General features: G+C 58.0%; 52 protein-coding genes. 15 read left to right on the top strand and 37 right to left on the bottom strand.

All coding sequences use genetic code 11. The annotated features are described in order from the left end of the window. Window positions 1–71 precede the first annotated feature (71 nt). On the bottom strand, window positions 72–623 hold the full coding sequence (locus HMCN_RS0105240; protein ID WP_081801418.1) for a phasin family protein: 552 nt from the start codon (window positions 621–623) through the stop codon (window positions 72–74). A gap of 247 nt (window positions 624–870) precedes the next feature. Between HMCN_RS0105240 and HMCN_RS0105235 the strand changes: the two genes are divergently transcribed. Continuing rightward, window positions 871–1,770: a universal stress protein gene (locus tag HMCN_RS0105235; RefSeq protein WP_025916386.1), complete on the top strand. Its 900-nt coding sequence runs from the start codon at window positions 871–873 to the stop codon at window positions 1,768–1,770. A 132-nt stretch (window positions 1,771–1,902) separates the two neighbouring features. Here HMCN_RS0105235 and HMCN_RS0105230 read toward each other — a convergent pair whose 3' ends face one another. Then, complete coding sequence (locus HMCN_RS0105230; RefSeq protein ID WP_025916385.1) at window positions 1,903–3,810, bottom strand: DUF294 nucleotidyltransferase-like domain-containing protein; 1,908 nt, start codon at window positions 3,808–3,810, stop codon at window positions 1,903–1,905. A 367-nt stretch (window positions 3,811–4,177) separates the two neighbouring features. On the opposite strand from HMCN_RS0105230, the gene HMCN_RS0105225 reads away from it, so the two are divergent. The 6 genes from HMCN_RS0105225 to HMCN_RS0105200 all read left to right on the top strand — a co-directional run bounded on the left by HMCN_RS0105225 (window position 4,178) and on the right by HMCN_RS0105200 (window position 11,766). Continuing rightward, entirely contained in the window at window positions 4,178–4,483 is a 306-nt protein-coding gene (locus HMCN_RS0105225) for a DUF485 domain-containing protein (RefSeq protein WP_025916384.1), read from the top strand. Continuing rightward, window positions 4,483–6,147: a cation acetate symporter gene (locus HMCN_RS0105220; protein ID WP_025916383.1), complete on the top strand. Its 1,665-nt coding sequence runs from the start codon at window positions 4,483–4,485 to the stop codon at window positions 6,145–6,147. The genes HMCN_RS0105225 and HMCN_RS0105220 overlap by 1 nt, the downstream gene beginning before the upstream one ends. A 137-nt stretch (window positions 6,148–6,284) precedes the next feature. Next, the gene (locus tag HMCN_RS17330; protein ID WP_025916382.1) at window positions 6,285–6,533 is read left to right on the top strand and encodes a hypothetical protein; all 249 of its coding nucleotides are present in this window, start codon (window positions 6,285–6,287) and stop codon (window positions 6,531–6,533) included. A gap of 1 nt (window position 6,534) precedes the next feature. After that, window positions 6,535–9,273, top strand: coding sequence for a sensor histidine kinase (locus HMCN_RS0105210; RefSeq protein ID WP_025916381.1), 2,739 nt, complete (start codon window positions 6,535–6,537; stop codon window positions 9,271–9,273). Further along, window positions 9,263–9,634, top strand: a complete 372-nt coding sequence (locus tag HMCN_RS0105205; protein WP_025916380.1) for a response regulator transcription factor — start codon at window positions 9,263–9,265, stop codon at window positions 9,632–9,634. Before HMCN_RS0105210 ends, HMCN_RS0105205 begins: the two co-directional genes overlap by 11 nt. Then, on the top strand, window positions 9,631–11,766 hold the full coding sequence (locus HMCN_RS0105200) for an exonuclease domain-containing protein (protein ID WP_025916379.1): 2,136 nt from the start codon (window positions 9,631–9,633) through the stop codon (window positions 11,764–11,766). Before HMCN_RS0105205 ends, HMCN_RS0105200 begins: the two co-directional genes overlap by 4 nt. A gap of 145 nt (window positions 11,767–11,911) precedes the next feature. Here HMCN_RS0105200 and HMCN_RS0105195 read toward each other — a convergent pair whose 3' ends face one another. From HMCN_RS0105195 to HMCN_RS0105135, 13 genes are all read right to left on the bottom strand, one after another. Beyond that, complete coding sequence (locus HMCN_RS0105195; RefSeq protein ID WP_081801417.1) at window positions 11,912–12,664, bottom strand: sulfite exporter TauE/SafE family protein; 753 nt, start codon at window positions 12,662–12,664, stop codon at window positions 11,912–11,914. Between the two features lie 70 nt (window positions 12,665–12,734). After that, window positions 12,735–12,992: a hypothetical protein gene (locus tag HMCN_RS0105190; protein WP_238551969.1), complete on the bottom strand. Its 258-nt coding sequence runs from the start codon at window positions 12,990–12,992 to the stop codon at window positions 12,735–12,737. 25 nt (window positions 12,993–13,017) lie between these two features. After that, window positions 13,018–13,572, bottom strand: coding sequence for a FixH family protein (locus tag HMCN_RS18210; RefSeq protein WP_025916376.1), 555 nt, complete (start codon window positions 13,570–13,572; stop codon window positions 13,018–13,020). Window positions 13,573–13,581: 9 nt separating this feature from the next. Next, window positions 13,582–14,994 carry a cytochrome c oxidase accessory protein CcoG gene (ccoG, locus tag HMCN_RS0105180; protein WP_025916375.1) on the bottom strand — a complete coding sequence of 471 codons (1,413 nt, stop codon included), beginning with the start codon at window positions 14,992–14,994 and terminating at the stop codon, window positions 13,582–13,584. An 8-nt stretch (window positions 14,995–15,002) separates the two neighbouring features. Then, window positions 15,003–16,016 carry a cytochrome-c oxidase, cbb3-type subunit III gene (ccoP, locus tag HMCN_RS0105175; protein ID WP_025916374.1) on the bottom strand — a complete coding sequence of 338 codons (1,014 nt, stop codon included), beginning with the start codon at window positions 16,014–16,016 and terminating at the stop codon, window positions 15,003–15,005. A gap of 2 nt (window positions 16,017–16,018) precedes the next feature. Further along, window positions 16,019–16,174, bottom strand: a complete 156-nt coding sequence (locus tag HMCN_RS18560) for a cbb3-type cytochrome c oxidase subunit 3 (protein WP_081801416.1) — start codon at window positions 16,172–16,174, stop codon at window positions 16,019–16,021. Between the two features lie 58 nt (window positions 16,175–16,232). Next, the gene (ccoO, locus tag HMCN_RS0105170; RefSeq protein ID WP_025916373.1) at window positions 16,233–16,850 is read right to left on the bottom strand and encodes a cytochrome-c oxidase, cbb3-type subunit II; all 618 of its coding nucleotides are present in this window, start codon (window positions 16,848–16,850) and stop codon (window positions 16,233–16,235) included. 27 nt (window positions 16,851–16,877) lie between these two features. After that, window positions 16,878–18,329: a cytochrome-c oxidase, cbb3-type subunit I gene (gene ccoN / locus HMCN_RS0105165; protein WP_025916372.1), complete on the bottom strand. Its 1,452-nt coding sequence runs from the start codon at window positions 18,327–18,329 to the stop codon at window positions 16,878–16,880. Between the two features lie 195 nt (window positions 18,330–18,524). Continuing rightward, window positions 18,525–18,665 (bottom strand): cbb3-type cytochrome oxidase assembly protein CcoS, encoded by a 141-nt coding sequence (ccoS, locus tag HMCN_RS0105160; RefSeq protein WP_025916371.1) that lies wholly within the window; start codon window positions 18,663–18,665, stop codon window positions 18,525–18,527. Window positions 18,666–18,722: 57 nt separating this feature from the next. Continuing rightward, window positions 18,723–21,017 (bottom strand): cation-translocating P-type ATPase, encoded by a 2,295-nt coding sequence (locus HMCN_RS0105155; RefSeq protein ID WP_025916370.1) that lies wholly within the window; start codon window positions 21,015–21,017, stop codon window positions 18,723–18,725. Then, a complete protein-coding gene (locus HMCN_RS0105150; RefSeq protein WP_025916369.1) occupies window positions 21,010–21,261 on the bottom strand; it encodes a heavy metal translocating P-type ATPase metal-binding domain-containing protein in 252 nt (83 codons plus the stop codon). Before HMCN_RS0105150 ends, HMCN_RS0105155 begins: the two co-directional genes overlap by 8 nt. A gap of 273 nt (window positions 21,262–21,534) precedes the next feature. Continuing rightward, the gene (locus HMCN_RS0105140; RefSeq protein ID WP_025916367.1) at window positions 21,535–22,650 is read right to left on the bottom strand and encodes a YbdK family carboxylate-amine ligase; all 1,116 of its coding nucleotides are present in this window, start codon (window positions 22,648–22,650) and stop codon (window positions 21,535–21,537) included. A gap of 17 nt (window positions 22,651–22,667) precedes the next feature. Beyond that, on the bottom strand, window positions 22,668–23,876 hold the full coding sequence (locus tag HMCN_RS0105135; protein WP_025916366.1) for a cation:proton antiporter: 1,209 nt from the start codon (window positions 23,874–23,876) through the stop codon (window positions 22,668–22,670). A gap of 11 nt (window positions 23,877–23,887) precedes the next feature. On the opposite strand from HMCN_RS0105135, the gene HMCN_RS0105130 reads away from it, so the two are divergent. From HMCN_RS0105130 to HMCN_RS0105100, 7 genes are all read left to right on the top strand, one after another. Beyond that, window positions 23,888–24,091, top strand: a complete 204-nt coding sequence (locus HMCN_RS0105130) for a hypothetical protein (protein WP_025916365.1) — start codon at window positions 23,888–23,890, stop codon at window positions 24,089–24,091. A gap of 61 nt (window positions 24,092–24,152) precedes the next feature. Next, window positions 24,153–24,656, top strand: a complete 504-nt coding sequence (locus HMCN_RS0105125) for a MarR family winged helix-turn-helix transcriptional regulator (RefSeq protein ID WP_025916364.1) — start codon at window positions 24,153–24,155, stop codon at window positions 24,654–24,656. Window positions 24,657–24,723: 67 nt separating this feature from the next. Next, a protein-coding gene (gene prfB / locus HMCN_RS17320) for a peptide chain release factor 2 (protein WP_155837408.1) occupies window positions 24,724–25,828 on the top strand; the annotation gives its coding sequence in 2 pieces (ribosomal slippage) (window positions 24,724–24,804 and window positions 24,806–25,828; 1,104 coding nt in all). A gap of 47 nt (window positions 25,829–25,875) precedes the next feature. Then, window positions 25,876–27,405, top strand: coding sequence for a lysine--tRNA ligase (gene lysS / locus HMCN_RS0105115; protein WP_025916363.1), 1,530 nt, complete (start codon window positions 25,876–25,878; stop codon window positions 27,403–27,405). Window positions 27,406–27,574: 169 nt separating this feature from the next. Continuing rightward, on the top strand, window positions 27,575–28,282 hold the full coding sequence (locus HMCN_RS0105110) for a glycine zipper 2TM domain-containing protein (RefSeq protein ID WP_025916362.1): 708 nt from the start codon (window positions 27,575–27,577) through the stop codon (window positions 28,280–28,282). Between the two features lie 292 nt (window positions 28,283–28,574). Then, complete coding sequence (locus HMCN_RS0105105; RefSeq protein WP_025916361.1) at window positions 28,575–29,507, top strand: gamma-glutamyl-gamma-aminobutyrate hydrolase family protein; 933 nt, start codon at window positions 28,575–28,577, stop codon at window positions 29,505–29,507. A 114-nt stretch (window positions 29,508–29,621) separates the two neighbouring features. After that, window positions 29,622–29,840: an RNA-binding S4 domain-containing protein gene (locus HMCN_RS0105100; protein ID WP_025916360.1), complete on the top strand. Its 219-nt coding sequence runs from the start codon at window positions 29,622–29,624 to the stop codon at window positions 29,838–29,840. Between the two features lie 50 nt (window positions 29,841–29,890). On the opposite strand, the gene HMCN_RS0105095 is transcribed toward HMCN_RS0105100, so the two are convergent. The 13 genes from HMCN_RS0105095 to HMCN_RS0105035 form a co-directional block, all read right to left on the bottom strand. Continuing rightward, window positions 29,891–30,319 (bottom strand): hemerythrin domain-containing protein, encoded by a 429-nt coding sequence (locus HMCN_RS0105095; protein ID WP_051566792.1) that lies wholly within the window; start codon window positions 30,317–30,319, stop codon window positions 29,891–29,893. A 93-nt stretch (window positions 30,320–30,412) separates the two neighbouring features. After that, on the bottom strand, window positions 30,413–32,251 hold the full coding sequence (gene typA / locus HMCN_RS0105090; protein ID WP_025916358.1) for a translational GTPase TypA: 1,839 nt from the start codon (window positions 32,249–32,251) through the stop codon (window positions 30,413–30,415). 129 nt (window positions 32,252–32,380) lie between these two features. Next, entirely contained in the window at window positions 32,381–33,319 is a 939-nt protein-coding gene (gene truB / locus HMCN_RS0105085) for a tRNA pseudouridine(55) synthase TruB (protein WP_025916357.1), read from the bottom strand. 89 nt (window positions 33,320–33,408) lie between these two features. Beyond that, window positions 33,409–33,798, bottom strand: coding sequence for a 30S ribosome-binding factor RbfA (rbfA, locus tag HMCN_RS0105080; protein WP_025916356.1), 390 nt, complete (start codon window positions 33,796–33,798; stop codon window positions 33,409–33,411). Between the two features lie 138 nt (window positions 33,799–33,936). Continuing rightward, window positions 33,937–36,744 (bottom strand): translation initiation factor IF-2, encoded by a 2,808-nt coding sequence (gene infB, locus HMCN_RS0105075; protein ID WP_025916355.1) that lies wholly within the window; start codon window positions 36,742–36,744, stop codon window positions 33,937–33,939. A gap of 49 nt (window positions 36,745–36,793) precedes the next feature. After that, entirely contained in the window at window positions 36,794–38,353 is a 1,560-nt protein-coding gene (gene nusA / locus HMCN_RS0105070; protein ID WP_025916354.1) for a transcription termination factor NusA, read from the bottom strand. Then, window positions 38,350–38,838: a ribosome maturation factor RimP gene (gene rimP / locus HMCN_RS0105065; protein ID WP_025916353.1), complete on the bottom strand. Its 489-nt coding sequence runs from the start codon at window positions 38,836–38,838 to the stop codon at window positions 38,350–38,352. The genes nusA and rimP overlap by 4 nt, the downstream gene beginning before the upstream one ends. Before the next feature lie 293 nt (window positions 38,839–39,131). Beyond that, window positions 39,132–40,739 (bottom strand): pseudouridine synthase, encoded by a 1,608-nt coding sequence (locus tag HMCN_RS18555; RefSeq protein ID WP_081801415.1) that lies wholly within the window; start codon window positions 40,737–40,739, stop codon window positions 39,132–39,134. Between the two features lie 34 nt (window positions 40,740–40,773). Then, on the bottom strand, window positions 40,774–41,526 hold the full coding sequence (scpB, locus tag HMCN_RS17315) for an SMC-Scp complex subunit ScpB (RefSeq protein WP_025916351.1): 753 nt from the start codon (window positions 41,524–41,526) through the stop codon (window positions 40,774–40,776). 401 nt (window positions 41,527–41,927) lie between these two features. Further along, window positions 41,928–42,920: a tRNA dihydrouridine(20/20a) synthase DusA gene (dusA, locus tag HMCN_RS0105045; RefSeq protein WP_193366393.1), complete on the bottom strand. Its 993-nt coding sequence runs from the start codon at window positions 42,918–42,920 to the stop codon at window positions 41,928–41,930. A 26-nt stretch (window positions 42,921–42,946) separates the two neighbouring features. After that, window positions 42,947–43,192, bottom strand: coding sequence for a hypothetical protein (locus tag HMCN_RS17310; protein WP_035625882.1), 246 nt, complete (start codon window positions 43,190–43,192; stop codon window positions 42,947–42,949). A 67-nt stretch (window positions 43,193–43,259) separates the two neighbouring features. After that, window positions 43,260–44,057 carry a tRNA pseudouridine(38-40) synthase TruA gene (truA, locus tag HMCN_RS0105040; RefSeq protein ID WP_025916349.1) on the bottom strand — a complete coding sequence of 266 codons (798 nt, stop codon included), beginning with the start codon at window positions 44,055–44,057 and terminating at the stop codon, window positions 43,260–43,262. A 73-nt stretch (window positions 44,058–44,130) separates the two neighbouring features. Beyond that, on the bottom strand, window positions 44,131–46,479 hold the full coding sequence (locus HMCN_RS0105035; protein WP_304412703.1) for a FimV/HubP family polar landmark protein: 2,349 nt from the start codon (window positions 46,477–46,479) through the stop codon (window positions 44,131–44,133). Window positions 46,480–46,540: 61 nt separating this feature from the next. Here HMCN_RS0105035 and HMCN_RS19745 point away from each other — a divergent pair, with 61 nt between their 5' ends. Beyond that, a complete protein-coding gene (locus HMCN_RS19745) occupies window positions 46,541–47,005 on the top strand; it encodes a hypothetical protein (protein WP_238551964.1) in 465 nt (154 codons plus the stop codon). A 72-nt stretch (window positions 47,006–47,077) separates the two neighbouring features. Here the strand turns inward: HMCN_RS19745 and asd are convergent, their stop codons facing one another. The 9 genes from asd to HMCN_RS0104990 form a co-directional block, all read right to left on the bottom strand. After that, entirely contained in the window at window positions 47,078–48,205 is a 1,128-nt protein-coding gene (gene asd / locus HMCN_RS0105030) for an aspartate-semialdehyde dehydrogenase (protein ID WP_025916347.1), read from the bottom strand. Window positions 48,206–48,252: 47 nt separating this feature from the next. Continuing rightward, window positions 48,253–49,323, bottom strand: a complete 1,071-nt coding sequence (leuB, locus tag HMCN_RS0105025) for a 3-isopropylmalate dehydrogenase (RefSeq protein WP_025916346.1) — start codon at window positions 49,321–49,323, stop codon at window positions 48,253–48,255. A gap of 53 nt (window positions 49,324–49,376) precedes the next feature. Next, window positions 49,377–50,024 (bottom strand): 3-isopropylmalate dehydratase small subunit, encoded by a 648-nt coding sequence (leuD, locus tag HMCN_RS0105020; protein WP_025916345.1) that lies wholly within the window; start codon window positions 50,022–50,024, stop codon window positions 49,377–49,379. A 10-nt stretch (window positions 50,025–50,034) separates the two neighbouring features. Then, window positions 50,035–50,157, bottom strand: coding sequence for an entericidin A/B family lipoprotein (locus tag HMCN_RS0105015; RefSeq protein WP_025916344.1), 123 nt, complete (start codon window positions 50,155–50,157; stop codon window positions 50,035–50,037). 23 nt (window positions 50,158–50,180) lie between these two features. Next, a complete protein-coding gene (gene leuC, locus HMCN_RS0105010; RefSeq protein ID WP_025916343.1) occupies window positions 50,181–51,584 on the bottom strand; it encodes a 3-isopropylmalate dehydratase large subunit in 1,404 nt (467 codons plus the stop codon). A gap of 90 nt (window positions 51,585–51,674) precedes the next feature. Next, window positions 51,675–52,514 carry a M48 family metallopeptidase gene (locus tag HMCN_RS0105005; protein ID WP_025916342.1) on the bottom strand — a complete coding sequence of 280 codons (840 nt, stop codon included), beginning with the start codon at window positions 52,512–52,514 and terminating at the stop codon, window positions 51,675–51,677. A 148-nt stretch (window positions 52,515–52,662) separates the two neighbouring features. Next, a complete protein-coding gene (locus HMCN_RS0105000; protein WP_025916341.1) occupies window positions 52,663–54,276 on the bottom strand; it encodes an ABC transporter ATP-binding protein in 1,614 nt (537 codons plus the stop codon). Further along, window positions 54,273–55,304 carry an ABC transporter permease gene (locus HMCN_RS0104995; RefSeq protein WP_025916340.1) on the bottom strand — a complete coding sequence of 344 codons (1,032 nt, stop codon included), beginning with the start codon at window positions 55,302–55,304 and terminating at the stop codon, window positions 54,273–54,275. Before HMCN_RS0104995 ends, HMCN_RS0105000 begins: the two co-directional genes overlap by 4 nt. After that, window positions 55,301–56,359, bottom strand: coding sequence for a microcin C ABC transporter permease YejB (locus HMCN_RS0104990; RefSeq protein WP_025916339.1), 1,059 nt, complete (start codon window positions 56,357–56,359; stop codon window positions 55,301–55,303). The genes HMCN_RS0104995 and HMCN_RS0104990 overlap by 4 nt, the downstream gene beginning before the upstream one ends. Window positions 56,360–56,472 lie beyond the last annotated feature (113 nt).

The following is a 56,472-nucleotide window of genomic DNA, read 5'->3' as shown; positions in this document are numbered from 1 at the left end:
TAAATAATAGCAAATTCACAATATTCTTCCGCGATGCATGAACGGCCCACAAACGGCGACAGGCAAGCTGCCTATTTATGCTTTTCCCGCACGGTTGCGGCTTTCTTGTCTTCCAGGATGGCATCGTTGACTTTTTCAAAATTGGCGCGGGCGACTTCAAGATTCTGGGTCGCAAGAGTCGACGCCTCCCGGAACGCCGCGCCCCAGACATTGAACAGATCGGTCATCGGCCCCATCAGGCTGCCATCACCTTTTTTTCCCGGCATTGTTGTCGGTAACGACATCAATTGCGCGTTGCTGGCATGTTCGAAGTACTGTTCCATGGTTTTTTCGACCTGGCTCTGCATTTCATGACAGATTTGCAGCATGTCTTTCTGGCACTTGATAACGCAATCCGGCGTGTGCGAGAGAAAACTCGATTGCAGCAAAGCCATTTGCTTGGTATCGCGGCTGTTCACCAGCGCCTGCGCAAACTGCATTTGCTCGTTGAACAGCGCATGGGCTGCAGTCAGAACCACCTGATCGATTTTTTCAGTGCCGCTTAATACGGTTTCCGCCAACTGCTGGGTTGCATGCAATTGGTTTTGACATGAATCGCTTATGGCGCTTACGGGATTTTCCATAACGCTGCTCCTAGGAAATGATGAAATTCAGACGCGGCATTCCGCAACAAACGAGAATCCGGCCATCGGAAGAGATAGCAGTCTGGCATTTGCATAGCGACGCGGTTTGAGCGATATCAAAAATTGATGGGAAAATCGCCGCTGCAGCCAAAAACGCCCATCGCCATATTTGACATTAATCAACGAGGCCGGTAGCAGGCCAAGTTACTGTTTTTAGAGATTTTGCACATCAACCAAGGAGTTCGACATGTCGTTCAAGACCATTCTCGTACACGTTGACGAGTCAAAGCAGGCAGCAGAATGCATCCGGATTGCGAGCGAAATCGCACTGATTGAAAACGCCCACCTGATCGGGGCGGCAATGACCGGCGTATCCCGTTACCTGTACCGCGACAAAAGCATCGTCGACAACGATCCGGGTCTGATTTCGCACATGACGTTTCTGCGCGATCGTGCCGAACGGGCGCTGCAGCAATTCGAACCGCTGGCGCAAAAAATCGGCGTCAGTTCGTTCGAGCAGAGGGTGATCGATGACGAGGCTGCCGGCGGCATTTGCCTGCAGGCCCGGTACAGCGATCTGGTGGTGATTGGACAAATCGATCCGGACGCGCCATCGCCCACCGTGCTGTCGGATTTCCCCGAATATGTACTGCTCAATTCCGGCCGCCCGGTGCTGGTGATTCCTTATGCCGGACACTTTGAAACAATCGGCAAGCGCATCCTGATCGCCTGGGATGGCAGCAAGGAAGCCACGCGCGCGGTGACCAATGCGATCCCGTTCTTGAAACGGGCCGAGATCGCCCATGTCGTGATATTCGACTATGACGCCAGGAACGATACCCACGGCGGCCAGCCCGGCGCCGATATCGCGCTGTACCTGGCACGCCACGGCGTCAAGGTCGAAGTGTCGCTGCACGCTACCGGCATCAACCTGAGCCGGCGTATGGTGGACAGCAAAACCGGCGAGGCACAACAACCTACCGGCATGGATATCGGCAACAGCCTGCTGTCGCTGACCAGCGACATGAATGTGGACATGCTCGTCATGGGCGGCTACGGTCATTCGCGCTTTCGCGAAACCATGCTCGGCGGCGTCACCCGCACCCTGATGCAATCGATGACGGTGCCGGTGCTGATGTCGCATTAGAACCACTGGCAAACAGCCGAGCTCGATAGCCGAATCCGGCGCAAAGCCGGACGCAAAACTGGACCACATACATGCCCGGCGCCCTGCCTTTCCAGGAGCGGCGCCTGGCTTTGTCGCGCCGCACGGCCTGGCTCATATTCGATACTCAACCCGCAAATACGTCTGCAGCAGCTTGACCTGGCGTAATGCCTCGATCAGAACCCGCTGATCGATCTCGTTGAGCGCATGAGGGTTGATCCGGTTCGGGTCTTCGTGGCTGCCGGCGGGGCGATTGAGCTGGCCGCGGATACGGATGGTCTGAATGAAATGGAAGGCGGCAACATCGGCCTCGATCGCGGCCGGATTGCGCCGCGCCTTCGCCCCGCCCAGCAACAGGCGCTGGGCGGTATTGGTGGCGCGCACGCCATGCGCCAGCGAAAAAATGCGGCCGATGTCCACAAACAGCCGGGCCGCGCGCTTCTTCAGGTCGATAGTCCCGCCGAATTTGCCGCCATCGGTGACAAAGCGTGACAGAACGCCCAGAGGAACCGAGGTTTCCAGTGCGATATTGGCCATCAGGCGCAGAAACAACGGATTATCCCGGCACAGTGCAAACAAGTAATCGCGCAAGGTTTCTGCCAGTGCGGCATCGCCATACAGCGGGCGCAAATCGAAAAAGATGCTGGCATGCAGCAACGCATGGCGATCCGGTGCGCAAATCCAGGTCGCAAAACGATTTTTCCACTCATCCAGAGTCAGACACCACTGGGGATTGCGCGCCATGATGTCACCCTCGCACAGAGGAAAACCGCACGCGTCCAGCCCCACATTGACGGTCGATGCGAACTGCAGCAGCGCATTGCGCAGCGCCGCGACCGCGGCCGCATCGGCGCCCGCGGGCGGCACAAAAATGATGCCATTGTCCTGATCGGTGGAAAAGGTCTGCTCCTGCCGTCCTTCCGAGCCGAAAGCCAGCCAGCAATAGCGCACTTCCTGCCCATCCGGCAGCACCGGTGCGCCGACAATGCGCATCAGTTGTACCAGCACCCGGTCATTGAGCGCCGACACCAGAGCCGTGATCTGCTCGGCGCTCATGCCGTAACGAAACAGGCCGCTGCAGGTAGTGCGGATGCCATCGACCGCATTGCGCAGCGCGGTAATCGACGTTGCCCGCTCGATCGGCGCTTCCAGATGGCCAAAACCGGTGCGCTGCAGCACGAACAGGTCACGCTCCGAAATCACGCCGACCAGCGCGCCGTCCTCCGAAACGACCGGCATGTGGCGAACCGAGCGGCTGGCCATCTCCAGCGCGGCCTCGGCCACCGAACTGGTCAGCGGCAGGCATATCGGCGCCGGCGTCATGACTTCCCTGACCGGCTGCGCCAGATCCAGGCCAGGCGCCAGAACCCGCCGCAGCGTATCGGACTCGGTCAGGATGCCTGCCACACGCCCGGCTTCGGTCACGATCACCGAACCGATGCGGTGCTGCGTCATCAGCGCAATCGCGGCATTCACGCTATCGGACACGTCCACCGTCAGCGGGCTTTGCTTGATCAGGCTACTCAAGGGCTGAAACTTGATCTGGACAGCGATGCGGTTGGATTCGATATCGCTGGCGATATCGTGCATCAGCCGTTCGTGATGGCGCCAGCATTGGGCGACGGCCCAGCGCAGCACCGCCGGTTCGTCCAGCAGTGCCGCAATCCCGGCCGGCGCCAGCGACCAGCATTCGCAATCCTCGGCGGCAATATAGGTTTCAAGCGATTCGCGCAACGCTAGCCCAAGGTCGGGCGGCAGCAGCGTGCCGGGGCCGAGCAGTGCGCCGTTGCCATTTTCGATCGATGGGCTGCGCACCGAAACTCGGCCCTGGCGCAGCATCAGGATGCTGCGCTGCCCGTTCTGCAGCCGGGCATCAAGGATCGGTACCCCGACGCTAAAGCGAACCAGGTACGCCGCGTCGAACAGCTGCCGCAACCGTTCCGGCAGCAAGTCGGAAAACGGTGCAAGGCCTGCCACTCGGGCAAGCTCCTGTTCGGTCAGGGAGGATTCGGTCTGGCGCATAGGATCGGCCCGCACATGAATAACTGCAGCTGAGACAGCGTTTATAAATAAGGAGCACTCCAGGAGTATGACCAATATTACAGTATTTGCCGCACGTATTTACTGCCGGCGAACAATTACACAGCATAGTATAAAACCGGAGCCCGGCCCGAACCCGGAGCGGCAATCTGCCGATCCCATGATTGCGCACAAAGTAAGTGTGAAGTAAGTAATTAAAGATAGCCTGACTGCGGGACACTATTGCGATGGCGATTTCAAGCAGCGCTTTAGTTCAAACGACAGCAGGCGGACCGATAACTTTCCTGCGTCAACGTCTCTATTAATTCGACCTCGTGGGTTGATAACATAACTATAGGAGATTTCAAAAATGGAAGATGATCTTGTTAAAAAGATAAAATCCAGCCCTAACTATCAAAAACTTGTTTCAACCCGCTCAAGTTACGGCTGGACCCTCACCTGGCTGATGATGATCGTGTATTACGGCTTCATCGTGCTGATCGCATTCGACAAGGAACTGCTCGCCACCAAAATGGGCGCCGGCGTGATGACCTGGGGCATGCCGATCGGGCTTTTCGTGATCGTATTTACCGTCATCATCACAGGCATCTACGTTCGACGCGCCAATAGCGAGTTCGATGATCTAACCGCTGCAATCCGCAAAGAGGTGCTGTAATGTCGAACATAAAACGAATCTTCGGTGCATTGGCACTGTTTTCCCTGGCGGGCGCCGCGTATGCAGCCGGCGCCGATCTCGGTCAGGCTGTAAAGCAGCCGACCAACTGGACGGCAATCACCATGTTTGCCGTGTTTGTCATCTTCACCCTGTTCATCACCAAATGGGCTGCGGCCAAGACCAAGTCCGCCGCCGATTTCTACACCGCGGGCGGCGGCATCACCGGTTTCCAGAACGGCCTGGCGATTGCCGGCGACTACATGTCGGCGGCGTCGTTCCTGGGTATTTCGGCAGCGGTGTATGCCAACGGCTATGACGGCCTGATCTACTCGATCGGCTTTCTGGTCGGCTGGCCGGTGATTACCTTCCTGATGGCGGAACGGCTGCGCAACCTCGGCCGCTTCACCTTCGCCGACGTGGCCGCCTATCGCTTCTCGCAAACCCCGATCCGTGTCTTTGCCGCCTCCGGCACGCTGGTGGTGGTGGCGTTTTACCTGATCGCGCAGATGGTCGGCGCCGGTCAATTGATCAAGCTGCTGTTCGGCCTCGAATACTGGATCGCGGTCGTCATCGTCGGCACGCTGATGATGGTGTACGTACTGTTCGGCGGCATGACCGCAACCACTTGGGTGCAGATCATCAAGGCCGTCATGTTGCTGGCCGGCGCCAGCTTCATGGCTTTCGTCGTGATGTCGCAATTCCATTTCAGCCCGGAAGCGCTGTTCGCCAAATCGGTCGAAATCCATGAAAAGAAAGACGCCATCATGGGGCCTGGCACCTTCATCAAGGATCCGATTTCAGCCATCTCGTTCGGTATGGCCCTGATGTTCGGCACTGCCGGCCTGCCGCACATCCTGATGCGCTTCTTCACCGTGCCAAGCGCCAAGGAAGCACGCAAATCGGTATTCTGGGCCACCACCTGGATCGCTTACTTCTATATCCTGACTTTCATCATCGGTTTTGGCGCCATCGTTCTGGTCAGCACCAATCCGGAATTCAAGGATGCGGCCGGCAAGCTGTTGGGCGGCAATAACATGGCGGCGATCCACCTGGCCAATGCAGTGGGTGGCAACGTCTTCCTCGGCTTCATCTCGGCGGTTGCGTTCGCAACCATCCTGGCTGTGGTAGCAGGCTTGACGCTGTCGGGCGCCTCGGCGGTGTCGCATGACCTGTATGCAACCGTGATCAAAAAAGGCCAGGCAACCAGCGCCAACGAATTGCGGGTATCGCGCATCACTACCGTGGTCCTGGGCATTATTGCGGTGGTGCTGGGTATCGCGTTCGAGAAACAGAACATCGCCTTCATGGTGTCGCTGGCATTCGCGATTGCCGCCTCCGCCAACTTCCCGGTATTGTTCATGTCGGTGCTGTGGAAAGATTGCACCACGCGCGGCGCCACCATCGGCGGCTTCCTCGGCCTGATTACCGCAGTTGGCCTGACGGTGGTGTCGAAATCAGTCTGGGTTGACGTACTGGGTCACCAAAATGCAATGTTCCCATACACCTCGCCGGCACTGTTCTCGATGACCGCCGGCTTCGTCGGCATCTGGCTGTTCTCGATCCTCGACACCAGCGATCGGGCCCGTCTGGACCGCGAAGGCTACGAAGCGCAGAAAGTGCGTTCGGAAACCGGCATCGGTGCTGCCGGCGCTTCCGGTCACTAAAATCCTATGTGAGCAGACAGCCCCGGAAAGCGATTTCCGGGGCTTTTTTAATCTGTGCAGGCGGTGCAAGTTTGACGCTCGCGGCACTTTTAAGGCAATATCAATCTCACCTCAAGCCCGGCTGCCAAGGATATTCCATGTTGCAACGCCCCCTCACCGGCCAGCGCTTTGCCGCCATCTTCGTGCTGGGCTGGCTGCTGTTCAATTATCCGCTGCTGGCGCTGTTTAGCGATGCCAGTACCTGGTTCGGCATCCCGGTTTTGTATGCGTACCTGTTTGCTAGCTGGGCGCTGATTATCGGTTTGCTGGCCTATCTTGCCGAACGCACGTCGCTCCCCGCCAGCCATGCCGCCGGCGACGCTGCCACACTGACCGGAAAAGACTGAAATGCTGCAAGGCTGGGTCATCGTGCTGGCATCATTCGCCTACCTGGGCGTACTGTTTGCCATCGCCTACTACGGCGACAAGCGCGCCGACGCCGGCGCCAGCATCATCAACAATCCGACCATTTACGCGCTATCGCTGGCGGTGTATGCGACTTCCTGGACCTTCTTCGGCAGCGTCGGGCGCGCGGCGGCAAACGGCATCGGATTTCTGCCGATCTATCTGGGTCCGACGCTGATGATCGCGCTGTGGTGGATGGTGTTGCGCAAGATCATTCGCATCAGCAAAGCCAACCGCATCACCTCGATTGCCGACTTCATCGCATCCCGCTACGGCAAGAGTGCATTGCTGGGCGGGCTGGTGACGATTATTGCGGTAGTCGGCATCGTGCCGTATATCGCGCTCCAGCTGAAGGCGGTTTCGGCCAGTTTTACCGTGCTGCTGCATTATCCGGGCATCATGACCGGCCGCACCGAGGCCGGCCCGGTCTGGAGCGACACCACGCTGTATATTGCGTTGCTGCTGGCAACCTTCACCATCCTGTTCGGCACCCGCCACCTGGACGTGGCGGAGCGGCACGAGGGCATGGTGGCCGCCATCGCGTTCGAATCGATCGTCAAGCTGGTAGCCTTCCTGGCGGTCGGCATCTTCGTTACCTTTTTCATGTATGACGGTTTTGGCGACCTGTTCAAGCAGGCCGCGCTGGTGCCGCAATTGCAAAAATTGCTGACCGTCGGCGGCGCTAACGGCAGCATCGCCTTCGGCAGCTGGGCTTCGCTGATCCTGCTGTCGATGCTGTCATTGCTGTTCCTGCCGCGCCAGTTTCAGATCGCAGTGATTGAAAACATCGATGAACGTCACCTCAATCGCGCCATCTGGCTGCTGCCGCTGTATCTGCTGATCATCAACATCTTCGTGCTGCCGATTGCGTTTGGCGGCATCATGCACTTCCCGGACGGCAGCATCGATGCCGACATGTTCGTGCTGGCGTTGCCGATGCTGACCCAGCAGCAGGGTTTGACGCTGCTGGTATTCATCGGCGGCCTGTCGGCTGCGACCGGCATGATCATCGTCGAAAGCATCGCATTGAGCACCATGGTCTGCAACGACCTGGTGATGCCGCTGCTGTTGCGCAGCGCATCATTCCGGCGCAACCGGCATGCCGATCTGAACAAGCTGCTGCTGAATATCCGGCGTGGCGCGATCGTGCTGCTGATGATGCTCGGTTATGCGTATTTCCGGCTGGCTGGCGAAGCCTATGCACTGGTTTCGATCGGCCTGATTTCATTTGCGGCGGTGGCCCAGTTCGCACCGGCGATGCTGGGCGGAATCTACTGGAAAAACGGCACCTTGGGCGGCGCGCTGAGCGGTTTATGCGCGGGCTTTGCGCTCTGGCTGTACACCTTGCTGCTGCCTTCGTTTGCACAATCCGGCTGGCTGTCCGCGAGTTTTATCGAGATCGGGCCGTTCGGCATCGAATGGCTGAAGCCGCGCCAGCTATTCGGCCTGACCGGACTGGATCAAGTCTCGCACGCGCTGTTCTGGAGTTTGCTGGCCAATCTCGGCGCGTATGTCGGCGTCTCGCTGACCGGGCGCCAGAATGCAGTCGAAAAGGCGCAGGCGATCCTGTTTGTCGATGCCCGCGCCCACGGCACACGGTTGTGGCGCGGCAGCGCCCCGGTCGAAGTGCTGGCCGATGTATTGCGGCGTTTTCTGGGCGCCGCCCGCGCCGAGGAGTTGCTGGCGCAATACAGCCGGCAGCGCGGCCTCAAAAACCTGCAAATGGCCGATGCCGAGCTGGTGCATTACGCCGAAATTCAGCTGGCCGGTGCCATTGGCGCGGCTTCGGCGCGCGCGATGATAGCGTCGGTGGTCGATGAAGAACCGCTCGGGATGGAGGAAGTGATGGCAATCCTGAACGAAACCTCGCAAGTGATCGCCTACAGCCGCCAGCTGGAACAAAAGTCGCGCGAACTGGAGCAAGCCTCGAGCGAACTCCAGGCCGCCAATGCCAGGCTGACCGAACTGGACCATTTGAAGGACAATTTCATCTCGACCATCACGCATGAACTGCGCACACCGCTGACATCGATTCGCGCTTTCTCCGAAATACTGCGCGACAACCCCGATCTGGCAGCCGCCAAGCGCAGTGAATATCTGGATATCGTGATCAAGGAAAGCGAGCGTCTGACGCGCTTAATCAACGACGTACTCGACCTGGCCAAGATCGGTTCCGGCAGCCCGGAATGGCATGCCGCAAAGCTCGATCTGAAGCAGGTGATTAACGATTCGCGCAGCGCCATCAGTCAGTTGCTGCAGGATAAAGGCATAGCCCTGACGCTTGAATTGCCGCCGCAGCCGGCCCCCATCGTGGCCGACCATGACCGCCTGATGCAGGTCATGCTCAATCTGCTGTCGAATGCAGTCAAGTTCTGCGACCCGGCCCAGGGCCACATTCACGTCAGCCTGACTATGCTTGATAATGCGTGGCAGGTAGCGGTCCGCGATAACGGCCCCGGGGTGCGGCAGCAAGACCAGGAGCTGATCTTCGACCGCTTCCGCCAGGGCGGCGACACGCTGACCGGCAAGCCGCAGGGCACCGGGCTGGGCTTGCCGATCAGCCGTGAAATCATCCATCATTTCGGTGGCCGGCTCTGGGTCCAATCCCGGCCGGGCGCAGGCGCAACCTTTGCGTTTACGCTACCACTGGCAGCCACGCCGGAGACACAAGATGCCCCATAAAATCCTGATTGTCGATGACGAACCGAACATCGTCATCTCGCTTGAATTCCTGATGCAGCAAAGCGGCTACGAAGTCGAAACCGCGCGCGACGGCGAAGAGGCGCTACAAAAAATAGTCTCTTTCCAGCCCGATCTGGTGCTGCTGGACATCATGCTGCCGCAACTCAACGGCTTCGAGGTATGCCAGAGAATCCGCGAAAACAGCCAGTGGAACCGGATCAAGGTCATCATGCTATCGGCCAAAGGGCGCGAAATAGAAATCAGCAAGGGGATTGCATTGGGAGCCGATGCCTATGTCACCAAACCGTTTTCCACCAAGGACCTGATCGTCCAGGTGCAACGCTTATTGGCCGGCGAATGATTGCAAAAACCCGTTTCTGGCTGGTGCTGGCGCTGCTGTATGCAACTGTACTGGGGGTGTTCTGTGCGCTGTACCTGGTTCTGTCGGCGAGTCTGGCGCCGCCGCAACAGGCAGTGCTGAACCAGTTGCTGGCTGCGCGCCTGCAACTGCTATTTGCACTGGCGCTGTTGCTGCTGCTGGGGCTGGGGATTGGCTTCAATGCGCTGTGGGAGCGTTATGTGCGTGCGCTGGCGCTGCTGGCGGAAGATGTAGCGATGTTCAGCAGCAATCCGGAGCATCGCGCCGCAATCCAGGGCGCGGCCGAAGTACGCGTTCTGGCCGGCAAACTCAACGCACTGGCAGCTACTTTTCAGGTGCTGCAGGGCGACGTTCAAGCCAAGATCGCGCAAGCCAACCGGGCGCTGGCGGAAGAAAAGAACCGGCTGGCGGCGTTGATGTCGGAACTGGCCCAAAGCGTACTGGTGTGCAACATCGAAGGCCGCATCCTGCTCTACAACACCCACGCCAGCGAATTGCTGGAAACGCACGATGCGACCGGCACCACGATCGGGCTGGGACGCTCGATTTTCGGCGTGATCGACCGCGCTCTGATCGTCCATGCACTGGAACAAATCCAGCACCAGCGCCAGCAAACTGCCGATCCGACTGCACGGCCGGTGTCCGACTTCGTTGCTACCCTGGCCAACGGCCAACTGGTGCGCGCCCACATGGCCCCGGTGCTGGATGGCATGAATACGCTCGACGGTTTCGTGCTGACGCTGGAAGACATCACCCGCAACGTCGCCGCCGAAAGCCAGCGCGACGCCTTGCTGCAGTCGCTGACCCAGGACACGCGCGCGGCGCTGGCCAATATCCGCGCTGCGCTGGAAACGATGCAGCACTTCCCCGACATGAGCAGCCAGAAAAGAAGCCAGTTCACCGCCGTCATCGATGCCGAGTCGCAGCGCCTGGCGCACCGGATCGACCTGGCTGAACAAGGTCAGGCCGATTACCAGAGCGACGCTTGGCGCCTCGAACAGATGCGCGGCGCCGACCTGATCGCCCTGCTGCAGCGGCGCATCGAAACGCCGACCCTGCGCATCGACAGCAACCGCAGCATCGATCCGGCGCTGTGGCTGAAGGTTGATAGCTATGCGCTAACGCAATCGCTGGCGTATCTGGCGCAACGTCTGGCCACCCATTGCAATGTCAACGCGCTGCATCTGGATCTGCAGCGCACCGAACGGCTGGCACTTTTGGACCTGGTCTGGCACGGTGCACCGGTGGCGGCCGAAACCCTGCGCTCATGGGAAAACACACCGCTTCAGTTAGGCGCCGCGAATCCGCCGCCGACCTTGAGCGCGGTAATTGCCGGCCAGGGCGGCGAAGCGGCCTATCAGTTCGATCCGATACAGCAGGCATCGCGCTACCGCCTGCTATTGCCGCTGGCGGCAGCGCGGGCTGCGCTCGATATCCGCCTGAAAAAATCGGCGCGGCCGGAATTTTACGACTTCAACCTGTTCCAGCAATCGGGCCAGAATGCGGCGCTGGACCAGCAATTGCTGTCGCAACTCAGTTACACGGTATTCGATACCGAAACCACCGGGCTGCAACCGGCCGCCGGCGACGAAATCATCTCGCTGGGCGCGCTGCATATCGTCAACGGCCGCCTGCTGTCGCACGAAAACTTCGATCAGCTGGTTCAGCCGAACCGCAAGCTCAGCGCAGAATCGATCGCCATCCACGGCATCAGCGATGCGATGCTGATCGATCAGCCGGCGATAGAAAAGGTGCTGCCGCAATTCCACCGCTTCGCCGAGGACACCATTCTGGTAGCGCACAATGCCGCGTTCGACATGCGTTTTCTGCAAATCCTGGAGACCAGAACCGGGGTCCGCTTCACCCAACCGGTGCTCGACACCCTGCTGCTGTCGCAAGTGATTCATCCGCAGCAGGAACAACACTCGCTGGAAGCAATCGCAATCCGCCTCGGGGTGGATATTGTCGGTCGCCATACCGCATTGGGCGACGCCATCGTCACCGCCGAAGTACTGCTCAGGATAATCCCATTACTGGCAGAAAAAGGCATTCTCACCCTGAAGCAGGCGCGCGACGCCGCGCAACAGACGCCTTACGCGCGGATCCATTATTAGGCCTCGGGATCGCGATACATACTGGCATTTGTATTTTTACATACCGCAGTAAATATCTGAAGAATATGCCACAAATATTGACATACTCCACAATTTATGCGAATTATTGCGATTCTTGGGCGATCCGCGCAGGAGAATTCCGGGATTAATGCACTGGCGTTACGCAAAAAATAGCCGGCAGGCCGCTCATATCGTAATGCCACAGCCCGAACAGGCCGATGCCGATCAGCAGCGCCGCAGCGCTGCCGCGCAAAACCGCAGGAAAAACCCGCTGCTGGAACCACTGCCCCATACCCTGCGCAAACAACAGGTAGGGCAATGCCCCTAGGCCGAAAATCAGCATCAGCACCGCACCGGAAAAGGCATCGCCTGAAAGCAGGGAAAACGGCAGCACGCCATACACCAGGCCGCACGGCATGCAGCCCCAGCCGATGCCGACCAGAAACGGCCGACGGCGCGTTTGCGCCGCCAGCGAAAACCGGATCGGCAACTTTACGCGGGCCGCGATTTTCTGCCCCAGTCGATCGAGCAGCAGCCATTGCGGCGCATAGCCGACCAGGCGCAGCCCGAGCCAGATCAGTGCCAGATTGCCGGCCACGAACATCAACATCTGCACCGGAAAATACGGCTTGAAAAGCAGGCCGGCAGCGCCCAACGCACCGACTACGCCGCCCAGCAGCCCGTAGGTAAAGATGCGGCCGGCATGCAGCAACGCCGAAATGCGCCAGGCGCCGCCCGGCGCATCCGACTGCTGCAGCTTGATCGGTATCATCACCTTACGTTCGGAAGACCCGGCAGAGCCCAGCATAGTGGCGATGCCGCCGCACATGCCGATGCAATGCGCCCCGCCCAGCAGGCCGGCCGAGAGTGCCGCAATAACTAGGGGGGCGGAAAGCATGTCGGATCGGATCCCGGACCAGCGCCGGCCAGCAGCGCGGCACAATTTCGGAGGATTAGAGCTAAAGAATCTATTTTGGATGGGCCGACAACAAAACCGTCAGACTGCTGGAAACGGCGCCCAATAGCCAGAATACAAAAAAGCCTATGGTGTAGACACCCAGATTGCTTAATTGAATCCGCTTGTCCAGCAAAATCAATTGTTCCGGATCGACCAGGCTGAACAACAGACCGCATGCCACGCATGCGGTCAGGAATGAAGGCCAGAGCACCACCATCAGGACACTGCGCACGGCAACCGCTGGATACACTGCCTCGGTACTCTTCACATCACACCCCTTCTGCTGTACTGGATCAATTGATCGCCTTGAGTTGTAGCCGGGCATGCATCGGATCGGCCCAGTCGCCGGTCAGCCGCCAGTCGGGAGCTTCGATCTTGACATGCCAGAGCTTACTATCCTGAAACGCTTGTTCGGATGGCGGCAAATACGTCAACTGGTAAATGCCAGGACTGGTCCGCTTCAGGGTGCCGCGGTGAATAATTTCATTGACGCCGGTATCCGAACCGGATTCCGCGACGCTTAATTGCAGGGAATCCGGCAACTCCACATCGCTTTTCACATGGATTGAAATGCGGCCGCTGTTTCTCTCAAAAATCATGTCGGCAGACATGTGCCGATCCCGCGCATTGGCATCGTGGCGGATATTCGTATTGATCATCAAACCCTGCCTGTAGTAATCCTGGGCAACCACTTTATCGGCCCCGTGATAGGCCAGAAAGCCGGTGTAAAGACTGGCAACGACAACGATTGCCGGGCCGCCCACTACCAGCCAGACCCAGGGTTCCTTGTACCAGCGCACAACCTTGGCCTTGCCAGGCTGCAGTTCCGGATGAAGACTTGCTTGCATGAATTTTCCTTAACGCGGTATCAGAAATACCGCTTTTTCGCTCACCGATACGCTCTTGTCATCCAGATCGCGCACGGTAAAGAGTATCTTGCTGGAGCCGGGTTCAGCCTTGCCTTCCGCCACCCGCACCCGGACCGGCACTGCTGTGGTGGATGCCGCCGCAACGGCAAAGTTACGTCCTGAAACGATCTCGACGCCGGGAATCCCGCCAACCTCGATCGTAAATCGATGCGCAGTTTCTTCGGTATTCATCACTTGCAGGCGATACACGTTATGCACCGACCCGTCTTCCATGATACGCGGCATGCCGCGATCGCGGATCACATCCAGCTTCAACGGCAAGCGCAAGGCCAGCGAGGCGGCGGAAATCGCCACGATCAAGCCTAAAATGGTCGAATAAATCAGGGTGCGCGGCCGCATGATGCGGCCCCAGATACCGCGCTTGCTGAGACTTTCCGTCAGCGCATGTTCGGTGGTGTACCGAATCAGGCCTCTGGGATAATTCATTTTATCCATGACCTGATCGCAGACGTCGGCACAGGCGCCGCAACCGATGCACTCGTACTGCAAGCCGTCGCGGATGTCGATGCCGGTCGGGCATACCTGAACGCATAGCGTGCAATTGATGCAGGATCCCAGACTCAGTGTCGAGAGATCGGCTTTCTTGCTGCGCGAGCCGCGCGGTTCGCCGCGCTTCTCGTCGTATGTCACGGTCAGGGTGTCCTTGTCGAACATCGCGCTCTGAAAGCGCGCATAAGGGCACATGTACTTGCACACCTGCTCGCGCATCCAGCCGGCATTGCCGTAGGTGGCGAAACCGTAAAACAGAATCCAGAACATTTGCCACGGGCCGAGATCGAAGCTGGCAACTTCCACCGTCAAGGTGCGAATCGGCGTGAAATAGCCGACAAAGGTGAAGCCCGTCCAGAGCGCAACCGCGATCCAGACCAGATGTTTGATGGTCTTGAGAGTAAATTTACGCGGCGACATCGGTGCAGCATCGAGGCGCATGCGCTTGGCGCGGTCGCCCTCGATCTTGCTCTCGATCCACATGAAAATTTCGGTGTAGACGGTTTGCGGGCAAGCGTAGCCGCAGAAAAGACGGCCCGCCACGGCCGTAAACAAAAACAGCGACAAAGCCGAGATAACCAGTAGAACAGCCAGGTAAATAAAATCCTGCGGCCAGAAAACTATGCCGAAGATATAAAATTTGCGTGCCGCCAGGTCAAACAGAATCGCCTGACGGCCATTCCAGTTGAGCCAGGCAGCACCGTAAAAGATTAATTGGGTAAACCAAACCATGATCCAGCGCCAGGACGTGAACCAGCCGGTCAGCGCGCGAGGATAAATCTTCTTGCTGACCTCGAAAAGCGTCTGATCCATTTCCTGCGCGCTGTACTGCTTGAGTGGCTTAATTTCCATTTAAATCGTTACTGCTTGTCCACGGTAGTGTTTCTATTGTTTTCGGCATTGGCCAACAACCCGACTGCGCCGGCATCCGAAGCCGAAATCTGCCCGCCTGATGTCGGATTATTTGAAAGCCCCCACACGTATGCTGCCAGCAGATGCACCTTGGCTTTACCCAGCAGGCCCTTGTGCGCCGGCATCTGGTTGGCGCGCCCCTTGTTGATGGTTTCCATGACGGTATTGATGCCGCCGCCGTATAGCCAGATCTTGTCGGTCAGATTGGGCGCTCCAATTGCCTGATTTCCCTTGCCGTCGGCACCATGACAGGCCGCGCACATCATGAACTTGGGCTTGCCCAGCACGGCCTTGATCGGATCATGCGATGAGTTCGACAGGCTCAGCACGTAGTTGGCGACATTGCGCACGTCATCGTCGCTGCCCACTGCAGCACCCATCGGCGGCATCTGGCCATGACGCCCCTCAAGTATAGTGGTTTCTATCGTTTCCGGTGCGCCGCCGTACAGCCAATCCTTGTCGGTCAGATTCGGAAAGCCCTTGCTGCCTTGCGCGTCGGAGCCGTGACACTGGGCGCAGGAATTGAGGAATAGCCGTTGGCCGATTTCCCTGGCTTGCGGATCTTTAGCTACCGTCGGGATATCCATTGCCAGATATTTATCGAACAGCGGGCCGTATTGCTTCTCGCCGGCAGCCACTTCGGCTTGATATTCACTCACCTGGCTCCAGCCGAATACGCCCTGCCGACTCCCCATGCCGGGATACAGCGCCAGATATACCACACCAAACACAATCGTCAGGTAAAACAGGCCCATCCACCAGCGCGGCAACGGGTTATTGTTTTCACACAGATTGCCATCCCAGACATGGCCGGTCGTTTCCGCCGGCAAAGGCTTGCCGTCCTGCCCCAGCTTGACCCGCACTTTCGATTGCGACCACAACAGTAACCCGCACCCCAGGATACTGATTGCCGTCACGATGGCGATCGCAATGCTCCATCCTTCATTAAAAAAATCTGCCATGATCAGTTTCCTGTCGTTTCATTATCGTTATCAATCGGTAACTTGCCGAGCGCCTCAAATTGCTCCTTATTATTTCGGCTATAAGCCCAAAATAAAATACCGACAAAAACCACTAAGCTCAGTACCGTAAAAATGCTGCTCAACCATGTGAAAATCATGCATCCCCCGCTATCCAGACTTGCCCGGAAACCACTTAGCCCCCCGGGCAGCGCTCGCTCAATCCTTGTTCTTGATGGCCGTGCCGAGCACCTGCAAATAAGCAATCAGTGCATCCTGCTCTGTTTTACCGTCAATTTCGGCGGCTCCCCCGGCAATTTCAGCATCGGTGTATGGAACGCCAACCTTGCGCAAGGCACGCATCTTGGGCGCCACATCGTTCGCATCGAGCTTGTTTTGCGACAGCCACGGATACGACGGCATGATCGATTCCGGCACCACATCACGCGGATTGTTCAGGTGAATGCGATGCCACTCATCGCTGTAGTGCGCACCGACCCGGGCCAGATCCGGCCCGGTACGCTTGCTGCCCCACTGGAACGGATGGTCATACACCGATTCTCCGGCGACCGAATAATGGCCATAACGCTCGGTCTCGGCCCGGAACGGGCGAATCATCTGCGAATGGCAGTTATAGCAACCTTCGCGTAGATAAATATCCCGGCCCGACAATTGCAGCGCCGAATACGGCTTCCAGCCGGCCACCGGCTGGGTGGTGGATTTCTGGAAAAACAAGGGAACAATCTCTACCAGGCCGCCGACGCTCACCACCAGAATGATCAGCACCAGTAACAAGCCGACATTCTTCTCAATCAGTTCGTGAGTAAATTTACGCATTAATTTCTCCTAAAAGCGTCTGTTGATTCAGGCTTGGGCAGCCGAATGACCTGCCGCCGGCTCCAATACCGGAATCTTCGCTTCCGAAGGCGCCACTCCCGCAATGGTTTTGAATACGTTGTAAGCCATCACGAACATGCCGGAAAGGTACAGCGCGCCGCCGACCAATCGAATGATGTAGTACGGATGAGTAGCCTTGACCGACTCGACAAAAGTATAGGTCAGGGTACCGTCGGCGTTGACCGCGCGCCACATCAGGCCCTGCATCACGCCGGCAATCCACATCGAGGCGATATACAACACCACGCCGATTGTTGCGACCCAGAAATGCACCTCGATCAGCGATTTGCTATACATCGAGGTACGTCCGAACAGGCGCGGAATCAGGTAATACAAACTGCCGATGGTAATAAAGCCAACCCAGCCCAGGGCGCCCGAATGCACGTGGCCGATAGTCCAGTCGGTGTAGTGCGACAGCGCATTGACGGTCTTGATGGCCATCATCGGGCCTTCGAAAGTGGACATGCCATAAAACGACAGGGATACGATCAGGAAGCGCAGAATCGGATCGCTGCGCAGCTTGTGCCAGGCACCGGACAGAGTCATCACGCCATTGATCATGCCGCCCCACGAAGGCGCCAGCAAAATCAGCGAAAACACCATACCGACCGATTGCGTCCAGTCCGGCAGCGCGGTGTAGTGCAAATGGTGCGGGCCGGCCCACATGTAAGTGAAGATCAGCGCCCAGAAGTGGACGATCGACAAACGGTACGAGTAGATCGGACGCTCGACGACTTTGGGAATGAAGTAGTACATCATTCCCAAAAAGCCCGCGGTCAGGAAGAAGCCGACCGCATTGTGACCGTACCACCATTGCACCATGGCATCCTGCACCCCGGCATAAGCGGAATACGATTTCGTAAGTGAAACCGGGATCGCAGCAGAGTTAACGATATGCAACAAGGCGACCGCCAGAATGAAACCGCCATAAAACCAGTTGGCTACGTAGATATGCGCGACCTTGCGCTTGGCCAGGGTGCCGAAAAACACCACGGCATAAGCAACCCATACCAAGGCAATCAGAATGTCAATCGGCCATTCCAGCTCCGCGTATTCCTTGCCCTGCGTGTAGCCCAGAGGCAGCGAAATGGCGGCCAGCACGATCACCAGCTGCCAGCCCCAGAAGGTGAATGCGGCCAGTTTATCGGAGAACAAGCGCACATTCGAGGTGCGCTGCACCACATAGTATGAAGTGGCAAACAGACCGCAACCGCCAAACGCGAAAATCACTGCGTTGGTATGCAATGGCCGCAATCGGCCAAAGCTCAGCCATGGGATGCCGAAGTTCAGCTCTGGCCATGCCAACTGGGCCGCAATCAGCGCGCCCACTGTCATGCCCACTATGCCCCACACTACCGCCATTATGGAAAACTGGCGTACCACACGATAATTGTAGGTATCTACTTTAGATTGGCTCATGTTTTAGCTCGGTTATTAAATTCTTGCAACACTCTAAGGTCTGCGGTCGAAACAAATGTTGATGTAGATCAAATTTGAAAGGCGGCAGCATACTACCAGCAAGTCCCGGGTAATGGCAATGCAACAGAACCGATTGGATCTAAAAAACAGCTCAAGGCTGAAGTCAGAATGTGCCGGATTTTTGCCAGGAACGCTTCAATCGGGATCGTTCAAAATCCGCTCCGATACCTCATCGAGGTCATCGAACTGGCGATGGCTGAGCGCCCACCAGAACAACGCGCCGAGAGCAAACACCAGCACGACGCTCATTGGTATCAGTAAATACAGTATGTCCATGGAAGCAGTTATCCCAATCGGCAAAGAATCATTCGCATCAGACGGGGCACAGATGCCTCACGCCGCCTGCCGCGCAACAGCGGCCATTGTGCCATTCAACCCGGCCTGCGGCGTCTTTTGAGACGAGATGCGCAGCGAGTTCAGCACCACCGCCAGCGAACTGAGCGACATCCCGACTGCCGCATGCCAGGGCGCCAGCAGGCCCGACATCGCGGCCGGAATCGCGATCGCGTTATACAGCAGCGCCCAGCCCAGATTCTGCCGGATCAGCAGCATCGCCTTGGCGGCAGTCTGAAATGCGTGGCGCAAATCGCCCAGATGGCTTGAAATCAGGATCACATCGCTTCTGGCCTGCGAAATCGGCGCGCCCTGCCCCATCGCAATCGACACATCGGCCAGCGACAGCCCCGGTCCGTCGTTCATGCCGTCGCCGATCATGGCGACCACGCCGCCCTGTTGCTGGATTTTTTTGATCGCATCGTATTTCTGCGCCGGACCGAGTTCCCCGAACGCCTCGGCAATGCCGAGTTCCCGCCCGACTTGCGCCACCACATCCGCCCGGTCGCCCGACAGCAGCACGACTTTCTTGCCTTGCCGCAGTAAGAAGGTGATCAAGTCGCGGGCGTCGTGACGCAAGCCGTCCTGCATCACGAACAGCGCAATCCAGCCGCCTGCATCGCCGAACGCGGCCAGCGTCTGGCCCGCATATTGTGGCGGAATTTCCAGCGGCTGACGATGCAATTGCTGCACGAAATCCACGCTGCCCAAACGGTAAGTCTGATCGCCGGCGCCGGCTTGCAGGCCGGCACCGGCAATTTCCCGCACGCCGTCGAATTCCGGAATGGCGAACGCATCTTGCTGCATCGCTGGCGCGCCGGCCAGCGCAAGCGACACCGGATGCAGCGATCCGGCTGCCAGCCTGGCTGCCGCTGCCTGCGCGAAAGCAACGCTCCAGACGGCATCCCGGCGCAGCAACAGCGTATCGAGCAGGTGCAGCTTGCCTTGCGTTAGCGTACCGGTCTTGTCGAACACCACATGGGTGGTGCGCGCCAGCGACTCGATCGCCCGCCCGCGCGCCACCAGCACGCCATTTCTGGCCAGCCGCCCGACTGCCGCCGACATCACGCCGGGCGTGGCCAGCGACAATGCGCAGGGACAGGTGACGATGATGATGGTGACCGCAATCCACAGCGCACGCGCCGGATCGATTTGCCACCAGACAATGCCGGCCGCGATCGCCAGCAGCATAATCGCCAGCAGAAAGCGGCTGGCATGGCGGTCGGCCAGCGCCACCAGCGGCGGTTTTTCATTGGCCGCGGCTTCCATCATCTTCACCAGCGAAGAAAGTTGGGTCTGGTCGCCGACCTGCTCGGCCTGCATCACCAGCGGCCCGATCAGGTTGAGCGCGCCGCCGATCAGCTTGCTGCCGCGGGACTTGATGACCGGATGCGATTCGCCGGTCATCAGGGCTTCGTCGCACTCGCTCGCGCCCTCGATCACCACGCCGTCGACCGGAATGTGGGCGCCGGCCGGCACCAGAATGAAGTCGCCGGCGCGCAGCGCTTCCGCAGCGACCCGAACGGTCTGGCGCGAATGGGGATAATCGTCGATTTTTTCGGCCTGCGCCGGCACCAGCTGGATCAGCGCGCGCAGCGCCGACGTACTTTTGCGATGCACCTTGGCTTCGATGGTGCGCGCCGCCAGCAGCAGGAACACGAACATGATGAGCGAATCGTAATACACCGGGCCGCCGGCAAAAGTGGCCCACACGCTGGCAAAAAAAGTCACCAGCACGCCGACCGAGACCGGCACATCCATGCCGACATGCCGGTTGCGCAGGTCGCGCCAGGCCGCACGGAAGAATGGCCAGGCGCAAAACAGCACCACCGGCACCGTGATCGCCAGGCTGGCCAGTTTCAGCAAGCGGTCGATGTCGGGCGTCAGGTCGCCATCGACTGCCGCTACCGGAACCAGATACGCGGGAAACGCGTACATCATCACTTGCATCATCGCAAATCCGGCCACGAACAGGCGCCACAACGCCATTTTTTTTGCACGCTCTTCCAGCACGCCTTGCGAACCGGCCGGCAACGCGCTGTAACCGAGATCCGAAATGGCCTCGACAATGCGCGGCAACGAGGTGCTGCGGCTATCCCAGCTGATGTCGGCGCGATGGCTGGCGATATTGAGCTTGAACGCCGTCACGCCGGCCAGTTGCTGCAGGCGGAACTCGATCAATTGCACGCAGGCGGCGCAACGAATGCCGTCAATCGCCAATTTTTCGTGTTTCAGGCCCGCCTCGGCGGCGGCCGGCGCAAGGCTGGCGGGAGCAGCGGATGGTGAATTAGGCATCGGGCCTCTCTAATTGCTGTTTACGGGCCAGGTAGGCTTCAGTCTGGCCCAATTGCTCGACCGTGGACAGGATCGCGGCGCAACCGTGACAGCAGACGTCGCGGCACACGCCGTCGAACACGACCGGCACCGCGCGCTTCTGACGCACCAGTTCGCCGCAATGAAAGCAGGCGATCTTCGGGCTAGCCGCATCCGGGCGGTTGAATATCGCGGCCAGCATGGAGGACAGGGTGCGCAACATCATCCGTGCAGCCGGCGTTGCATGCTGGCATTTCTAGTCAGGGAATGGGAGGAAGAGCACATGGTCACGAATTTTGCATTGTTGTCGCCGCAGCCGCCATTGTGCCCGATTCGGAACATCATTGACGGCTTCCGGTCTTATCGGGCTGCCGACACGGTTTTGCACGGCATTTTGCCGAAAAAATATACATACCTCTGTATTTTAACGTTACACAGTAAATAATTGCGATAAATCCGATGTTTTACAACATACTCCCATGAAAATCATTTCATAACCTTATGAATTGGACATCCAGGCTTGCGCCTGGCGTCGCACCACTTCGCTCAGCGAACCGGTTTCGGCATAGGCGGCGCGCAGCCAGTCGGCGTCGGAGTTGCCCTTGATCGCGCTTTCCCGGAGGGTTGTAATCACGTCGTCGGTGCCGAGTTCGCGCGCAGTCTCGCCCAGCATATCCAGCGTGTGCAGAATATCGTCCTTGATGGGTAACTGGGCATTCCGGATCGGGTCGATCACCACCCCGGCCAAGCCGAAACGGCAGGACTGAAAGCGATTGTACGAATACGTCAGATAAATATCCTGGACCGGGCTGAGTTCCCGGTGATCGAGGAAATACTTGCACAGGGTTTGCGCATAGGCTGCCAACTGCACTGCTGCCTCGATCCCGAGCGGCGTGTCGCAGACCCGAATCTCGACCGTGCCGTATTCCGGCTTGGGCCGGATATCCCAGTAAAAATCCTTCATGCTGGCGACGATATTCAGGCTCGCCATCTTCTGGTAATACGCATTGAACTCGTCCCAGCTGTGCACGAACGGCATGCAGCCGCTGAGCGGAAACGCATTGATGCTGGTCAGGCGCGAGGACTGGAACGCGGTATCGACGCCCTGATAAAACGGCGAGGAAGCCGACAGCGCGATGAAGTGCGGAATATAGCGCGCCAGCAAATGCGTCAGCCGCACCGCCTCGTCGCCATCGGCGCAGCCGACATGGATATGCTGGCCGTACACGGTAAATTGTTTGGCCAGGTAGCCGTACAGTTCCGACACCAGATGGTAGCGCGCCACCGGCGTGATGCGCTGCTCCTCCCAGTGCTGGAATGGATGGGCACCACCGCCTGCGAGGCCGAGATTGATCTTATCGGCGGCAGCCACCAGCAGTGTGCGCATGGCAGTCAGTTCGGCCAGCATGGCGCGGTGGTTGACATGCACCGAAGTGGCGATTTCGATCATGCTTTCGGTAATTTCAGGCTTGATGTCGTAACCGTGCTCGGTCTTGCCCAGTACCGCCAGCAGATCGGGGCAGCCGCGGGTCAGGTTGTAATCGAGTCGATTGACGACTTGCAATTCCAGTTCGACGCCCATCGTCAACGGTGCGGAAGAGGTGAAATCCAGCATGGTGTCTCCTTCTGCAATCAGGATTTATGAACATTCGACTCACCCGACGCCAGCAGCGCGTAATGGGTCGAAATCGGGCCGATGATTTCCAGCACTGCCACCACCGACAGCACCAGCGCCGAGAGCTGCGCGCCAAACTCGGGATGAATGCCGGACACATACTGCGCGGTCAGAATCGCCACTCCCGACATCGGCAGCAAGCCCAGCCCGAGCAACGCGCCCTGGCGCGCCTGCAAACCGTTCCAGGGCGCCAGCAGCGTACCCAGCCCGGCCATCACCGCCAGCCGCACTGCGATATACGCCAGTCCGATCAGCCAGAACTGCCCCAGTTGCGCCAGTTCCAGCCGGGCGCCGGCAAACACGAACAGGATCACGTACAGCAGGCTGTTGATCTGGCTGAATTCGGATTCGACGATCACTTGCCTGCCGTCGCGGTAGCGGCTGCTGACCGCAAACACCAGCAGCGACACCAGCGCCGGAAATTTGAACATGTCGGCAATCCCGACCGTGGCCGCAACCAGCGCGAACACCATGATGTGCTGAACATGGCTCTGCGGCTCCAGATGGCGGCTGGCAAAAACCAGCAATCTGCCGGCCAGCAAACCGAACACGATCGAGCCGACAATCAGATACAACGGGTGCAGCAGCGCAACGCTCCAGCTGGCGCCGTACCGCCAATGCAGCACCGACAGGCAGACGATGAACAGCAGGAACGCCAGCGAATTATTGATGACGACGATATTCAGCATGCGGGCGCTGACCTGGCCTTCGGCCTTGACTTCCTGCACCACATTGAGCGTCGCCGCCGGCGAACTCGCGGTGCCGATCGCCGCCGCCAGCGCCGCGCTCAGGGCGTCGAGCCCGAAGCCGAGCAGCAATCCGAACAAGGCGGCAAACACGCCGATGCTGACGGCCAGCCCGGTGATCAGCAGCCAGCGCTCCTTCAACAGCCAGCGGTAATCCAGCCGCCGCCCGAGCTCGAACACGAACAGGCCCAGGGCCAGTTCGACAATCCGATCCAGCCCATTGAGCGTAGCTGCACCGATCAGGTTCAGGCCGGCCGGGCCGATCAGCAGCCCGGTCAGCACATAACCGGTAATCGCCGGCACCGGCGCCACATGTCTGACCAGTCGCGCACCAAAGATGCCGGCGATCAATACCAGGCCCAGGGCGGTCAGGACATTGAGATTGCCGGGCAGATCGGGAAGAAAACTGAATGGCGACATATGGATTTCCTATGACGGGTAAGGTAGGCAGGGCAAAAATGCATGCCTTGAATTATCGTAGGCAAAAAACCGCAATACAGACACTTGAAAATTACGAGGGCATACCGACCGACTGCCTGGACAGCGCTGGCCTGGCGGCGATTATTCTTTTTCACGCCGCCAACGGCATTAACCGGTCGACATCATTATTGTTCGCCGCTGCCGCCACAGCCTAGCGAATAATGCATTTGCTAAAATGCATGCTTGTCATGCACAAGATGAACAGATATTAGCAAAATGAAAAATAACGATGAGAATTTCCATGAAGAAGCACTTGACCATCTCGATGTCCTGAAAAAATTTCGAGTGGTGATGCGCGCGGCGCAACGCCATTCGGCCTGGATCGACAAGCAATGCGGCGTCAATGGCGCGCAGCTCTGGGTCATGCAGGAATTATCCGAGACGCCGAACATGCGCGTGGGCGAAATCGCCAACCGGCTGGCGATACACCAGACCACCACCAGCAATCTGATCGAGATCCTGAACAAACGCGGCTACATCGTCAAGTCGCTCGACCCCGACGACAAGCGCGCGACCCGGCTGTCGCTGTCGGAAGCCGGAATGGCGCTGCTGGAGCGCGCCCCCAAGCCGGCCCGCGGCTTGCTGCCACAGGCGGTGCGGCAACTGGACGCAAGCCAGTTGTCGCAACTCGACGCCGGGCTGCAAGCATTACTCAACAGGATGGATGCCATCGACGACGGCTATGCGCTGGAGCCGCTGCCGTTCAACATGGCGGAATGAAAAACGGTACCGGTTCCGGCCGCTCGCTCGGGTATAATTTCCGGTTTGATTGCAGAGTAATTACATCATGGAAGCCGAACGCCTAAACGCACTCTCCGCCTTGCTTGCCGACCTGGCCGGCCGTGAAACCGAACTTCGGGGGTATCTTTGACTTCGATCTGAAGTCCGAGAAGCTCGAATCCGTCAACGCGGAACTGGAAGACCCGAACGTCTGGAACGACCCGAAACGTGCTCAGGATCTGGGCAAGGAAAAAAAATCGCTGGAAAACATCGTCGATTCGCTGATCAGGATCGAAGCCGATCTGCGCGATACCGGCGACCTGTTTGCCATGGCGCGCGAAGAGCAGGACGAAGATACGCTGCTGGCGGTCGAAGCCGACGCCAAGGACATCGAAACCCGTGTTGCCGCGATGGAATTCCGGCGCATGTTCAGCAACCCGATGGACCCGAACAACTGCTTCATCGACATTCAGGCCGGCGCCGGCGGCACCGAAGCGCAGGACTGGGCCTCGATGATCCTGCGCCAATACCTGCGCTATTGCGAACGCAAGGGCTTCAAGGTCGAAATCCTGGAGCAGTCGGACGGCGAAGTCGCCGGCATCAAGACCGCCACGCTGAAGGTCGAAGGCGACTACGCATACGGCTTCCTGCGCACCGAAACCGGGGTGCACCGGCTGGTGCGCAAATCCCCGTTCGATTCCGCCAACGGCCGCCACACCTCGTTTTGCAGCCTGTTCGTGTATCCGGAGGTCGATGATTCGATCGATATCGATATCAATCCGGCCGACGTCCGGGTCGATACCTATCGCGCCTCCGGCGCCGGCGGCCAGCACATCAACAAGACCGATTCCGCAGTGCGCCTGACCCATGCGCCGAGCGGCATCGTGGTGCAATGCCAGAACGACCGCAGCCAGCATCGCAACCGCGCCGAAGCGTGGGACATGCTGAAAGCCAAACTGTTCGAACTGGAAATGCGCAATCGCATGAGCGAACAGCAAAAGCTGGAGGATTCCAAGACCGATGTCGGCTGGGGCCACCAGATCCGCTCTTACGTGCTGGACCAGTCGCGCATCAAGGATTTGCGCACCAGTTTCGAGACCGGCAATACCAAGGCGGTGCTGGACGGCGATCTGGATGAATTCATCGCCGCTTCGCTGAAACAGGGCGTCTGACGCCGCCCCACGCCACCCCGACATTACGCCCACACTGCCTGAAAATTATGACTACGCACAATGAAGCAGCGGCCGCGCCGCCAGACGAAAATTCGATCATCGCCGAACGGCGCAGCAAGCTTGCTGCGATCCGCGCCCAGGGCATCGCCTTCCCGAACGATTTCCGGCCGCAGCACAAGGCCGCAGCACTGCACGCGCAATACGGCAGCGCAGCCGCACGCGAAGCGCTGCTGACCGAGCCGGTGACGGTGGTGGTGGCCGGGCGCATGATGCTCAAGCGCGTGATGGGCAAGGCATCGTTCGCCACCATCCAGGACGCCTCCGGCCCCAAAGCCGACGGCCGCATCCAGCTTTACATCACGAATGACGGCACCGGCGAAGCCGAGCACGCAGCGTTCAAGCACTACGACCTGGGCGACATTCTCGGCGCTGAAGGCACGCTGTTCGAGACCAAGACCGGCGAACTGTCGGTCAAGGTCACCAAGTTGCGCCTGCTGACCAAATCGCTGCGTCCGCTGCCCGACAAATTCCACGGCCTTTCCGACCAGGAAACCAAGTACCGGCAGCGCTACGTCGACCTGATCATGAGCGAAGACACGCGCCGCACCTTCAAGGCGCGCACCGCGGCGATGTCGTCGATCCGCCGCTTCATGGAAAAAAACGACTTCATGGAAGTCGAAACCCCGATGCTGCACGCGATTCCCGGCGGCGCGGCGGCCAAGCCCTTCATCACCCACCACAACGCGCTCGACATGCAGATGTTCCTGCGCATCGCACCCGAGCTGTACCTGAAGCGACTGGTGGTGGGCGGCTTCGACCGCGTATTCGAAGTCAATCGCAACTTCCGCAATGAAGGCGTGTCGCCGCGCCACAATCCGGAATTCACGATGATGGAATTCTACGCCGCGTATGTCGATTACCTATGGCTGATGGATTTCACCGAAGCGGTGATCCGCCAGGCCGCCATCGACGCCCACGGCACCGCCCTGCTAACCTACCAGGGCCGCGAACTGGACCTGTCGAAGCCGTTCCACCGCCTCACCATCGTCGGCGCCATCAACAAATACGCGCCGCACTACACCCACGAGCAACTGCACGACACCGACTTCCTCAAGCAAGAACTGGCGAAGTTCGGCGTCAAGCCACATGTGATCTCGGGCCTGGGCGCGCTGCAACTGGCGCTCTTCGAGGAAACCGCCGAAGCGCAGCTGTGGGAGCCGACCTATATCGTCGATTACCCGGTCGAAGTATCGCCGCTGGCGCGCGCCTCCGACACTCAGCCCGGCATCACCGAACGCTTCGAATTGTTCATCGTCGGACGCGAAATCGCCAACGGCTTTTCCGAGCTGAACGATGCGGAAGACCAGGCCGCCCGCTTCCAGGCCCAGGTCGCTGCCAAGGATGCCGGCGACGAGGAGGCGATGTTCTACGACGCCGACTTCATCCGCGCGCTCGAATACGGACTGCCGCCAACCGGCGGCTGCGGCATCGGCATCGACCGCCTGATGATGCTGATCACCGATTCGCCGAATATCCGCGACGTCATCCTGTTCCCGCACCTGCGCCGCGAAGACTGATTTTCCTGCCGGTATGCAAATGCACTGGGGCCGCGCAATGCGGTCCCAGTGCATTTGGCAACCGTTTGGGTTACATCGCCTTACAACTGACACACAATCCGGCTTTTTTGATTGCGTTCCGGCATCGATAATCGAACCATCGAAATCATCAATGGCATAAAGGGCAGATATGGAAAACCCACAAACCTCCGGCAAGATCCACCCGCTGGTCGCCGGTGCCGCAGTCTCGGTCATGCTGCTCAGCCTGGTCGGCGTGGCTGCAATGACCGGCCTGCTGCCCAACTCGAACAGCACCACGGCGCCGGTCGCAGTGCTGGCATCATCGGCGCCAACGCCCGCGACCGACAAGATTTCGACACTGGCGCCGACCACCGAAGCCAAGCAATTCGTTGCCAGCGGAGGGTCAGATCCGGCATCGGCCGCACCGAGCCAGTCCAGGCATAAACCGGTGCACAAATCGGAATATAAACAGGCATACCGGCCAGCGCCGGACTACAGCGAGAACGCCTATGCGCCGCCGGCACAAGCCGCCGTCTGCGGCAATTGCGGCACGATCGAATCGGTCCGCTCGATTCAGCAGGCAGCGCCGCAGAACGGCGTCGGTATCGGCGCTGTCGCCGGTGCGGTTCTCGGCGGCGTGCTGGGCCATCAGGTCGGCGGCGGTAACGGCAGAAATCTGGCGACAGTGGCCGGCGCTGTGGGCGGCGGATTTGCCGGCAACGAAGTGGAAAGACGCACCCGCACCACCACCCACTATCAAATCCGGGTCCGCATGGAGGACGGCAGCATGCGCAGTTTCAGCGATTCCGAACAATCCGGATGGCGCAGCGGCGACCGGGTCAGAGTGGTCAACGGCAGCCTGACGTCACAAGGATAAACAATGCCGGATCTGCACCCGACATAAGCGAAAGGGCGGCGCTGCCGCCCTTTCGCTCGCCGACCGTCGCATCACGAAACAGGGTGTCAAATACATATCGACATGCCAAAATATTGTTGACAATATTTTGTATACTGTCCAGGGACAGCCCAACATAGTATTCAAATACGCGGGAAATTATCGGAGCGCCGGGATATTTCCGTGTGCAGTTGCAGTCTGACGATGCAGAAATCCACCCTATGCCCGCATAGCAACAAAAGCGGAAACGCTATTCCGATAGGCGACTTACCCGATGAGCGACACCAACCATCCGAACCCGCATCCTGCACCGCCGCGCAACAGACACGATTCCGCCCACGGCGCCGGGCAATCACCCTGGTCGCAAACCTGGAGCATCCTGTCGGCCAGATTCAGGGCGCTCTCCCACAAGGCTGCCAATCGCATCAACCAGCGTACCCTGCTCATCGGCGTCTCGGCGCGGATCTTTCATCCGGAACCCGGCTCCACCGGCTTAAGCAGCAAGACCCTGCAATACCTGGAGGAATCGATTGCCCAATGGGTAATGTCGCGCGACGTGATGGTGCTGATGATCCCGTCGGTCAACAGCAGCGGCTTGCTGCACAACAGCAACATCCGGCTGCGCGACTACGCCAGGCAACTGGATGGACTGGTGCTGCAGGGCGGCGCCGATGTCGCACCGATGACTTACTCAAAGGCGGTGACGCGGCCGGAATGGAGCGGCGACCGCGCGCGCGACATGTACGAACTGGAACTGCTGCATGAATTTATCGAGGCCGGCAAGCCGGTGCTGGGGATCTGCCGCGGCTGCCAGCTGATCAATGTCGCCTTTGGCGGCACGCTGCATCAGGATATCGCTTCCGATGTGCCGAACGCGATTGCGCATGTGAACGACAAATACGACAGCAATTCCCATTCGATCCGCCTGAGCGAGGGCGGACTGCTGGCCGGGCTGTTTTCCGCCCAGCCGGTGGCGCTGGTCAATTCAATCCACCATCAGGCAGTCAATACGCTGGGGCGCGACATCGTGGTCGAGGCGACCTCGACCGAGGATCAGGTCATCGAGGCGATCCGCTACCGCAAGTCGAACTTCGTAGTCGGCCTGCAATGGCACCCGGAATTTCATCGCGCCGGCAGCACCGAGCTGCTCGATTGCACCGCGATACTGGACAGCTTCCTGCGCGCCGCGCGCGAAACACGCTTCTGACAGCCAGCAATTGACATCCGCCATCGAAGGATCGGCAACTGCAACCGACAAAAATTGCTGTGGATCGCCGGCCCCGACGTATACTCGCTGCCTGAAAACGCAACCGGAAATACCATGCAAAAACTATCTTTTACGTTGGACGGCGAGTACGTCGAATTGAATCAGCTGCTGAAACTGAGCGGCATTTGCGACAGCGGCGGCGCCGGCAAGATGCTGGTCGCCCAGGGCAATGTATCGGTCGACGGCCAGATCGAATTGCGCAAAACCTGCAAAATCCGCGCCGGCCAGGTGGTCAGTCTGGGCGACGTGCGGATCCAGGTCGTCGCCGCCTGAACCGATCCTGCTGAATAATTCTGCCGGAGCAAGCGGGCGCTTCCCGGCAGTTACTGCTGCAGTTGCGGCAGCGCCGCTGCGGATGCGGCATCGGCATCCGTCAAAAACTCGGCCAGCGCCGCATCCATCGTATCGACATGATGCGCAAACCAGTTCGGCAACTCCTGCGCCAGCCGCACCCCAACCTCGGTATCGCCTTGCAGCACGCATCCGCGCACCTCGCGCATCACTTCCAGCACCGTATCGTGCTCGCGCCGATGGCAACCGGCGGAAGGAAAGGCATGCGCCTGCATCCAGTCATCTTCCTGCGCGAAATGCAGCACCGTATGGGCAATCAGCGCATCGAGTCGCTCCAGATAGGCGGCGTCATCCGCTGCAGCCAGCGCCGCGCACAGAGCCATGAACTCCCGATGGATTGCATCCATCGGCTCATACTCCAACGTCAGCCGATCCGACAGCACCGACAGGTTGTCAGCCATAAGGTCTCTCCAATAGTCCAGTTTCAAAAAAATGGCCCTCCGGGGTACTTTACGTACCGGGGAAGGCCAGATCACAGCTAACATATGACGCTGTTACGCTGCTTCGCGCGATGCTTTCTTGCGCTCGTGCTCTTTCAGATAGCGCTTGCGTAAGCGGATGCTTTTCGGCGTGATTTCGACCAGTTCATCGTCGGCGATGAATTCAACCGCATACTCCAGCGACATCAAAATCGGCGGCACCAGGCGCACCGCTTCGTCGGTACCGGATGAACGCACGTTGGTCAATTGCTTGCCCTTGATCGGATTGACCACCAGATCGTTGTCGCGCGAGTGGATGCCGATGATCATGCCTTCATACACCGGATCATTGTGGCTGACGAACATACGGCCGCGATCCTGCAGTTTCCACAGCGCGTAGGCAACCGCAGCGCCGTCATCCTGGGAAATCAGCACGCCATTGCGGCGGCCGGCCATTTCGCCCTTGCTGTTGTCAACCGGCGCATATTCATCGAACACGTGGCTCATCAAGCCAGTGCCGCGCGTCAGGGTCATGAATTCGCCTTGGAAGCCGATCAGGCCGCGCGCAGGAATCCGATATTCGAGACGGACCCGGCCCTTGCCGTCCGATTCCATGTTTTGCAGATCGCCGCGACGACGGCCCAGCTCTTCCATGACGCCGCCCTGGTTGGCTTCCTCGACATCGACGGTCAGGTTTTCGTACGGCTCATGGCGCACGCCGTCGACCATCTTGAACACCACGCGCGGACGCGACACGGCCAGCTCGAAACCTTCGCGACGCATGTTTTCAATCAGAATCGTCAGGTGCAATTCGCCGCGCCCCGACACTTCATAGGTCGAATCGTCGTTTTCCGCCTGCACCACGCGCAAGGCCATATTGCCCTTGAGCTCGCGATCCAGGCGATCCCTGATTTGACGCGTCGTCACAAACTTGCCTTCGCGTCCGGCCAGCGGCGAGTTGTTGACCATGAAATTCATCGTCAATGTCGGCTCGTCCACCTTCAGCATCGGCAAGGCGTTCGGCGCATCCGGCGCGCAGATCGTGGTGCCGATACCGAGTTCTTCGATGCCGTTAATCAGGACGATGTCGCCGGCCAGCGCCTCGTCGACGAGCACGCGCTCCAGGCCCTTGAACGTCAGCACCTGATTGATGCGCGCCTTAACCGGCTTGTCGTCGGGGCCGTTCATGATGACCACGTCCTGCAAGCCGCGCACGCGTCCGCTCAGGATACGGCCGACACCGATCTTGCCAACATAGGATGAATATTCGAGCGAAGTGATTTGCAGCTGCAGCGGACCATTCGGATCATCTTCACGCGCAGGAACGTATTTCAGGATGGCTTCGAACAGCGGCTTCATGTTGCCTTCGCGCACTTCGGGGTCGAGGCTGGCGTAACCGTTCAGGGCCGAAGCGTAAACGACCGGGAAGTCGAGCTGTTCTTCGGTCGCACCGAGTTTATCGAACAGTTCAAAGGTTGCATTGATCGCCCATTCTGGACGTGCGCCCGGGCGGTCAATTTTATTGAGGACGACGATAGGCTTCAGACCGAGAGCCAGCGCTTTGCGCGTGACGAAACGGGTTTGTGGCATCGGGCCTTCTTGTGCATCGACCAGCAGCAGGACGCAGTCAACCATCGACAGCACGCGCTCGACCTCGCCGCCGAAGTCGGCATGGCCCGGGGTATCGACGATATTGATATGCGTGCCTTCGTATTCGACCGCGCAATTTTTCGACAGAATCGTGATGCCGCGTTCCTTTTCGATATCGTTCGAATCCATCACGCGGGCATCAACCTGCTGGTTGTCGCGGAAAGTACCGGATTGTCGGAGCAGTTTGTCGACGAGTGTGGTCTTGCCGTGATCAACGTGGGCGATGATGGCGATGTTGCGAATTGCGCGTTTTGTGTTTGACATGGTCGTGATGGTGTGATTCAGTTAGCCGAAGATTATAGCATGTTGCAATGCACAGGATTAAATTGTCTTTGTATTTCAATAGCTTGCTTAGCCGCAAGAAAATTGATCGATGGATTGTTAGCGGAAAATTCAGGCGGGAGAGTGCGTGGAAATCAAACGTTCAGGGGCCAGCACCCCGAATTCCACTATTTGCCCGGTACCAAGCAGTCGGGCATCACTCTGCCGGTAAACCCTGATTCGCCCTTGCTCGGCAGGCCCGGCAACACTCTCTTTAGCAAGGGACAAGCGCTGCCCCTGCAAAAATCTGACCGATAACGACTCCGATAAATAAATTGCCGGAAAGGACGAGAGCAAGGCGTCAACCGGCGCCAGGGATTGACTGCGCAACGATTCCGGCATCTCGATCATGGCATCCAGCGTCACGGCCCCCGACAGCGACAAGCCTCCTACCTGCGTGCGGCGCAATGCCTGCAAGTGCGCACCGCAACCCAGCACAGCACCGATATCCTCGCCTAACACGCGAATATAAGTGCCCTTGCTGCAAGTAACGCGCAAGGTAAGGTAGGGAGCGCTGTATTGAACACACTCCAGCGCGTGAATGCACACCCGCCGCGCTGCGCGATCGAGCGTCAGGCCGGCACGCGCGTACTCGTACAAGGGCTTGCCGTCGCGCTTAAGAGCGGAATACATGGGAGGAATCTGATCGATCTCGCCGACGAATTGTAGCATTGCCGCATCAATCTGGCTTTGCGTCACATCGACAGCATGCGTTTCCAGCACTTCACCTTCAGTATCGCCGGTCGTCGTCTTGACGCCCAGATGCACGACTGCTTCATAAGATTTATCCGCATCGAGCAAATCCTGCGCAAATTTTGTCGCCTCGCCAAAGCACAGCGGCAACAATCCGGTCGCAAACGGATCCAGCGTGCCGGTATGCCCGGCTTTTTTTGCATTCAGGAGCCGCTTGACCTTGATGAGGGCATCATTGCTGGACCAGCTGACCGGCTTATCCAGTAATAGCACGCCGTCAATAGCCTGACGCAAAATCCTGACTTGATTTTTAGCCATGCCGATATGTGATATTTAATGAGGTTGCTGCAGCCTGATCAAAAATTGTTGCAAAAAACAACTTCGCCACAGCTGCGGCAATGAAAGTATCAGTTTTCACCGTCATCCAGTGCCCGGGTAGCATTCGCCTGCTGTATCAGCTTGGATAAATCCGCACCGCGCGCAGTCGATGAGTCATACAGGAAATGCAATGCAGGCAGTGTATGTATTGACAAGCGCCGCCCCAATTGTCCGCGAATGAAACCTGCCGCCTTGTTCAGGCCTTCCAGCGTGTTCTGCAATGCCTCTGGGCTATCGTTGAGGGTGGTGAAAAAAATCTTCGCGTGCGCATAATCAGGCGTGACCTGCACCTCGGTAATGGTGATCATGCCCACGCGCGGATCCTTCAACTCAAAGGCAATGATTTCGGATAAGTCGCGCTGAATCTGATCCGCAACCCGCAGGCCGCGCCCGGGTATGGATTTGCTATGTTTTGCCATGTGTAATTAACTGCCTGTAATCGTCAATATCGTAGAAATGAACCGCCATAGGTAAATGCCCCGGCCGCACATTATGCGTGCTGCCGGGGCATCCATAAGCGAACAACGACGCTGAGAAAGAAATGCGGCAGCGGAGCGTTACAGCGTACGTGCAACCTCTTGAACCTCGAACACTTCCAGATGGTCGCCTTCTTTGATGTCATTGAAGTTTTTCAGTGTCAGGCCGCATTCAAAGCCGGCCCTCACTTCTTTCGCATCATCCTTGAAGCGCTTCAGGGAATCAAGCTCTCCGGTCCAGATGACCACATTATCCCGCAACAGTCGCACCGAAGCGCCACGCTTGACGACGCCGTCAAGCACATAACAACCGGCAATCGCACCAACCTTGCTTACCAGAATAACCTGACGAATCTCAACCAAGCCCAGCGCCTGCTCGCGCTTCTCGGGAGCCAGCATGCCGGACAGCGCCGCTTTGACCTCATCGATCGCATCGTAAATAATGCTGTAGTAGCGGATATCAATGCCGTTCGCCTCTGCCAGCTTGCGCGCGGAAGCGTCTGCACGCGCATTGAAGCCGATGATGACGGCCTTGGACGCTACCGCAAGGTTGACATCCGATTCGCTGATACCGCCAACGCCGGCATGCACCACTTGCACACGCACTTCGCTGGTCGACAGTTTTTGCAGCGATTGCACCAGCGCCTCTTGCGAACCCTGGACGTCGGTCTTGATGATCAAAGGCAGGTTCTGAACCTCGCCCTCGCCCATTTGCTCGAACATATTTTCAAGCTTGGCAGCCTGCTGTTTCGCAAGTTTCACATCGCGGAACTTGCCTTGGCGGAACAAGCCGATTTCACGCGCCTTGCGCTCGTCAGCCATCACCATCACGTCTTCACCAGCTACCGGAACCTCTGTCAAACCCTGAATTTCCACTGGTATCGATGGGCCCGCTTCGGTAATGCTCTTGCCGTTTTCGTCCAGCATGGCACGAACACGACCGTAGGAAGAGCCGGCCAAAACCACATCGCCGCGCTTCAAAGTGCCCGACTGCACAAGTATCGTCGCAACCGGACCGCGCCCCTTGTCAAGTCGGGCCTCCACAACCAAACCACGGGCAGGTGCGTCCCGCTGCGCTTTCAGCTCCATGACTTCTGCCTGCAGCAGCACGCTCTCCAGCAAATCATCAATGCCCTGGCCGGTCTTTGCAGAAACTGATATGAATGGCGCATCGCCGCCATATTCTTCCGGCACGACTTGTTCGGCAATCAATTCCTGCTTGACGCGGTCCAGATTGGCACCCGGCTTGTCAATCTTGTTAATCGCAACGACCAACGGCACGCCAGCTGCTTTCGCATGAGCGATCGCTTCTTTGGTTTGCGGCATCACGCCGTCATCGGCTGCCACAACCAGGATAACGATATCCGTTGCCTGCGCACCACGTGCGCGCATCGCTGTAAATGCCTCGTGACCTGGCGTATCAAGGAAAGTGATCATGCCACGCGGCGTTTCGACGTGATAGGCGCCAATATGCTGGGTGATTCCGCCAGCCTCGCCGGAAGCCACCTTGGCGCGACGAATGTAATCGAGCAACGACGTTTTACCGTGATCGACGTGGCCCATGACAGTCACTACCGGAGCACGCGGCAACATTTCGACATCCGCATGCGCAGCGCTCGATTCCAACAACGCTTCCGGATCATCCAGCTTCGCAGCGAATGCCTTGTGCCCCATCTCCTCAACCAGAATCATTGCTGTTTCCTGATCCAGAACCTGATTGATCGTCACCATCTGGCCCAGAATCATCAAATGCTTGATGACTTCAGATGCCTTGACAGACATCTTGTGCGCCAACTCTGCAACTGTAATCGTTTCCGGCACGTAGACATCTTTGACTACGGCCTCCGTAGGCGCCTGGAAATTGGTGCTGTGGTCATCAGCATGGGAATTTCTGCGTCCACCGCGCGAACCGCTACGCCAGGCGTCGCGTCCGGCGCCCGTGTTGCCACGTGGCTTGATTGTGCTGACTCCACGTTTTTTGGCGGCGTCGTCCTGCCAGGTCGAGGAGACATTGGCTGACTTAATGGATTTTTTATCGACAACTACCGGCTTTTTCTCGCCTGGCTTCTTGTCCGCAGGCTTATGCAGCGTGCCTTCGGCAGCCTTTGCCACCACCGGTGCTACTGGTGCCGGCTCAGGCGCCTTGATTACTCTGCGCGGCGCACTCAACATGGCCTTGATTTGCGCAACTTCGTCTGCTACAGCTTTACGTGCCCGTTCGGTAGCCGCGGTTTTCTCGGCAGATTCCTTGGCTTGCAGATCAGACTTTTTCTTGGCTTCTTCAGCGGCAACGCGCTTCTTATCTTCAGCAGCGGCTCCGCCCGTTGTCGCCGCAGCCAGCACAGCCTGGGCAGCATTTTTTTCCGCCTCGACCTTGGCTTTCTGCAATGCCTTTTCTTGCGCTTCGGCCTGCGCCGCCTTTTCAGCCTCAAGTTTCGCCAAATGCTCTTGCTTTTCGCGTAACTCCGCCTCCTGACGAGAAATCAACTCCGCTTGACGCCGCATCTCTTCTTCGCGCCGAGCGATCTCATCCGCATCGACCACGGGCAAAGTCGCGACAACATCCGCCCCATCTGTCGGCGCATCTTCGCGCTTGACAAAGGTACGCTTCTTGCGCACTTCCACTTGAATCGTGCGCGACTTGCCGGTAGCATCAGCCTGCTTGATCTCTGTCGTTTCCTTACGTGTCAACGTAATTTTCTTCTTATCGCCATCCTGCGCGGCACCATGTGTCCGGCGCAGATGATCGAGAAGCTTATCCTTGTCTTCCTTCGACAGCGGATCGGACGCCGAGCTTTTTTGTACGCCAGAGGCGTGCAACTGCGTCAGCAGCAGATCCGCTGACATATTCAGCTCGGTGGCAAATTGGGCTACATTGTTACTCGCCATTCAGTCCTCTTTTCTATGTTGCTCGACAGATAATAATGAAACGCTCAAATCACTTGACATCAACCAGGCTCCAAGCCTTGGTTTGCAGTGCCTTGGCGCGTTCATCGTACTTGGCATCGATGAGCTTCATTTCATCATCCGTCACATCTTCAAATTCATTTTCGATCAATTGTCGCGCACGGTCTGCCGGCAATGCCAGAATTGCACCGAATTCATCGTACGCCAGGCCGGCAAATGCTCGGATTGTCTTGACCTTCGCCAAGCCCAGCTTGCCAGCGGTGATGCGGTCCATGCCATCAAGATTTACAAGACCTTCCTCCATGCCATCAAGACCCTCTTCCGAGGCAATCGCCTCGGATACCAGCGCGTCTCGGGCCCGGGTACGCAATTCATTCACCGTTTCCTGATCGAAAGATTCGATCTCAAGCATTTCGCTAATCGGCACATAAGCAACTTCTTCGAGGCTGGTGAAGCCTTCCTCGACCAGGATATCGGCGACCTCCTGGTCGACATCCAGCTTATCCATGAAAATCAAGCGTATTGCGGCGGTTTCCAACGCTGATTTATCAGCCGATTCCTCTGCCGTCATGATATTGATTTTCCAGCCCGTCAACTCCGAGGCCAGACGCACATTTTGCCCACTGCGACCAATTGCAATAGCCAAATTCTCCTCATCAACCACGACGTCCATTGCGTGCTTTTCTTCGTCCACTACAATCGACAGCACATTCGCCGGCGCCAGCGCGCCAATCACGAATTGCGCAGGGTCCTCTGACCACAGCACGATATCCACACGCTCACCACCCAACTCGCCAGTCACCGCCTGCACGCGCGAGCCGCGCATACCCACACAGGTACCGATTGGATCGATGCGCTTATCATTGGTAAACACGGCAATTTTCGCCCGCACCCCAGGGTCGCGAGCAGCCGACTTTACTTCAAGGCTGCCCTGCTCTATCTCAGGAACCTCAAGTTCAAACAATTTCATGATGAATTCCGGCGCCGTACGCGAAAGAATTACCTGCGGCCCACGAACATTGCGATCTATTCTCAGGATATAGGCGCGCACACGATCACCGATCCGCAGATTTTCCTTGGGGATCATTTGATCCCGAGGCAGGCGAGCCTCAATCTTACCAGACTCGACAATTGCATCCCCGCGCTCCAGGCGCTTGATGGTGCCGGTAACCAGCGAATCGCCGCGCTCAAGGAAATCCACCAGAATCTGCTCGCGCTCCGCATCACGAATACGCTGCAATACAACTTGCTTTGTGTCTTGCGCAAAACGGCGTCCGAAATCGACTGACTCAATTGGCTCTTCTATGTAATCGTCAACTTCGATGTCGGCAATCTGCTCCTTTGCCTCAAAATGCAAAACTTCCTGATCCGGCAATTGCAAACCAGCCTCATCAGGCACAACATGCCAGCGACGGAAGGATTCGAATTGGCCTGTTTCACGATCGATATTCACACGAATATCGACATCACCGTCATATCGCTTCTTCGTCGCCTGTGCCAGTGCATGCTCAAGCGCACCAAAAACCACATCCTTATCGACATTTTTCTCACGCGCTAACGCATCAACCAATAATAAAACTTCTCGACTCATGCTTTGCGGCTCCTAAAATCCACTTTCGGCACCAATCGTGCCTTATCTACGTCAGCGAGCGTAAAATCCAGCATCGCCATCCCATCATTTCCTTCAAACTCCAACCTCAACACCTCACCCAGAGGTTCATGAAGAATGCCTTGAAACGTCTTGCGATTCGACGCCCCCGGCATTGGCAAGCGCAATTTGACCTGCACCTCCTGCCCCGTGAATCGCACATAATCAGAAAATTTCTTCAACGGACGATCCAGTCCCGGCGATGAAATTTCAAGTCGAGAATAATTGACATTCTCGACCGTCAATACATGCGTCAACTGGTGACTCACCTTTTCACAATCTTCAACTGTAATGGTGAGGCCTTTTTCAGCATCTTCCGGCACGAAATCAATATACACGCGCAATAGGCCACGCTCCGCCTGCTCGAAATCGACAAGCTCATAGCCCATACCGACAACTGTTTTTTCAATTAAATCCAGCAAACGCAAAACATTCTCCGTACATAAGCCAACCCTGCCACGCCACAACAGCGCCCACTGGATTCGAAAACCATTCAGCAAAAAAAAAATGGGCCTCTGCCCATCTTTTATTTACACGCCAAGCCAAACTGTGAGCCAACAATGAATTCAGAGCGACTTTTCAAGTTAGCGCATTATATACGACTGCCCCGCATGCCGCAATGTAAAAAATCTTCCCGCATCCGAGGGGCGGTGTACGTATTATCATGAAAACGCAGGGAATTTCAAGAAATAATTCCCCTGGACCAATTCAACTCGTGGAATTACGCCTTATTGCGTCGGCGAGGAGCCACTTGCTGAGGATTCGCCCCATATGACTGGCGTCCAGGATTACGCCGCGGCTGCCCCATGCCGGCATAACCAAACGTGGTCTGGAGCGGGTCAGGCTGGCGGTTTCTGGCCGGCTGAGTTTTTGCCAGCTCAAAGCCCTGCCCCTGCTTTTTGAAATTCGAATTCGGATTCTTTTTACGGTCACCAACATTTTTGCGATCCCGATTTTCGCCATACCCCACAGATTCACCGCCGCGACTTTTGGCGGCAATTTTATCTAGGCCGCACAATCCCAACAATTCTCGCACCGTATTTTCCTCCATTTCCTCCCAGCGGCCACGCTTCAGGTTAGGTGGAAGGGTCATCGAGCCGTACCGGGTACGGATCAGGCGCGACACGGTTAATCCGATCGCTTCGAACATGCGCCGCACCTCGCGGTTCCTACCTTCACCGATAATGACCCGGTACCATTTGTTAATGCCCTCACCGCCGCCATCGGCAATTTTGGAAAACTGCGCCATGCCGTCCCCCAACTCGACCCCGCTCAGCAGTTTCTGGCGCATGCCCTCCTCCAGTTCACCTAGAGTTCGAACCGCATACTCGCGGTCAATGCCATAACGAGGATGCATGAGGCGATTGGCAAGATCTCCGGACGTTGTAAACAACAACAAGCCTTCCGTATTGAAATCCAGGCGACCGACCGCCAGCCATTTCCCCGCCTTCATGCTCGGCAAGCGGTCAAAGACTGACGGCCGCCCATCCGGATCGTTATGACTGACAATTTCGCCTGCAGGCTTGTGATACACCAGCACCCTGGGAGGGCGTTTGCTGACTTTTCGCTGAATCTGCTTGCCATTGATGCGCACAATATCCGTCGGCAAAATTCGCTGCCCGATATGGGCAGGCTCGCCGTTGACGGAGACACGTCCCGATATAATCAGATCCTCCATGTCGCGACGCGAGCCGAGCCCCACCTCGGCCAAGACTTTATGCAACTTGGGGGCGTCATCGTCCGCAGTCAGATCACGCCTGACGTTTTTCGGCTGTGCGGTACGGTTAGCCTGACGTGAATTGCTTTCAGTACCATCGGTCTGGCTATGATCGAACGCTTCGGAAGTAACAAACGAAAAGAGTGCATCAGCATCAACTGACTTTGAGCGCGTTTGTGATGCCTTGCCATTCCCCCGGGCATTGGGCGATTTTGATGCAACGCGCCCGGACTGACCCTGCCTCTTTTGCCGAATGCCGTTCCCGCGACCGTCTCGCTCCTGCCGTGATGAGTCCTGTACCGGCGCGATTGCTGCCGGCGCCGTGGCAACTAGCGGTTCAGCAGCAGAATTTTCCTGCACAGGGGCAACTGCGGGCGCAGCCTGACCAGCCAGTTGCGATGGAAGTAAAGTCGGCTCTGTTTTCCGCGGAGTGCGCGGGGCGCGCGCTGCACGCTTGACCGGCGGCACTTCAACCTCTGCGCCCATTGGTTTTATGTCGGTCGTTTTTTTCCGCGTGCGCACACGGTTGTTTTTTTCTGGTACCACCTTATCACCTTGAGCAGGTGTATCGGAGCTTTCCAGCGGAGGATTATTTGGATTGGACGTGTTCATTGTTTATTTCGTGATATTACTGTTCGCATTCGCGTCAATCACTGATTCCGCCGCATATAGATGAAGAAACGGCCTCAATTTGTGAAGCGGGAATGTGCACATCGGGCTCCTGGCCTTGTGCAGAATATGGAGTGACATCGCCGATGCTGCTGTCTGGCTCTACATGAGCAGAGCCAGCACTGACCTCTGCCAAACCTGCGGCAAGTTGAAGATCCGCCTCCATCGCTTGCATTTGCTGCAAGGTCTCACCCTGCATTTCGATTTTCGATGCCTGCTGCAGTTGCGGCAGCTTATCCAGAGAAACTAAGCCGAGATCACTCAAAAACTGCTTGGTAGTGGCAAGCAAAGCCGGGCGCCCCGGAACATCGCGATACCCGACGACATCGATCCATCCCCGCTCCTCCAGCAACTTTATCGTTTGCGAATTAACGGCAACACCACGTATCTCCTCTATGTCGCCCCGCGTCACCGGCTGCCGATAGGCAATGATTGCCAGGGTTTCCATGGTCGCTCTCGAATAGCGCTGTGGCTTCTCCGGATTCAAGCGATCCAAGTACGCCTTCATCTCCGGTTTACTTTGAACGCGCCAACCGGACGATAAAAAAACCATTTCTATACCCTTGCCCAGCCAGTCTGCGCACAACTCTTCGAGAATCGAATTAATATCTTCACTACCCAACGCATCCTCGCCGCCACCGAATAATTTCCTCATATCATGAACTGACAAGGGTTCGTGCGCGCACAACAAGGCTGTTTCGAGGACTTTTTTAGCCTCTGGAGTATTCATGTGCAGAATCTTAAGCGACTATTGCGAGATTGTATTTGACGACGATTTTTCAAAACGCCGACCAGCCAGATATTTTGTTGGTACCAGTTTCCAGCAAACACGTTGCCGAATTTGAAATGAATAACGATTTGAAAGAGTTGCGCGGCTAAACCGCTATGGCATTGCTGATACTGCCATCGAACTTGTTTTGCCTCTGCCTATGAGACAGAATCCGCCTGCCAACCCAATATGAGATTAACTAGCGCCTGCTTAAACTTCGGAAATTATAACTGCAATCGGCGAATTATATCAGAAAAGTCTTGCCGCCCGAAATCCCCGGCTGCGGCAAATAGAATCAGCGCACTAGTTGCGCGCCAGTGCAAATCAGCAAATTTATAAATCAACATAACAGATATACCTATTTACGACACCCGGATCTTCTCCAACGCTCTTATCAACAATGCGGGATCGTTGGCCGCCAACTGCTCCGAGTCTGAAAGCAATTGCCGAAACCCGCGCGCGCCAGGCATTCCCGCCATCAAGCCAAGCAGATGCCGTGTAATGCTATTAAGCCGCACCCCGCCTCCGGCATTCTGTCCGTAACGCGCAAGTTGATTCCTGACATATGGAACCATTGCCTCCAGCACCTCGGCACGGGTTTTGATCGGAGCACCGTCGCCATAGTAGCGTACGTCAAAATCCGCCATCAGGTAAGGATTGTGATACGCCTCGCGCCCCAGCATCACGCCATCGAGGTGCCGGAGATGGTCGTCGATTTCATCGGATGTTTTGACGCCGCCATTGAGAAGAATTTCGAGTTGCGGAAAATCGCGCTTCAATTGGTAGGCGAATTCGTACTTTAATGGCGGAATCTCGCGATTCTGCTTTGGGCTCAACCCCTTCAGGATCGCATTGCGGGCATGGACTATGAAGGTCGCGCACCCAGCCTGCGCCACGGTCCCGACAAAATCGCGCACAAAATCGTATGACTGCACCTGATCCACGCCGATCCGGTGTTTCACGGTGATGTCAATCGCCACGGCATCGCGCATCGCCTTTACGCAATCGGCCACCAGATTCGCCTCTAACATCAAGCAGGCGCCGAAAGCGCCTTTTTGCACGCGCTCCGACGGGCAGCCGCAATTCAGGTTGATTTCATCGTAGCCCCACGACTCGCCCAGCTTTGCACTTTTAGCCAAATCGCCCGGGTCGCTTCCACCTAGCTGCAATGCAACCGGATGCTCTTCCTGGCTGAAATCCAGATGTCGCGCAACATCCCCGTGCAGGAGTGCTCCGGTAGTCACCATTTCCGTATACAGCCAGGTGTGGCGCGTAATTTTTCTATGAAATGATCGGCAATGCCTGTCGGTCCAGTCCATCATCGGTGCTACGGAAACTCTTCTGCTGCGCTGCATGTTTGGTCCTGCAAATTTCATAAATATCAAAAACGCATTATGCGTTTATTCGGCAAATAGTGCAGGGCGGAGTCAGTATCTAAGTGGCATCCGCCTGCTCGCTCCAGTTTGAAGCAGGTTCTGACAAAATGGCGCCAAGCGCCGGTTGATGCCTGTATTTGCAGCGTAATGACAGGCGATTCTGCTCCAATCCACAGCAATCCTTGCTCATCCAACGGTTTTTCATTGAAGGCATACTGCGTGCCGTATTTTTTAATGGTCGATGAATTCAAGTGGATATAGACACGACATAACGCATACCCCTTGCATGTTTAAATAAATGCAAGCCGTTTTGCAGTCTCATCCACAAGGGAAAAGATTCAATTCTTCCTGCGGCAATCGCCATTTTCGATCGTATTCTATTTTCGCCAGATACAGCCCATCGGGCATGAATGTGGGCGCTGCATACTTGCGGTCGCGGCCTTCAAGCACATCCTTTAGCCAGTCGGGCGACTTCTTGCCGTTGCCGACAAATATCAGGGATCCGATAATATTTCTAACCATGTGATGCAAAAAAGCATTGGCACGCAAGGTGATCACGACCAAATCGCCTTTGCGCACGATATCGATGTCATGCATTGTCTTGACCGGGGATTTTGCCTGACACTGCGCGGCCCGGAAGGCGGAGAAATCATGTACGCCAATCAGCGATCTGGCTGCAATACGCATGCTGTTTTCGTCCAGCGGACGAAATACCCAGCCGACCTTTCCGGACAACAGCGGAGATCGGACCGGATGATTGTACAAAACATAATGGTAGGTGCGCGCGATCGCGCCAAAGCGCGCATGAAAAGCGTCCGCCGCGTCGCGGGTGACTTCGCATGCCCAGCGCACTGCAATCGATGGCGGTAAAAATGCGTTCACGCCGCGCACCCAGGAAGCTGCTTCCCGGTTTATGTCGGTATCGAAATGCACCACTTGTTCCATTGCGTGGACACCGGCATCGGTACGACCGGCGCACACGGTTGCGATCTCACGCAGTGTGAATGCTCCGAGTCCGGATTCCAGCACATCCTGAACCGTCCGTCCATCCGGCTGGGTTTGCCAGCCGGACCAGGGCGAACCGTCGTACTGAATACCGAGAGCAATGCGCTTCAATTCAGATCCATCCAATATCAAAAATAAAACGGGCGTCAGCCAAGCGCTGCGCCCGTCTTTCGTAATATAAAAATCAGGCCAGTTCCGCCAGCATAGACTTGGCTTTTTCGATTTGCGCCAGCGAGCCGTCTTTCAATACTTCATCCAGCAATTCGCGCGCGCCCTCCTTGTCGCCAATTTCCCGGTAAGCAATTGCCAGGTCGAGTTTGGTTGACATTCCAACATCGCCGAAAACCATATCGGAATGCGCCGCAGGGTTTGATTCCACCTGGGATGCTGCGCCCGACTGCTGGGCCGGATTAAATTCCAGGTCAATTCCGGATAAATCGAACTCCAGCCCCGCAATATCCGGATCATCCGCATCAAGTCCGGCTTCAGCGTCAGATTCCCGTACAGCCAATGCGGCAGGAGCCGCATCTGCTACGGGAGAATGGTTGCCTTGACCTGCCGTTGCATTATCAATCGCCGGACTTTCCAGGAAGTCAAAATCGACTTCGCCCAAATCGAACTTGAGAAGGGAGGGAACGGGCGCGACACCTTCAGCGATTTCCGGCATGGACGGCTCAGCCAGTGCTTCGGTTGCAGAATCGATACTGCCGGCATCGGATTTCCTGATTGCGGCAACGTCGGATACCGATGTGGCGTTGGCAATCTGGCCCAAATCAAAATCCAGCCCATTGAAAATCGAATTCCTCGCTTCGGCAAGACCATCAGGAGCCGGATCAGTCGATTCAGCCAAATCAAGCCGCTCCCCTATCACCGACTTGGCAGTATCGAATGCAAACAGCGCCGAATCAACGCCGGCATGTGACTGCGAATTGGTCAGGAGGGCCTCCGGATCAAGCTCTTCCAGAGGCAGGGTGGGAGTACCCAATGCAACGGCCTTGGCAGCGACCTCTTCGGACAGCGCACCGCCTGCATATAAAGAATTATTCGGATCGAGTGCAGCACCAAGCCGGGCAGCCTGATGCCACTCATCGGTTTCCCCCCTCGTCATCCCATACAATTCGCTGGCGAGCATCTCAAAAGAACGCAAATCCTTGCGACTTGCATAGATTTCCAGCAACTTCAGGCGAACCGGATGGCGGTCCGGCTGTGTCCGCAACGCCTCCTTCAGAATTTCTTCAGCCTGGGCATCGCGCCCGTAAGCAATATAGACATCCGCCTCAGCAACCGGGTCGACTTCATTGGCGTCAAGTTGACTGGCTGACGGCGAGAAACTGGAGTTGAATACGCTATTGTTGGTATCCACGCTCTGGCCGCCGGTCGAGCCAAACAGTGAATTCCTTTGCAAACTGGAGGCAGCCAGCGTGCTGCCGTCAAATTTGTTGTGCGGTTTTTTTCTGCGGCGATTACTGTAGATGCCGAAGGCACCCAGAATGGCTACCAGAATTCCGGCGCCGGGCAACAACAGGGGATTATCCAGCAATTCGTCGAAAAAACCAGGCTGCGCCGGCGGTGCTTCGGCCACTTTGTTTTTTGCTGCAACACTGGAAACGGTTGCTGGTGACGCGACGCCCGGTGGGCTGGGTGGTTCAATCGAGGCGGTTTGCGCATGGAGTTGCTGTTCGGTCAGCGCTTTACTCTTGACCTCGAGAAGCTTTTGCAAGTCGCTTACGTTTTTCTCCAGGCTCTTGATGCGCGCATTGGCTTCTTCCGCCGCTTTTTCGGTTGCAACCCCATTCACATCGATGGCCGCAGTTGCGTTAGCCAAACCCGCGGCCCTGCCTGTCGCGGCATCGGCCTTGGATAACTTCAGTTTATCTTTCGATTCAGCAACAATTGCCTGCGTTTCTTCGACTTTGGTCGTGATCTTGCCTGCCGCACTTTGTACTGCTGTTGCCGGGGATTCTGCGGCGTTTCCGGCAATCTTGCCGGCCAGCTGGTTCCGATACGCATTGAAATCGGCGGCTTGAGCCACGACGACGACGGCAGCGCCTGCTGCCGAAACGTTGCCTGCGGTAGTGCTGTCCGGAACAGACAGCACATAGCCGGCACGCATCCGGTTCATGTTATTACCGGCAAATCCATTCGGATTGGCCCGGTACAAGGCAACCAGCATCTGATCCAGCGAAACGCCTTCCGGCTTGAATTTTGCTGCAACCCGGGTCAGCGTATCCCCGCTCCTGACCTGATAGCTGGTCGATTTTGCGTCTGCAATCGGCTTCGAACGTTCTTTTGGCGCCGAACGGTTGACGCGCGCAGCCCTTTCTTCCAGGGGCACGGCCGGAGCCGGCGCTGCCTGGGCCCTCTCGGCGACTACCACCTCTGCCGGCGCGACTACCTGTGTATTCTGACTCAGGCGCAAATCGACCGGATCCAGCAAAAAAGTATACTCCCGGATCAGACGCCCCTTGTTACTGCCGCCCAGCTCCAGCAGTACGTCAACGAACGGCTCATTGATCGGTTGAGTCGAAGTCATGCTGATGACTTGACGCCCGCCCCGTTGCTCAACGGCGAAATGCAATGACAACAGAACAGGATTGAAGTCAATCTTGGCTTGCCGGAATGCCTCGACCGGGGCCAATTTCGCGACCAAGGATCCAGCTTCATCCTTGCCGGCGGATGACAGTTCGATTTCTGCCCGCAACGGCTGCCCGAGCGAAGACAACACCGTCAACTTACCCAGGCCGGCAGCATGCGCAGCGGAAGACAATATGACCGAAGCAACAGCAGCGCTTAGTGTTTTCAAGCCGAACAAAATAAATGTAGGTGCGCTTTTTGGATGCATATTGATTGGCATATTCATGCTTAGGGTTAGCTTACCTTGCAAGAAACATAATTACTGCTTCACGGCAACATTATTCTCAGGGATACCAACATATCATTACCTAGTTTGCGGTGCAAGCGAACCATTCCTCCTGAGGCCATTTCCAGATGCATCGGGCGTCTTGCCGCTGCGCATTCACGATGGAGTGCCTAAAGAAAACAGTGTCGGCAGCCCCTGACATGCAAAACCCGCCAAACATTCTCGCTAATGATCGTTTGGCGGGTTTCAGTTGCGCACTAGCAACAAAAAATTATGCTTCCAGCAATATCCGTAGCATGCGGCGCAACGGCTCTGCCGCACCCCACAACAGTTGGTCGCCGACGGTGAATGCGGACAGGTATTCGCCGCCCATCTGCATCTTGCGCATGCGTCCGACCGGAATCGTCAGGCTGCCGGTCACGGCAGCAGGCGTCAGGTCGCGCATCGATGCCTCGCGGTTGTTCGGCACCACTTTCACCCATTGATTGTTCTGCGCGATGATGTCGTTGATTTCATCCAGCGGCACGTCTTTTTTCAGCTTGATGGTCAAGGCCTGGGAATGGCAGCGCATCGCCCCCACGCGCACGCACAGGCCGTCGACCGGAATCGCCCTGGAGCCGAACGCTTCGCCCTTGCCGAGTATCTTGTTGGTTTCGGCGCCGGCCTTCCATTCTTCGCGCGACATGCCGTCGCCGAGATCCTTGTCGATCCAAGGAATCAGATTGCCGGCCAGCGGCACGCCGAACTGCCTGGTTTCATCGTCGCTCATCGCGTGCTGCTTGGCCAGCACCTGACGGTCGATCTCGAGGATGGCGGCGGCCGGATTGTCCAGCAGCGCCTTCACCGAAGCATTGATGGTACCGAACTGAGTCAGCAATTCCCGCATGTGCTGGGCGCCGCCGCCGGAGGCTGCCTGGTAGGTCATCGACGTCATCCAGTCCACCAGATCGTGCTGGAACAAGCCGCCCAGACCCATCAGCATGCAGGACACGGTGCAATTGCCGCCGATGTAATTCTTCACACCCTTGCCGAGCGCGGCCTTGATCACGTCCAGATTCACCGGGTCGAGCACGATCACGGCATCATCCTGCATCCGCAGCGTCGACGCCGCATCGATCCAGTAGCCGTTCCAGCCTGCCGCACGCAGCTTCGGGAACACCTCGGTAGTGTAATCGCCGCCCTGGCAGGTGATGATGACGTCGCACTTCTTGAGCGCGTCGAGATCGCCGGCGTCTTTCAACGTCGTTTCATTCTTCGCCATCGCGGGCGCCTTGCCGCCTGCGTTCGATGTCGAAAAGAACACCGGTTCGATATGGGCGAAATCGCCCTCTTCCTGCATGCGCTGCATCAGGACCGAACCGACCATGCCACGCCAACCGACCAAACCGACTAATTTCATGATTTCCTCAAGTGCAATTTCAAAAATATTTCAATATTGGGCATTATTCAAACCAGCGCTTGCAAGACTGCCGCGCCCATTTCCCTGGTGCCGACCTTGCGCATGCCTGCCTCAAAGATATCCGGTGTGCGCAAGCCCTGCGCCAGCACTTTCTTGACCGCAGCTTCAATCCTGTCGGCCTGCTGCGGCTTGTTCAGCGAATAACGCAACATCATCGCCGCCGACAGGATCGTCGCCAGCGGGTTGGCCACGCCCTTGCCGGCGATATCGGGCGCGGAGCCGTGTGACGGCTCATACAAGCCCTTGTTGTTGGCGTCCAGCGAAGCCGAAGGCAGCATGCCGATCGAGCCGGTCAGCATCGCGGCGCAGTCCGACAGGATGTCGCCGAACAGATTGCCGGTCACCATGACGTCGAATTTCTTCGGCGCCCGCACCAGCTGCATGGCGGCATTATCGACATACATGTGATCGAGCGCGACGTCCGGATATTCGCGATGGACGTCGATGACGATCTCTTTCCAGAACTGGAAGGTTTCCAGCACATTGGCCTTGTCCACGCTGGTCAGGCGCTTGTCGCGCTTTTGCGCGGCCTGGAATGCGACGTGGGCAATGCGGCGGATTTCGCCTTCCGCATAACGCATGGTATCGAAGCCTTCGCGCTGCCCCTTGAACGGGCCGTCCGGGCATTCGCGCACGCCGCGCGGCTGGCCAAAATAGACATCGCCGGTCAGTTCGCGGATGATCAGGATATCCAGCCCGGACACCACCTCCGGCTTCAACGTGGATGCGCCAGCCAGTTCCGGATACAGGATAGCCGGCCGCAGATTGGCAAACAGGTTCAGATTCTTGCGCAAGCCGAGAATCGCCTGCTCCGGGCGCAGCGCGCGCTCCAGGGTGTCGTATTTCCAGTCGCCGACCGCGCCGAACAGGATCGCATCGGCCTCTTTTGCCAGTTTCAGCGTGCCTTCCGGCAGCGGATGGCCGTGCGCCTCGTAGCCGGCGCCGCCGACCGGCGCGGTTTCCATCTCGAAGGATTCGCCCAGCGCGTTGAGTACCAGCACCGCTTGTTCGACGATTTCAGGACCGATGCCGTCACCCGGCAAGACTGCGATTTTCATGGTGGTTCTTTGCTATAAATAACTAAATTGACAAGGCGCCAAAAACACAAGTATCAAATGGTGTTGGCCAGCCAGGGTTGGGATGCAATGTGGCGCTCTTCGAAAGCACGGATCGTGTCGGCCTGGCGCAATGTCAGTCCGATGTCGTCGAGCCCGTTGAGCATGCAGTATTTCCTGAAGGCATCGATATCGAACGGATACGCGACGCTGCCGTTGGCGGTCGTCACCAACTGCTGTTCCAGATCGATCACCAGCCGGAAACCCGGGAACGCCTTGACTTCATTGAACAGGTGGTCGACCTGCAATTCGGTCAGGGCGATCGGCAGCAAGCCGTTCTTGTAGCAGTTGTTGAAGAAGATATCGGCGAAACTGGGCGCAATCACGGCCCGGAAACCGTATTGCTCCAGCGCCCACGGCGCATGCTCGCGCGACGAGCCACAGCCGAAATTCTTGCGCGTCAAAAGTATCGAGGCGCCCTGATAGCGCGGCTGATTCAGCACGAAATCGGGATTGAGCGGACGCCGGGAATTATCCTGGCCGGGCTCGCCATGATCGAGATAACGCCATTCGTCGAACAGGTTCGGACCGAAACCGGAGCGCTTGATGGATTTCAGGAACTGCTTCGGGATAATGGCGTCGGTATCCACGTTGGCGCGATCCAGCGGTGCTACCAGGCCATCGAGTACGGTAAATTTTTCCATGATATTTGCTTTATTTTCTCGCTGCACCCTCAACCTTGCTGCCAACTTTCTGGACATCCTTGCCAAACCCTTCCATGGTGTTGCAGGCACTGAGGGCGAAAGCGATACAGATCAGGGTGAGTAATTTTTTCATGTTGATTTTTGCGGATAAGTGGATTAACGGAGCAAGCGCACATCGACGAAATGTCCGGCGATACCGGCGGCGGCAGCCATCTCGGGCGACACCAGATGGGTACGGCCGCCCTGGCCCTGACGTCCTTCGAAGTTGCGGTTCGAGGTCGATGCGCAACGCTCGCCCGGCTCCAGGCGGTCTGCATTCATGGCCAGGCACATCGAGCAACCCGGCTCGCGCCACTCGAAACCGGCATCGCGGAAGATCCGGTCCAAGCCTTCGCGCTCGGCCTGATCCTTGACCAGGCCGGAGCCCGGCACCACCATCGCCAGCCTGACGTTGGAAGCGCGATACTTGCCGCGCACCACGGCGGCGGCGGCGCGCAAATCCTCGATGCGCGAATTGGTGCAGGAGCCGATGAAGACCTTGTCGATGCGGATGTCCGAAATCGCGGTATTCGGCTTCAAGTCCATGTAGACCAGCGCCTTTTCCATCGCGTCGCGCTTGACCGCATCTTTTTCCTGGTCCGGATCCGGCACCCGGTCGTCGATCGAGACCACCATCTCGGGCGAGGTGCCCCAGGTCACTTGCGGCTTGACGTCGGCGGCGTTCAGCGTCACCACCAGATCGAAACGGGCGCCGGCATCGGTATGCAGCGTGCGCCAGTAGTCGACTGCACGGTCCCAGTGCGGGCCAACCGGGGACAGCGGCCGCCCCTTGACGTAATTGATGGTGGTGTCGTCGACACCGATCATGCCGGCGCGGGCGCCGGCTTCGATCGCCATGTTGCAGACCGTCATGCGGCCTTCCATCGACAGGCTACGGATGGCCGAGCCGGCAAATTCGATCGCGTAGCCGGTGCCGCCGGCGGTGCCGATCTTGCCGATAACGGCCAGCACGATGTCCTTGGCGGTGACGCCGAACGGCAGCGCGCCGTCCACCTGCACCAGCATCGCCTTCGATTTTTTTGCCAGCAAGGTCTGGGTGGCCAGCACGTGCTCGACTTCGGAGGTGCCGATGCCGTGCGCCAGGCAGCCGAACGCGCCGTGGGTCGAGGTGTGAGAATCGCCGCAGACCACCGTCATGCCGGGCAGCGTTGCACCCTGCTCCGGCCCTATCACGTGGACGATGCCCTGGCGCTTGTCGCGCATGTTGAAGTAGGTCAGCCCGTATTCGGCGGCATTGGCGTCCAGGGTTTCCACCTGCAGGCGCGAAGTCGGGTCGGCGATGCCGTTGGCGCGGTCGGTGGTGGGCACGTTGTGGTCGGCCACCATCAGGTTGGCGGCGACCCGCCACGGCTTGCGCCCGGCCAGCTTCAGCCCCTCGAAAGCCTGCGGGCTGGTGACTTCGTGCAGCAGATGCCGGTCGATATACAGTATCGTGGTGCCGTCTTCGCCGACGTGTACCACGTGCGAATCCCAGAGTTTGTCGTAGAGCGTCTTGGCCATATTTTAAGCGGATAAAAAGCGGGTAAATGCGTAAATTAGCGTTCGATTATGCCATATTTGCAGGCGGCCAGAAGCCGCTGCGGCACTCCATCAGCGCTTTTTCCGCGCTTGCTCGTACAGCGGCATCACGCGCTGCGCATAATCGGTCAGATCGCTCTGGCGGCTTTCGCGCGACGGATGGGTGGACAGGAACTCGGGCGGCGCACTGCCGCCGGCCTGCGCCATTTTTTGCCACAGGCTGACTGCGGCGCGCGGATCGAAGCCGGCGCGGGCTGCCAATTCGACTCCGATGCGGTCGGCCTCGGTCTCGTGCAGGCGCGAATTCGGCAAGCCGATGCCGAGCTGCAGGCCGGTGCTGGCGACCTTGCCCAGCCCTTCGATGCCGTAAATGGCGCCCAGGATCTCGGCCCCGGCCGAGGCCAGGTCGGTACCGACCTGCTGCGAAGCCCGCTCCCGCGCATGCTCGCGCAACGCGTGGGCGATTTCATGGCCGAGCACCGCAGCCAGTTCGTCGTCGCTGATCCGCAGCTTTTCGATCAAGCCGGTGTACACCGCAATCTTGCCGCCGGGCATGCACCAGGCATTGACCTCGGGCGCGGTGATCAGGTTTTCCTCCCACTGCCAGTTGCGCGCATCGGGGCGGAATACCCCGGTCTGCGCAATCAGGCGGCTGGCAATGCCGCGCATCCGGCTCACCTGCGCAGCGTCGCGGTTCAGCGTGCCTTTCTGGCGCGCATCGGCCAGCACTTCACCGTATTGCTGGCGCGCCGCCTGCTCTACCTGCTGCTCCGACACCGACATTCTTTGCGTGCGGCCAATGCCGACCGCGCCGCCCTGGGTGGTCTGGACCGAGCTGCAGGATGCCAGGATCAGCGCCGCCAGCAACATGCCTAGCGGCCTCGAAATGATACGAATATGCGCATTTTTCATCACGACTTTTCCTTGAAGAGCACTGGATCAGGCTTTCAATCCGAAAAACATACCAGATGCTGTATTTTTAATGACCGCTTATATTTATGCGGAAATTAGTACATTATTTAACATACTCCATATTTTAATTGAAAATTAGAGTGGAAATTCAAGCCACGACAGCCGGCAATCCAGTCGCAGCGCGCCCATCCACCGCATAGGCTGAAGCCGCCAGCAGCCGCTTCGTGTACGGGTGGCGCGGCTGCGACAGCACCGCTTCGGTCGGGCCGGATTCCAGCACCTTGCCGTCCTTCAGCACCAGCACCCGGTGCGCCATCGCCCGGATCACGGCCAGGTCGTGGCTGATGAACAGGTAAGCCATGCCGTACTTGCGCTGCAATTCGGCCAGCAGCAGCAGCACCTGCTGCTGCACCGAAACGTCCAGCGACGAAGTCGGCTCGTCCAGCAGGATCAACTCCGGCTTCAGCACCAGCACGCGGGCGATCGCGATACGCTGGCGCTGGCCGCCGGAAAACTCATGCGGATAGCGCGACAGCATGTCGGCGCTCAGGCCGACTTCGAGCAAACCATTGACCACCGCGGCGCGCAGCGCGGCGGCGTCAAGCTGCGGCTGGTGCAGCGCCAACCCTTCGCCGACGATCTGCTCGATGGTGCGGCGCGGCGACAGCGACGCGAACGGGTCCTGGAACACCACCTGCATCTTGGCGCGCAGCGGCCGCACCGCGGCGCTCGACATCGCGCTCACCGCTTGTCCGTCAAACTGGATATTCCCCTCCACGACCGCCGACGACAGCCGCAACAAGGCCATGCCCAGCGTCGATTTACCGGAGCCGGATTCGCCGACGATGCCCAGCGTTTCGCCCTGCTGCAATGTCAAGGTGACGTCATCGAGCGCGACGAATTGGGATTTCCTGAACCAGCCCTGCTTGATCGGAAAGGTGCAACTCAACTGTTGCGCGGCCAGCAGCACCGGCACGTCAGCCGCCACCGGAGCAACCTGGCGTTGCGGACGACTGGCCAGCAACTGGCAGGTGTAGGGCTGGCGCGGATTCGCAAACAGCTCTGCAGTCGGCGCGATTTCCACCAGACGGCCGCGTTCCATCACGCCGACCCGGTCGGCAAAATGGCGCACCAGATTCAGGTCGTGCGAGATGATCAGCACCGCCATGTTTTCTTCGCGCTGCAGCTGGTTCAGCAGCTCCAGGATCTGCACCTGGATCGTCACGTCGAGCGCGGTGGTCGGCTCGTCGGCGATCAGCAGCTTCGGCTTGCAGGCCAGCGCCATCGCGATCATCGCGCGCTGGCGCTGGCCGCCGGACAGCTGATGCGGATACGACAGCGCACGGCGCGCCGCCTCGGGAATCCCGGTCTTCTCCAGCAACTCGACGGTGCGCAATGCGGCCGATTTGGCATCGATGCCTTCGTGCAGCATCAGGACTTCGGCAATCTGGTTGCCGATCGTAAACAGCGGGTTCAGGGCCGTCATCGGCTCCTGGAAGATCATCGCCACGTCCTTGCCGCGCAACGCGCGCATCGCAGCTTCCGGGCGGCTCAGGATGTCCTTGCCCTCGAATTCGATCCGCCCGCTATAGCGCGCGTCCTGGTTCAGCCGCAAAATCGACAAGGCGGTGACGGTCTTGCCGGAGCCGGATTCGCCGACAATCGCCAGTTTTTCACCGGCGGCAATCGTGAAGCTGACGTCGTCGACGACAGTGGGCGCGCCAAAGGCCACGCTCAGGTTTTGTATCTGCAGCAGGCTCATGCCTTCCTCCTGACATCCAGCGCATTGCGCAGCGCGTCGCCGATATTGGTCAGCAGCAGCAAGGTGATGGTCAGCACCGCAAAGGTCGACAGCGCGATCCACCAGGCATCCAGGTTGTTCTTGCCCTGCGCCAGCAGCTCGCCCAGGCTCGGGGTCGACGGCGGCACGCCCAGCCCGAGGAAATCCAGGCTGGTCAGCGCCAGGATTGCGCCGCTCATGCGAAACGGCAGGAAGGTGACCACGGACGTCATGCTGTTCGGCAACACGTGGCGCCAGATGATTTGCGCATTCGATAAACCCAGCGCGCGCGCCGCCTGCACGTATTCGAGGTTGCGGTTGCGCAGGAAATCGGCCCGCACATAATCCGACAAGCCCATCCAGCCGAACAGCGACAGCAGCACCAGCAGCAGGCTGATGCTGGGCTCGAAGATCGAGGCGAAGATGATCAGCAGGTACAGTTCCGGCATCGAACTCCAGATTTCCATGAAGCGCTGGAACAGCAAATCGGTCTTGCCGGCGAAATAACCCTGCACCGCGCCGGTGACCATGCCCAGCAGCACGCCGGTAAAAGTCAGCGCCAGCGCAAACAGCACCGAGACCCGAAAGCCGTACAGCAAGCGCGCGGTCACGTCGCGGCCGCGGTCATCGGTGCCGAGCCAGTTTTCGCCGGACGGCGGGGCCGGATTGGGCGAGGTGGCGAAATAATTCAGGGTATCAAAACTGTAGGTGTTGGGCGGATAGAGCGCCCAGTTGCCGTTTTTCCGGAACTGGTCGCGGATGAACGGGTCCAGATAATCGGCCGGCGAATCGAAGTCGCCGCCGAAGGATTTTTCCGAATAGGTTTTCAGCACCGGAAACACCAGTTCGCCGTTATAGCGCGCCACCAGCGGCTTGTCGTTGGACAGCAGTTCGGCCATCAGGCTCAGGCCGAACAGCGCCGAAAACAGGATCAGGCTCCAGTAGCCGCGGCGGTTTTGCCGGAAGCGCAGCCAGATGCGGCGCCCGGGGGAAATCGAGGATGTTGTCATCGGTTTAGGCTTTCAAACTGCACGCGCGGATCGGCCCAGACGTAGCACAGGTCGCCCAGCAGCTTGACCACCAGGCCGATCAGCGTAAATAAATACAAGGTTCCCATCACCACCGGATAATCGCGCCGCACCACCGATTCGTACGACAGCAGGCCCAGGCCGTCGAGCGAAAACAGGGTCTCGATCAGCAGGCTGCCGGCAAAGAAGGCGCCGATGAAGGCGGCCGGAAAGCCGGTCACCAGCGGGATCAGCGCATTGCGGAACACGTGCTTGTACAGCACCGCGTTTTCGCTCAGGCCCTTGGCGCGCGCGGTCAGCACGTACTGCTTGCGGATTTCTTCCAGAAAGGTGTTCTTGGTCAGCATCGTCATCACCGCAAACGAACCGGCCACCGACGCGGTCACCGGCAGCGTGATATGCCACAGGTAATCGGTCACCTTGCCGAGCACGGACAGCATGTCCCAGTTGTCCGAAGTCAGGCCGCGCAGCGGGAACCACTGCACGAAGCTGCCGCCGCCGAACATCACCAGCAAAAACACGCCCAGCACGAAACCCGGGATCGAATAGCCGACCAGCACCAGCATGCTCGACGCCACGTCGAAGCGACTGCCTTCGCGGATCGCCTTCGCAATCCCCAGCGGCAGCGAGACGAAATAGGTCAGGAAGAAAGTCCACAGCCCGAGCGTGATCGAGACCGGCAGCTTGGATTTGACCAGTTGCCAGACATCCTTGTGATGGTAAAAACTCTGCCCCAGATCGAAGCTGGCGAAGCCTTTCAGCATTTGCCAGAAACGCTCCGGCGCCGGCTTGTCGAAACCGTACAGCGCCTTGATTTCGGCCACCCGCTCCGGATCGATGCCCTGCCGTCCGCGGTATTCGGCCGCGCCGCCGCCGGACGCCTCGCCGGCCGCGCCGCGCCCCTTGAGTTCCAGCAGCGCCTGCTCGACCGGGCCGCCCGGCACGAACTGGATCACCGCAAAGGTAATGCTGACCACGCCGACCAGGGTCGGCAGCATCAGCAACAAGCGTTTCGCTACGTAAGCCCACAGGTTCATTGTTGCCTCATTCATCCGGATGGCACAAAATCAACGCTTTAGCGCGCCTTTTCGCCATCCACAATACTATCAAGTGTATTTTTATTTTACCTACAATAAAAACAATGCGGAAA

It is taken from the genome of Herminiimonas sp. CN (assembly GCF_000622895.1).
In the GTDB taxonomy this organism is placed as follows: Bacteria; Pseudomonadota; Gammaproteobacteria; order Burkholderiales; family Burkholderiaceae_D; genus AVCC01.
The sequence above is the reverse complement of the archived record's forward strand: the minus strand, read 5'-3'. Positions and strand labels throughout refer to the sequence as shown.

What these genes read in the sequence shown, in the direction of transcription:
- HMCN_RS0105240 (WP_081801418.1), bottom strand. Translation starts at nt 623, where the DNA reads ATGGAAAATCCCGTAAGCGCCATAAGCGATTCATGTCAAAACCAATTG.
- HMCN_RS0105235 (WP_025916386.1), top strand. Translation starts at nt 871, where the DNA reads ATGTCGTTCAAGACCATTCTCGTACACGTTGACGAGTCAAAGCAGGCA.
- HMCN_RS0105230 (WP_025916385.1), bottom strand. Translation starts at nt 3,810, where the DNA reads ATGCGCCAGACCGAATCCTCCCTGACCGAACAGGAGCTTGCCCGAGTG.
- HMCN_RS0105225 (WP_025916384.1), top strand. Translation starts at nt 4,178, where the DNA reads ATGGAAGATGATCTTGTTAAAAAGATAAAATCCAGCCCTAACTATCAA.
- HMCN_RS0105220 (WP_025916383.1), top strand. Translation starts at nt 4,483, where the DNA reads ATGTCGAACATAAAACGAATCTTCGGTGCATTGGCACTGTTTTCCCTG.
- HMCN_RS17330 (WP_025916382.1), top strand. Translation starts at nt 6,285, where the DNA reads ATGTTGCAACGCCCCCTCACCGGCCAGCGCTTTGCCGCCATCTTCGTG.
- HMCN_RS0105210 (WP_025916381.1), top strand. Translation starts at nt 6,535, where the DNA reads ATGCTGCAAGGCTGGGTCATCGTGCTGGCATCATTCGCCTACCTGGGC.
- HMCN_RS0105205 (WP_025916380.1), top strand. Translation starts at nt 9,263, where the DNA reads ATGCCCCATAAAATCCTGATTGTCGATGACGAACCGAACATCGTCATC.
- HMCN_RS0105200 (WP_025916379.1), top strand. Translation starts at nt 9,631, where the DNA reads ATGATTGCAAAAACCCGTTTCTGGCTGGTGCTGGCGCTGCTGTATGCA.
- HMCN_RS0105195 (WP_081801417.1), bottom strand. Translation starts at nt 12,664, where the DNA reads ATGCTTTCCGCCCCCCTAGTTATTGCGGCACTCTCGGCCGGCCTGCTG.
- HMCN_RS18210 (WP_025916376.1), bottom strand. Translation starts at nt 13,572, where the DNA reads ATGCAAGCAAGTCTTCATCCGGAACTGCAGCCTGGCAAGGCCAAGGTT.
- ccoG (WP_025916375.1), bottom strand. Translation starts at nt 14,994, where the DNA reads ATGGAAATTAAGCCACTCAAGCAGTACAGCGCGCAGGAAATGGATCAG.
- ccoP (WP_025916374.1), bottom strand. Translation starts at nt 16,016, where the DNA reads ATGGCAGATTTTTTTAATGAAGGATGGAGCATTGCGATCGCCATCGTG.
- HMCN_RS18560 (WP_081801416.1), bottom strand. Translation starts at nt 16,174, where the DNA reads ATGATTTTCACATGGTTGAGCAGCATTTTTACGGTACTGAGCTTAGTG.
- ccoO (WP_025916373.1), bottom strand. Translation starts at nt 16,850, where the DNA reads ATGCGTAAATTTACTCACGAACTGATTGAGAAGAATGTCGGCTTGTTA.
- ccoN (WP_025916372.1), bottom strand. Translation starts at nt 18,329, where the DNA reads ATGAGCCAATCTAAAGTAGATACCTACAATTATCGTGTGGTACGCCAG.
- ccoS (WP_025916371.1), bottom strand. Translation starts at nt 18,665, where the DNA reads ATGGACATACTGTATTTACTGATACCAATGAGCGTCGTGCTGGTGTTT.
- HMCN_RS0105155 (WP_025916370.1), bottom strand. Translation starts at nt 21,017, where the DNA reads ATGCCTAATTCACCATCCGCTGCTCCCGCCAGCCTTGCGCCGGCCGCC.
- HMCN_RS0105150 (WP_025916369.1), bottom strand. Translation starts at nt 21,261, where the DNA reads ATGATGTTGCGCACCCTGTCCTCCATGCTGGCCGCGATATTCAACCGC.
- HMCN_RS0105140 (WP_025916367.1), bottom strand. Translation starts at nt 22,650, where the DNA reads ATGCTGGATTTCACCTCTTCCGCACCGTTGACGATGGGCGTCGAACTG.
- HMCN_RS0105135 (WP_025916366.1), bottom strand. Translation starts at nt 23,876, where the DNA reads ATGTCGCCATTCAGTTTTCTTCCCGATCTGCCCGGCAATCTCAATGTC.
- HMCN_RS0105130 (WP_025916365.1), top strand. Translation starts at nt 23,888, where the DNA reads ATGACGGGTAAGGTAGGCAGGGCAAAAATGCATGCCTTGAATTATCGT.
- HMCN_RS0105125 (WP_025916364.1), top strand. Translation starts at nt 24,153, where the DNA reads ATGAAAAATAACGATGAGAATTTCCATGAAGAAGCACTTGACCATCTC.
- lysS (WP_025916363.1), top strand. Translation starts at nt 25,876, where the DNA reads ATGACTACGCACAATGAAGCAGCGGCCGCGCCGCCAGACGAAAATTCG.
- HMCN_RS0105110 (WP_025916362.1), top strand. Translation starts at nt 27,575, where the DNA reads ATGGAAAACCCACAAACCTCCGGCAAGATCCACCCGCTGGTCGCCGGT.
- HMCN_RS0105105 (WP_025916361.1), top strand. Translation starts at nt 28,575, where the DNA reads ATGAGCGACACCAACCATCCGAACCCGCATCCTGCACCGCCGCGCAAC.
- HMCN_RS0105100 (WP_025916360.1), top strand. Translation starts at nt 29,622, where the DNA reads ATGCAAAAACTATCTTTTACGTTGGACGGCGAGTACGTCGAATTGAAT.
- HMCN_RS0105095 (WP_051566792.1), bottom strand. Translation starts at nt 30,319, where the DNA reads ATGGCTGACAACCTGTCGGTGCTGTCGGATCGGCTGACGTTGGAGTAT.
- typA (WP_025916358.1), bottom strand. Translation starts at nt 32,251, where the DNA reads ATGTCAAACACAAAACGCGCAATTCGCAACATCGCCATCATCGCCCAC.
- truB (WP_025916357.1), bottom strand. Translation starts at nt 33,319, where the DNA reads ATGGCTAAAAATCAAGTCAGGATTTTGCGTCAGGCTATTGACGGCGTG.
- rbfA (WP_025916356.1), bottom strand. Translation starts at nt 33,798, where the DNA reads ATGGCAAAACATAGCAAATCCATACCCGGGCGCGGCCTGCGGGTTGCG.
- infB (WP_025916355.1), bottom strand. Translation starts at nt 36,744, where the DNA reads ATGGCGAGTAACAATGTAGCCCAATTTGCCACCGAGCTGAATATGTCA.
- nusA (WP_025916354.1), bottom strand. Translation starts at nt 38,353, where the DNA reads ATGAGTCGAGAAGTTTTATTATTGGTTGATGCGTTAGCGCGTGAGAAA.
- HMCN_RS18555 (WP_081801415.1), bottom strand. Translation starts at nt 40,739, where the DNA reads ATGAACACGTCCAATCCAAATAATCCTCCGCTGGAAAGCTCCGATACA.
- scpB (WP_025916351.1), bottom strand. Translation starts at nt 41,526, where the DNA reads ATGAATACTCCAGAGGCTAAAAAAGTCCTCGAAACAGCCTTGTTGTGC.
- dusA (WP_193366393.1), bottom strand. Translation starts at nt 42,920, where the DNA reads ATGCAGCGCAGCAGAAGAGTTTCCGTAGCACCGATGATGGACTGGACC.
- HMCN_RS0105035 (WP_304412703.1), bottom strand. Translation starts at nt 46,479, where the DNA reads ATGACTTCGACTCAACCGATCAATGAGCCGTTCGTTGACGTACTGCTG.
- asd (WP_025916347.1), bottom strand. Translation starts at nt 48,205, where the DNA reads ATGAAATTAGTCGGTTTGGTCGGTTGGCGTGGCATGGTCGGTTCGGTC.
- leuB (WP_025916346.1), bottom strand. Translation starts at nt 49,323, where the DNA reads ATGAAAATCGCAGTCTTGCCGGGTGACGGCATCGGTCCTGAAATCGTC.
- leuD (WP_025916345.1), bottom strand. Translation starts at nt 50,024, where the DNA reads ATGGAAAAATTTACCGTACTCGATGGCCTGGTAGCACCGCTGGATCGC.
- HMCN_RS0105015 (WP_025916344.1), bottom strand. Translation starts at nt 50,157, where the DNA reads ATGAAAAAATTACTCACCCTGATCTGTATCGCTTTCGCCCTCAGTGCC.
- leuC (WP_025916343.1), bottom strand. Translation starts at nt 51,584, where the DNA reads ATGGCCAAGACGCTCTACGACAAACTCTGGGATTCGCACGTGGTACAC.
- HMCN_RS0105005 (WP_025916342.1), bottom strand. Translation starts at nt 52,514, where the DNA reads ATGAAAAATGCGCATATTCGTATCATTTCGAGGCCGCTAGGCATGTTG.
- HMCN_RS0105000 (WP_025916341.1), bottom strand. Translation starts at nt 54,276, where the DNA reads ATGAGCCTGCTGCAGATACAAAACCTGAGCGTGGCCTTTGGCGCGCCC.
- HMCN_RS0104995 (WP_025916340.1), bottom strand. Translation starts at nt 55,304, where the DNA reads ATGACAACATCCTCGATTTCCCCCGGGCGCCGCATCTGGCTGCGCTTC.
- HMCN_RS0104990 (WP_025916339.1), bottom strand. Translation starts at nt 56,359, where the DNA reads ATGAACCTGTGGGCTTACGTAGCGAAACGCTTGTTGCTGATGCTGCCG.